Origin of the sequence: Actinomadura sp. SCN-SB (genome assembly GCF_043906805.1) — a bacterium.
Taxonomy (GTDB): domain Bacteria; phylum Actinomycetota; class Actinomycetes; order Streptosporangiales; family Streptosporangiaceae; genus Spirillospora.
In genome coordinates this window covers 57672-112021 of sequence record NZ_JBIMPP010000022.1, presented here as the reverse complement: position 1 = coordinate 112021, position 54350 = coordinate 57672, and the positions used below count along the sequence as shown (strand labels likewise).

Below are 54350 nucleotides of genomic sequence, written 5' to 3'. Positions count from 1 at the left end.
AAGCCGCTGCGGTCCCACGAGCGCCTGTTCACCTACCGCGTCGCCGGGAACTCCGATACCGCCGGAGTGGATGCCGCGCTGGAGGCGACCGGCCGATGATGCCGACCCCGGACATGCTGGCCGAGCCGTTCTCGCTTCTGAACGGCGTGCCCTTCCTGGACGAACGATTCAGGCACTCCACGCTTCTCGCGGCAGTTGCCGCCGGACGGTACCACGTCGCCCTGCAGAGCGGTCATCACCATCCCCGTCCACCCCAAGCGTGGTTGTGGCCGTCAGCGGCCTTGATGCTGCGTAATGGGCCTCCGATGCCGGTCCAACCGTTGACGCCCGTCCGACTTGCGGCGGTGACCGCCTCGCTGGAGAAAATCGGAAACTTGCTCCCGGAGTGGGTTCCGCTGCTGGCGTTGCCTGTTCGGTACGCCCTGCTGTCCCCGTCAAGAGGTGCTATTTCTGCGTCGTCGCGTATGTGGCCTCAGCATGTGCTCCTCGCGGAGGCCGCGTTCGTCAGTGAAAGAGAATTACGCGAGCAACTGGTGCATGAGCTGTGCCACCAGTGGCTGTACCTCGTCCAAGAGTTGTGGACGCTGGCAGACCCGCAGGCCGAGGAGGTCACGCTGCCCTCAGGCACTCCGGGTCGGGCACCGGACGAGGTATTGGGCGCCGCGCACGTGGCGGCAGCGCTGATTCGACTTTATCGCGCCAGCTGTGATGGACCACGCGGCCGGATCGAACACCTCATTGGATACGGCAACGCGTGCTTGGAATCAGCCCATGGGCTGACCGATGCCGGGACTCGCCTGGCGGAACGCCTGGGCGCGGCCCTTAACGGATTGGAGGAGAGGTCATCGTGACGCAGGTCACCGATCGGATCGACCCGTCGACGGCGCGCGGAGGCCGCCGAGTCTTCGGGCTGTGGAAATGCCCGATCTATCAAGCCGACTGCCCGGGTGCCGATGAGCACCTGCCCGTTCTGCGCGAACTGATCCTGGAGAAGGAGAAGACCGACCCGCAGGCCGCGGACTTCGGGGGAATCGACGCGATCAAGTCGTCCCAGACCCTCCTCACTTGGGACCACCCGTCCATTGACTGGGTTCGGGGGGAGATCTTGACCGCCGTCACCGCACTGACCACCGACGTACTCGGCACGGCGGCCGAAGAGATCGGCGAGCACGCCATCGACATGGAAGGCTGGGCGGTGGTGTACCGCTCGGGCGGCTCGCTACGACCTCACACCCATCACGACTCGGCCTGGTCCGGCGTGCTCTACATCGCAGCCGACACCGGCGAAAAGGAGGAAGGCGCCGGTTATCTGCAGATGCTCGACCCGCGTCCGGCCGCTATCGCCCGTGCCGCGTCGCCCGGGACCGTCCGGTTCGCGCCGCGTCCCGGCCGCATGGTCGCCTTCCCCGGCTGGCAACCGCACCAGGTCCGTGCCACCGCCTCCGACAGCGACCTGCGGATCGCGATCGCCTGGAACGTCGGCTACCGCGAGAAGTGGACGGCGATGTCATGACCGCGACGAAGACTCGGTCCGTGAGGGGGCCCGCAGGCACGGTGACCCGGCACTGGCCGACGCCCGCCATCATCACGTCGATCGAGCTCACCGGTATCACGGGTGACGGTTTGGATCGGATCGGTGCGGATGGCCCGCCGCTGGAGATCCTGCCGCCCGGCGACGTCCTCGACGACATCGAAGAGCTTGCCGCAGAGTTCCGCGCATCCTTCACCGCGCTGTCCGAAGTCCCTATGCCCGCCGTCGAAGTAGGGGACGTGGATTTGCAGATTCAGGTCTGGCGGCATGGCTACGACGTTCCTGCGGCGGGGCATCCCGCCGCACTGATCGGCTGGTGCCTGCTGGCCGCCGGGGGTACCCCGGGGCACGCCGAGTCAGGGTCCTTGGCCATCTCAGACCCACGCGCGGGATCAGAGATGACGGCGATGCCCGGCCTGCCGTGGGGACGGCAGATCATGACCCCGCCCACCCCCGGAGCGCACCTGGTCATTCCGGGCTGGCTCACCCATGCCGTCGTCCCGCTGGAGCGCGGCCAGTACGTCGTCGCTGCGTTCGCCTCTTCCAAGCCCGCCCGGTGACCGCACCGGGCATTGCAGTACCCGTTCTAAGAAAGGGGTATCGGCCCATGACCATCCAACCCAACGAGCGCGCCTCCGCCAGTCTGCGGCTCGCGGCGCCCGGTCTCGGATTCGGCCTGGACGACGACGAGATCGGCGCGTTCCTCGATGCCACCAGCAAGGGCCTGCTGATCCCCGAGACGTCCTGTGACAAGGGAATGCAGGACAACTACGCTCTCCGCGCGGAGGCTACGGTCACCGTCTCCGCCGAGACTGGTACCCCGTCCGCGTCCTGAACGATCGCAGCGCCGCGTCCCGCGTTGCCCATGCGTGCGGGACGCGGCGTCCGCTGTTCCTGACAGCCGAGTGGATTCATGTCAATTCGCGACGCGGCGGGTCACGAGTACCCCTCGTCCCGTCAGCCGCCGTAGGCTCGGCTCAGCCGAAGAGACGGCAGCTACACAGGAGAGGCGCTTAGCGTTGACCGACTCGTACGTTCACCTGCATGTTCACACCGAGTACTCGATGCTGGACGGCGCCGCCAAGGTGTCGCCGCTGGTGTCGAAGGCGGCCGAGCTCGAGATGCCCGCAGTGGCGATGAGCGACCACGGCAACATGTTCGGGGCGTACGAGTTCTGGAAGGCCGCGCGTAAGGTCGACATCAAGCCCATCTTGGGCATCGAGGCATACGTCGCTCCCGAGTCGCGCTTCCACAAGAAGCCCGTCCTGTGGGGCGAGCCGCACCAGAAGAAGACCAACGAGCAGACCGGGGAAGGCGGCGACGTCTCCGCTTCGGGTTCCTACCTCCACAAGACGATGTGGGCGAAGGACGCCCCGGGCCTGCGGAACCTGTTCAAGATGGCGTCTCTCGCCTCGCTGGAGGGCCACTACCGCAAGTGGCCCCGGATGGACGACGAGCTGTTCGCCGAGCACGGCAAAGGCGTCATCGCCACGACCGGCTGTCCTTCGGGCGCCGTCCAGACGCGATTGCGGCTCGGTCAGTTCGACGAGGCGCTCAAAACCGCTGGGCGCTACCAGGAGATCTTCGGCAAGGAGAACTATTTCCTGGAGTTGATGGACCACGGCCTGCCGCTGGAGCGCCGCGTTCGTGACGACCTGCTGGAAATCTCCCGTAGGCTGGGCATCCCTCCGCTGGTCACCAACGACTCCCACTACGTCACTGAAGACCAGGCCGAGGCGCATGACGCCCTGCTGTGCGTTGGTACGCAGAGCCTGATCACGGAACCGGACAGGTTTCGGTTCGGCGGCAGTGGCTACTACCTCAAGACCGCCGACGAGATGCGCGCGATCGACGGATCCGACGTGTGGCTGGAAGGGTGCCGGAACACGCTTCTGGTCGCCGAGATGATCGAGCCGTACGACGAGGTGTTCGCCCGCCGGGATCTGGCGGCCAAGTTCCCCATTCCCGAGGGAGAGACCGAGTCTTCCTGGTTGCGCAAGGAAGCGATGGCGGGGGCGGTGAGGCGGTTCGGCGACCCGGTGCCCGCCGAAGTCATCGAACGCATCGAGTACGAGCTCGGCGTCATCGACAGCATGGGGTTCCCCGGATACTTCCTGGTGGTGTCCGACATCTGCCGGTACGCCAAGAACAACGGGATCTGGCTCGGCCCCGGCCGAGGAAGTGCCACCGGGTCAATGGTGGCCTACGTCACAGACATCACCGATCTTGACCCGCTCGAGCATGGGCTGATCTTCGAACGGTTCCTCAATCCCGAGCGCGTGAGCATGCCCGATGTCGACCTCGACTTCGACGACCGCCAGCGCGACCAGATGATCCGCTATGTCACCGAGAAGTACGGTGAGGACAACGTCAGCTTGATCATCACTTACATGACGATCAAGTCCAAGGCGGCGGTGAAGGACTCCTGTCGCATCCACGGGCTGCCCTTCGCGCTCGGCGACCGCATCACCAAGGCGTTTCCCCCGGCGGCGGCAGGTAAGGAAATCCCCCTGTCGGCGGTGTTCGACGAGAGCCACCCCCGCTACGGCGAGGCGACCGAACTACGCCAGCTCTACGCCGACGACGTCGATGTGAAAAGGGTCATGGACACCGCGTTGGGGATCGAGGGCCTCACCCGCGGTACCGGCGTGCACGCCGCAGGTGTCATCCTGTCGTCCGAGCCGCTCATCGAGGTGATGCCCATTCACCAGAGGCCCGACGACGGAGCGAGGATCACTGGCTTCGACGGCCCCTCCTGTGAGGAGCTCGGGGCCCTGAAGATGGACTTCCTCGGGCTCCGAAACCTGACGATCCTGGGCGACGCCATCGACAATGTGAAGAGCAACCGTGGGGTGGAGGTCTCACTGACCGAGATCCCCATGGATGACGAGCCGACCTTCAAGCTGTTGCGGGACGGGCACACCCTGGGTGTATTCCAGCTCGACTCCTCGATGATGCGCGACCTGACCAAACTGATGTCCCCGACCCGGTTCGAGGACGTCTCCGCCATCCTGGCACTGGGACGGCCGGGTCCGATGGGCGCGAACGCGCACGTCAACTACGCGCTTCGCAAAGCCGGCCAGCAGGAGATCACCCCGATCCATCCCGAACTGAAGGACGCCTTGGAGCCGATCCTGGGCAATACCTTCCACCTGGTGGTCTACCAGGAGCAGGTCATGGCCATCGCACAGCAACTCGCCGGATACACCCTGGGCGGCGCCGACCTGCTGCGCCGCGCGATGGGCAAGAAGAAGAAGGAGGAGATGGACAAGCAGTGGGCCATCTTCTCCGAAGGCATGCAGAAGAAGGGCTACTCGCTGGAGGCGGCCACAGCGGTCTGGGACGTCCTGGTGCCCTTCTCGCAGTACGGGTTCAACAAGTCACACACCGCCGGGTACGGGATGGTGGCGTACTGGACCGCCTATATGAAGGCCAACTACCCGGCCGAGTACATGGCGGCGCTGCTGACCTCGGTCGGTGACAATAAGGACAAGATGGCCGTCTACCTGGGTGAATGCCGCCGCATGAAGGTCAAGGTGATGCCCCCGGATGTGAACGAGTCCCAGGCCCGGTTCGTCGCTGTCGGTGAGGACGTCCGGTTCGGGCTGGGAGCCATCCGCAATGTCGGTGAGAACGTCGTCGAGGGCATCATCACTGGACGCACTGAGCATGGCGCCTACACTGATTTCTCGGATTTCCTCGCAAAGGTCCCCATGCAGGTGTGTAACAAGCGTGCCGTGGAATCGCTCATCAAGGCCGGTGCGTTCGACTCGCTCGGGCACCAGCGCCGTGGGTTGCTATTGGTTCATGAACAGGCCATCGACTCGGTCATCTCCGAAAAGAAGAACTCGGCACACGGTCAGGACAGCCTCTTCGGTGGCCTCGACACCGAAGACTCCGCCGCCTCATCTTTGGCGGTGACCGTCCCCGACGATGCCGAATGGGACAAGGCCACCCTGCTGAGTTTCGAGCGGGAGATGCTCGGCCTCTACGTTTCCAGTCACCCGCTGGACGGCGCCGAACGCATCCTCGAACGCAACCGCGACGCCACCACCGCCGAGGTCAGCCAGGGCGGCAGGCAGGGGACGGTCCGGCTCGCCGGGCTGATCTCAGGTCTGACCCGCAAGGTCACCAAGCAGGGCAACTCCTGGGCGATCGTCAACCTCGAAGACCTCGACGGCGGAATCGAGGTCCTGTTCTTCCCTTCGTCCTACCAACTCTACGCGCACCTGCTGGCGCCGGACGCGGTCATCAGCGTCCTTGGGCGGATCAATGAGCGCGACGGCTCGGTCTCCCTGAACGCCCAGGAAATGGAGGTCTTGGACGTATCGGCTGCCACCGGCAAGGAACCACCGGTAGTGATCAGCGTTTCGCATACCAAGATCAATCCCGAATCGGTCCGGGAACTCAAGCGCATCCTGCGGGCTCACCCGGGGGACGCGCCCGTCCACCTGGCGTACATGCAGCACGCGGGTCGCGGCAAGCTGTTCGACCTGGCCGAGTACCAGGTGCAGCCGTCCAGCGCTTTCTTCGGTGACGTCAAGAGTCTGTTCGGCGCCAGCGCGGTCGCCCAATGATCTGATGGGCGCTGCCGGTCCCGATTCTGGGGCCGGAACGGTTCAAAGGGTGGCCGGGGTCAGGTCGGCCTGCCAGTTGACGAAGCGGCCCAGGCCGTCGAAGTGGGCGCGGGCGATCCCGCCGCCCGGAAGGCTGATCTCGGTCAGCCCCTCGCGCTCCCGGTACGGGACGCGGTGCCGGCTCAGGAACCGGGCCAGGGTGAGCCGGGGCTCGCGGGGGAACAGGCTCACCGCGTTCATCAGCAGGCGGGGGACCGGGACGGGGTCCCAGGCGGCGGGCGGGGCCTGCGGGTCGTCCACGTGCAGGTAGGCCGAGCCGCCCTCGTAGCCCGCGCCGATGTAGCCGCCGCCGCCCAGCACGCCGCCCGCGGCCATCGCGATCAGCTCGCCGCCGTGCCCGGCCGGTCCCTCGTACCAGCCGAGGTCCACCTCGGGGGTGGTGAACTCGGGGATGCCGAGCCGCCGGCCGAGGCCGCGGATGGCCAGGATCGGCTCCACCGCCGGATGGTCGTCGCCGAACTGCGGGTTGGCCCAGCCCCACAACCAGGTGCGCTCGCGCGCGGCGTAGCTGCCGAGCAGTGACACCTGCACCGTGACCCCGCCGCTGGTGTAGGTGCGGGCGGTCAGGTCGGCGCTCCAGTCCTCGCGCGGCAGGAACTCGGCCAGCGTCTCCTGCTGTTGGAGCACGACCGCGGCGAGGGCGGCGCCGAGGCGTTGGAACGCGGGGCTGAATCCGGACATGTCGGGCACATTATCTCAGAGAATCGGGCCGCTCTGCGGCGGGAATCGGACACCGTTCGGTTGTCTGCGGACCGCCCCGGCGGGAGGCACGGCCCTCGGGCGGCACGGCCGGAGCCACTAGGCTGTGTCACCGCTCGGGTTGTGTCCGGGGCGGCAGTCGAAGGAGCGTGGGCAGTGCGGGGACCGACCAAGGGCACCTTACGGACCTGGGCGGTCACCACTGCGATCATCGCACTCCTCGGCCTCCCCGCCGGGCTGTTGTGGGCGGAGATCTCCCCCAAGGTGACCTACATCGTTATCCGAGGTCAGGCCGTGCTGGCCGATCCGGAAGGCCAGGCGCCCATCGCGACGGACGGCCGGTTCGCGCTGATCGCCGTGATCGCGGGCCTGGCCTGCGGGATCGCCGCGTACCTCGCCGGCGGCCGGGACAACGACCTGCCGCTGCTGTTCGGGCTGGCGGCCGGCGGGCTGGCCGCGTCCCTGCTGGCCTGGCGGCTCGGCCACCACATCGGGCTGGACGGCTTCCAGCGCGCGGTGCGGCGCGCCCCCGACGGGCGGCTGGTCACCGGGGCGGCGCAGCTGCGCGCGACCGGCATCGTGGTGTTCTGGCCGGTGCTGTCGGTCCTGGCCTACGAGCTGCTGGAGCTGGTGGTCAGGCGGCTACCCCCGGGCGATGGCCGCAAGCGTCGCGGCGGTGAGGCGGACGAGGTCGGCGGGCGCGAGCTCGATCTGCAGGCCGCGCCGGCCGGCGGAGACGTAGACGGTCGGGAACCCTGACACCGACTCGTCCACCACGGTCGGCAGCGTGCGGCGCTGCCCCAGCGGGCTGATCCCGCCCACGACGTACCCGGTGGCGCGCTCCGCGTCCTTGGCGTCGGCCATCCGCGCCTTCTTGCCGCCGGCCGCCGCGGCGAGCGCCTTCAGGTCCAGCGATCCCGACACCGGGACGACCGCCACCGTGAGCGCCCCGTCCACCTCGGCCAGCAGCGTCTTGAAGACCCGCTCGGGCGGCACGCCCAGCGCCCGCGCCGCCGCCGCGCCGTACGACTCGGCGGCCGGGTCCGGCTCGTACGGATGCAGCGTGAACGCGATCTTCGCCTTGGCCGCGGCGAGCGTGGCCGGCGTGCCCTGCCCTCCCTTGGACTTGCGTGAACCCATGCGCGCCATCCTGCCCGCGACGACCGCCGGGGGCCCACCCGATTTCAGTTGGGATGGACCGAGGTGTCGAGGAACTGGCCGGCCGGGACGGTCGCCAGGCCGTTGAGCAGCCGGTTCTCGCGCGCCAGCAGGTCGTGTTCGGCGCGCAGGCGCAGGGCGGCGTCCTCGGCCTCCAGCAGCCGCTGCTTCTCGTGCCCGTCCAGCACCACGGCCGAGGCGATCAGGTACGACAGCCGCACCGGGTCGTCGGGAAGGTCGACGGGCTCGACCACGTCCGCGGCGACGGCGGCCAGCCGGTGCCGGTACAGCTGGAAGAGCAGCCGGGCCCGGTGGGCGAGCGGCCCGGGGTCGGCGCCCGCCTCCTCGGGCAGGAACTCCACCTCGCCGCGCAGGTACGGGAGGCCGCGGTCGAGCCGCTTGACGCGGAACCGGTCGGCGCCGATGGTGACGATGTCGAACCGGCCGTCCGGGCGCCCGTTCACGCCGTGCACCTCGGCCACGCAGCCGACCCCGGCCAGCCGCAGCCCCGCGGTGTCGCCGACCTCGTGCCCGACCTCGATGCCGACCACGCCGAGCCGCCACGGCTTGGGCCGTTCCATCAGGTCGCGGATGAGCAGCCGGTACCGCTCCTCGAACAGATGCAGAGGGAGGACCAGGCCCGGGAAGAGGACCGTGCCCAGGGGGAACAGAGGAAGCAGCTCGGTCACCGCATCCCCACCCTCGCCTCTGGCGTGCGTTCGTCGAGAGCGCTCCTCGGACCAGGATACGCCCGAGAATGATGATCTTGCTATCGCCGGCATCGTCACCATCTGAAGACACGCCCGGCGAGCCGGGCCGGGCCCTGCGCTCCGGCGCCCGGCACGCCTAGCCTCGGGGGCATGCGGATCTTCGTCATCGACGCCTTCACCGATCGCCCGTTCGCCGGCAACCCGGCGGGAGTCTGCCTGCTGGACGCTCCCGCGGACCCCGCGTGGATGCAGCGGGTCGCGGCCGAGATGCGGCACTCCGAGACGGCGTTCGTCCGCCCCCTGGACGGCGACGCCGGTGCCGATTTCGAGCTGCGCTGGTTCACCCCCGAGGTCGAGATCGGGCTGTGCGGGCACGCCACCCTGGCCGCCGCGCACGCCCTGTACGAGGCCGCCACCGTCCCGCCCGCCGGGCCGATCCGGTTCCGCACCCTGCGCAGCGGCGTCCTGACCGTCGCCCCCGGCGCGGGCGGCCTGCTGGAGATGGACTTCCCCGCCGTCCCGCCCGCCCCGGCCCCCGTTCCCGGCGGCCTGGCCGGCGCGCTCGGCGTCCGGCCGGGCTGGACGGGCCGCAACGCCCAGAACGACCTGCTGGTGGAGGTCCCGGGCGAGGACGTGGTGCGCAAGCTCGCCCCGGACATCACCGGCCTGTCCGCCGTCGACGCCCGCGCCGTCATCGTCACCGCCCAGGCCGCGCCGGGCGCCGGGTACGACTTCGTGTCCCGCGTCTTCGCCCCCCGCGTCGGCGTCGACGAGGATCCGGTCACCGGCTCCGCCCACTGCGCCCTGGCCCCGTACTGGACGTCCAAGCTGAACCGCGCCACGCTCACCGGCTACCAGGCGTCCGCACGAGGCGGCCACGTCCGCACCGAGCTGCGCGGCGACCGCGTCCTCCTCTCCGGCAAGGCCGCCACCATCCTGGACGGCGCCCTCAAGGCGACCGCGTAGCCGACCGGCGCAGGGCCGATGCCATTCTGTCGATAAGCTGGAGCGGTGATTTCCCGGATCGATCTGCGCGGGTCGTTGCCCAAGGGCGGCGAGCTGCGTTCCGTGCTGCCCCGTGCCGAGCTCGACGTCGAGGCCGCCCTGGAGAAGGTGCGGCCCATCTGCGAGGACGTGCGGCATAGGGGCTCGGAGGCCGTCCGGGAGTACACCGAGCGGTTCGACGGGGTGAGGCTGGAGAGCGTCCGGGTGCCCGCCCAGGCGGTGCGGGACGCGCTCGCGGCGCTCGATCCGGGCCTGCGGGACGCGCTGGAGGAGGCCATCCGGCGGACCCGGCTCGTCCACCGCGACCAGCGGCGCGAGGACGTGACCACGCAGGTGGTGCCGGGCGGGACGGTCACCGAGCGGTGGGTGCCGGTGCGCCGGGTCGGGCTGTACGTGCCGGGCGGCAACGCCGTCTACCCGTCCAGCGTGATCATGAACGTGGTGCCCGCGCAGGAGGCCGGGGTGGAGTCCCTGGCCGTGACGTCGCCCGCGCAGGGGGACGGGCTTCCGCACCCGGCGATCCTGGCGGCGTGCGCGCTGCTCGGCGTGGACGAGGTGTACGCGGCGGGCGGCGCCCAGGCGATCGCGATGTTCGCCTACGGCACCGAGGACTGCCCGCCCGTGGACCTGGTGACCGGCCCCGGGAACGTGTACGTGGCGGCGGCCAAGCGGTTGCTCAAGGGCGTCATCGGGATCGACTCCGAGGCGGGTCCCACGGAGATCGCGATCCTGGCGGACCGGACCGCCGATCCGGTGCACGTGGCCGCCGACCTGATCAGCCAGGCCGAGCACGACACGCTGGCCGCCGCCGTGCTGATCACCGACTCGGCGGAGCTGGCGGACGCGGTCGAGACCGAGCTCAAGGGGCAGGTCGCCCGCACCAGGCACGCCGAGCGGATCACCGCGGCGCTGGCCGGGCGCCAGTCCGGGATCGTGCTGGTGGACGGGCTGGACGACGGCCTGACGGTCGCCGACGCCTACGCGGCCGAGCACCTGGAGATCCAGACCGCGGACGCCCGCGAGGTCGCGGCCCGGGTGCGCAACGCGGGCGCGATCTTCATCGGGCCGCACGCGCCGGTGTCGCTGGGCGACTACCTGGCCGGGTCCAACCACGTCCTGCCGACCGGCGGCTGCGCCTGCCATTCCTCGGGCCTGTCGGTCCAGTCGTTCCTGCGCGGCATCCACGTCGTGGAGTACGACCGGGCCGCGCTGGCCGAGGCCACCGCGCGCGTGGTCACGCTGGCCGAGGCCGAGGACCTGCCCGCCCACGGCGCCGCCCTGAAGGCCCGGTTCGACTGGGAGGTCCCCGCCCCATGACGTCCCTGAACGACCTGCCCATCCGCGACGACCTGCGGGGGCGCGAGCCGTACGGGGCGCCGCAGCTGGACGTCCCGGTGGCCCTGAACACCAACGAGAACCCCTACCCGCCGTCCGACCGGCTGGTGAAGGCGCTCGCCGAGGCCGTGGCGGACGTGGCGGGCGGCCTCAACCGCTACCCCGACCGCGACGCCATGGCGCTGCGCGAGGACCTGGCGGCGTTCCTCAACGGCGACACCCCGGGCGCCGGGCTGACGGCCCGCCATGTGTGGGCGGCCAACGGGTCCAACGAGATCCTGCTGCAGATCCTCCAGGCGTTCGGCGGCCCGGGGCGCAGCGTCGTCGGCTTCGAGCCGTCGTACTCGATGCACCCGATCATCACCCGGGTGTCCGGCACCCGGTGGATCGACGCGCGCCGCGACGAGGACTTCGGCCTCGACCCGGGGCGCGCCGTCGCCGCGGTCGAGGAGCACCGTCCCGATGTGGTGTTCCTCACCTCGCCCAACAACCCGACCGGCACCGCGCTGCCGCTGGAGACGATCGAGGCGGTGCTGGCCGCGGCGCCCGGCATGGTCGTGGTGGACGAGGCGTACGCCGAGTTCCGCCGTGCCGGCACCCCGTCCGCGCTGACGCTGCTGCCCGGCCGCCCGCGGCTGATCGTGACCCGGACGATGTCGAAGGCGTTCGCCATGGCCGGCACCCGCCTCGGCTACCTGGCGGCCGACCCCGCCGTGGTGGACGCGCTGCAACTGGTGCGGATGCCGTACCATCTGTCCGCGGTCACCCAGGCCGTGGCCCGCACCGCCATCGCGCACGAGGCGGACCTGCTGAGCACCGTCGGCATGTTGCGCCGCGAGCGCGACGACCTGGTGGCGTGGCTGCGCGGTGAGGGCTTCGAGGTGGCCGACTCCGACGCCAACTTCGTCCTGTTCGGGCGCTTCCCCGACCGCGACCGGGTGTGGCGGGCGCTGCTCGGCAAGGGAGTGCTGATCCGGCAGGTGGGCCCGCCCGGGTGGCTGCGGGTGAGCGTCGGCACCCCGGAGGAGATGGCCGCCTTCCGGAACGCGATCAAGGAGAGCCTGTGACGGCTGTGACACACCGCAAGGGCCGTGTGGAACGCGGGACCAAGGAGACCCAGGTCCTGGTGGAGATCGACCTGGACGGCACGGGCGTGGTGGACGTCGCCACCGGCGTCGGCTTCTTCGACCACATGCTGGCGCAGCTCGGCAAGCACGGGTCGTTCGACCTGACCGTCAAGACCTCCGGCGACCTGTACATCGACAGCCACCACACCATCGAGGACACCGCCATCGCGCTCGGGCAGGCGTTCCGGCAGGCGCTGGGCGACAAGGCGGGCATCCGCCGCTTCGCCGACGCCTCGATCCCGCTGGACGAGGCGCTGGCGCAGGTCACCGTGGACGTGTCCGGCCGCCCCTACCTGGTGCACAGCGAGCCCGAGGGCATGGCGCCGATGATCGGCCCCGAGTACGACACGACGCTGACCCGGCACATCCTGGAGTCGTTCGTGGCGAACGCGCAGGTGGCGCTGCACGTCCACGTCCCGTACGGGCGCAACGCGCACCACATCGTCGAGGCCCAGTTCAAGGCCCTGGCGCGGGCGCTGCGCGACGCGGTCGCCTACGACCCCAAGGTGCGGGGCATCCCGTCGACGAAGGGGGCGCTGTAACCGTGTCCACCGGCGGCCTCGACTTCACCGCGGGAGCGCCGCGACCGTGACCAAGAAGATCGTCATCCTGGACTACGGCTCGGGCAACCTGCGCTCCGCCGAGCGCGCGGTGGCGCGGCACGGCGTGGAGGTGACCGTCACGCCCGACCGGGACGCGGCGCTGAACGCCGACGGCCTGATCGTCCCGGGCGTGGGCGCGTTCGCCGCGTGCATGGAGGGCCTGCTGTCGGTGCGCGGCGACCAGATCATCGGGCGCCGTCTCGCCGGGGGACGCCCCGTGCTCGGCATCTGCGTGGGCATGCAGATCCTGTTCGCCAAGGGCATCGAGCACGGCGTCACCACCGAGGGCTGCGCCGAGTGGCCGGGCACCGTCGAGCGGCTGGAGGCGCCCGTCGTCCCGCACATGGGCTGGAACACCGTCGAGGCGCCCGAGGGCACGCGGCTGTTCGGCGGGCTCGATCCCGGCACCCGGTTCTACTTCGTCCACTCCTACGCGGTGCGCCGCTGGGAGCTGCCCGGCGACCCGTCCGGCCTGATCAAGCCGCCGCTGGTCACCTGGTCCGAGCACGGCGACCGGTTCGTCGCCGCGGTCGAGAACGGGCCGCTGTGCGCGACGCAGTTCCACCCGGAGAAGTCCGGCGACGCCGGCGCCACGCTGCTGGAGAACTGGCTGGCCACCCTGCCCTGACGGGCACCGGCCCGTGATCCGCCCGCTCCCGTCTGCTCCACGCCCCACCGGTAAGGTTTGCGCATGACTCTCACTCTCCTTCCCGCCGTCGACGTCGCCGACGGCCAGGCCGTGCGCCTGGTCCAGGGCGAGGTCGGCACCGAGACCTCCTACGGGTCGCCGCTGGAGGCCGCCCTGGCCTGGCAGGAGGCGGGGGCTGAGTGGATCCATCTGGTCGACCTGGACGCGGCGTTCGGGCGCGGCTCCAACCGGGAGCTGCTGGCCGAGGTGACCGGGCGGCTGGAGGTGAAGGTCGAGCTGTCCGGCGGCATCCGGGACGACGCGTCCCTGGAGGCCGCGCTGTCCACCGGGTGCGCGCGGGTCAACATCGGCACGGCCGCGCTGGAGAACCCCGAGTGGTGCCGCCGGATCATCGGCGCGTACGGGGACAGGATCGCGGTCGGCCTGGACGTGCGCGGCACCACCCTGGCCGCCCGCGGCTGGACGCGTGAGGGCGGCGACCTGTGGGAGGTCCTGGAACGCCTGGAGAAGGACGGCTGCCCGCGTTACGTCGTCACCGACGTGACCAAGGACGGTACCCTGCGGGGTCCCAACACCGAGCTGCTGCGCGAGGTCTGCTCCCGTACCGACAAGCCCGTCGTCGCGTCCGGCGGCGTGTCGTCCCTGGACGACCTGCGCGCCCTCGCCGCACTCGTCCCGGAGGGCGTCGAGGGCGCGATCGTCGGCAAGGCCCTGTACGCGCGGGCGTTCACGCTCCAGCAGGCCCTTGAGGCGGTCAGGTGATCGAGCGGCTCTCCTCGGACGGGCCCTGGGAGGACGAGTTCGGCTACTCCCGCGCCGTGCTGGCGGGGGACCTGGCGCTGGTCGCGGGCTGCACCGCCACCGTGGAGGGCAAGGTCGTCCACCCCGGCGACCCGTACGAGCAGACCAGGACCGCCTTCCAGATCGCGCTGTGGTCGCTGGAACGGCTCGGCCTGACCCGCAACGACGTCGTCCGGACCCGCATGTACATCACCAGGGCCGGTGACTCCGCCGAGGTCGGCCGGGCGCACGGCAGCCTGTTCCAGCACGTCCGCCCGGCGGCCACGATGGTGGTGGTGGCGGGCCTGATCGACCCGCGCATGCTGGTCGAGGTCGAGGTCGAGGCGTACAGGAGGACGTCGTGAGCGTTGCGGTACGGGTGATCCCGTGCCTGGACGTGGACGCCGGGCGCGTGGTGAAGGGCGTGAACTTCCAGAACCTGCGGGACGCGGGCGACCCCGTCGAGCTGGCCCGCCGGTACGACGCGGAGGGCGCCGACGAGCTCACGTTCCTGGACATCACGGCGTCCAGCGGCGACCGTTCCACCACCTACGACGTGGTGCGGCGCACCGCCGAGCAGGTCTTCATCCCCCTCACCGTCGGCGGCGGCGTCCGCACCGTCGAGGACGTCGACAGGCTCCTGCGCGCCGGGGCCGACAAGGTGTCCATCAACACCGCCGCCATCGCCCGACCCGAGTTCCTCCGCGAGGCCGCGCACCGCTTCGGCTCCCAGTGCGTCGTCCTGTCCGTGGACGCCCGCCGCGCCGAGGGGACGCCCTCCGGCTTCGAGGTCACCACCCACGGGGGCCGCAGAGGCACGGGCATCGACGCGATCGAGTGGGCGCGCCGCGCCGAGGACCTGGGTGTGGGGGAGATCCTGCTCAACTCGATGGACGCCGACGGCACCAAGAACGGCTTCGACCTGGAGATGCTGCGCCGCGTCCGCGAGGCCGTCACCGTCCCGGTGATCGCCAGCGGCGGCGCGGGCGCGGTGGAGCACTTCGCCCCCGCCATCGCCGCGGGCGCCGACGCCGTCCTGGCGGCCAGCGTGTTCCACTTCGGCGAGCTCACGATCCCCGAGGTGAAGCACGCCCTCGAAGACGCGGGCCATCCCGTCCGCTAGGTCACCGGCCCCGCATGCCCCGGCCGTGGTCGGGGCCCGGCCCGTTCTCCTCGTGCGGGGCGGGGGAGACGGTCTCGGCGGAGCGCCGGACGACCGGGAGCAGGATCGCCGAGGGGTGGTCGGGGTCGTGGAAGACCTCCTGCCGGGCCGGGACGGACATGCGGGCGGTGGCGATCGGCTCCCCGGTGCCCGGGTTGGCCGCCACCTTCGGGTACGCGCCGCTGGTCACGTGCACCCGGACGCGGTGCCCCCGCCGGAACCTGTGCCCGGCCGGCCACAGGTCGATCGCCACCCGCCGGACGCCCTCGGTGCCCACGTCCTTGTAGCCGACGGCCTCGGTGGCGACGGAACGGCCCGGGTCCAGGCGCAGGCCGCCCTCGCACACGTTGCGGGACGTCCCGTCGGGCGCCACGTCGCAGAGCCGGACGATGAAGTCGGTGTGCTCCCGGCTGGACCGGACGAACAGGTCGGCCGCGACCGGGCCGATCACCTCCAGGTCGTCCTTCAGGACGGGGGAGGAGAACACCAGCACGTCCTCGCGCCGTTCCAGGGGCCGGTTGTCGACGGGACGGGAGCTTCCCAGGATCCTGGGCCCGCCGAGGGCGGGCGTGGGCCTGGCGGGCTCGAACCGGTAGCGGCTGGGCGGCGCGGGCCGCGGCCCGTCCTCGCCGAGCCCGCCGCCCGCGTGCAGGTGCCAGCGCCGCTGCTCCATTCCGGGCGGGGGCCAGTCGTCGTACTCGCGCCACTCCCGCGCCCCGGTGACGTAGATCCGGACGGGGTTGTCGCGCAGCCCGGAGAAGTCGCCGAGCAGGTGCGCGCGGAACCAGGCCAGCGACTCGCGGAAGGACACCAGTCCGTGCCGGGCGTCGGTGTGCCACCACGGGCCGATCGTGAGGTAGGGACGGTGGCCCGCGCCGCGCAACGCGAGATAGTCCTTGATCTGCCAGGGCAGGAAGACGTCGTACCAGCCGCCGAGCAGGGTGACGGGCGCGCCGACCCGGCCGACCGTCCCGCTGAAGTCGCGGTCGAGCCAGTAGGCGGAGCCCGGGTCGTGGTGGGCGGCGAGGATGTCCTGGTAGAACCGCATGGTGGCGCCGCCGGTGACCACGTCCAGCTCGCCCAGGGGACGTCCGGTGAGGGCGGCGCGGGCGACCCGGCGCCGCGACAGCAGCGGCCCGGTGACCATCCCGAGCGGCCGCCGCTGCCGGTGGGTGAGGTCGGTCCAGGTCAGGGTGGACTCCAGCGCGAAGCTCCCGCCGATGTACGCCGCGTCCCTGAACGTGGAGGCGGTGATCTGCAGGGACATCGCCTTCAGCTCCGGGCCCGCCTCCGCGGCCAGCGCCCAGGCGGAGTACCCCAGGTAGCTGGCGCCGTAGGCGGCGAACGACCCGTTGAACCACGGCTGGTTCCGCAGCCATTCCACGGTGGCGAGGCCGTCCTCGCGCTCGCTGCCGAGCGGGTCGAACTCGCCCTCCGAGCCGAACGTGCCGCGGGCGCTCTGGACGAGCAGCTGGAACCCGAACGGGACGAACGGCAGCCCGGCGGCGACGGCGGCCGGGCCGCGCCTCCCATAGGGCGTGCGGACCAGGATGGTGGGCGAGGGACGGTCCATCCCGGCGGGCACGTACCGGTCGGCCAGCAGCGTCACCCCGTCGTTCATGCTGATGGGGAGGTCGCGTTCGACGTGGTAGCGCCGCAGCGGACGGGGGCGGGGGATCCGGATCGGCGCGGCGGGCCAGCGGTCCCTGAGTGCCATGCTGTCTCCCGTACGCGGTACTACTGCCTAGTAACCGTTACTCCCTAGTAACGGTAGCCGTTCGGGGCGTGACCGGAACCTTCCGGCCGGTGGGGCGCATGGCAGGGACCGGATTTCTCTGCCATATTTGCGTAAAACAACAGAGATTCGGGGGTCGCCCATGTGGCCAGGGTCCGATCTACCTGTGGGGCCTCCTCCGCCCTCGGAGCCGCCGCGGATCCGGCCCGGCGCCGGCTGGTTCGTGCTGCCCGCCGCGCTGCTGGCCATCGCGGTGATCTTCGTGGTCGCGGTGATCGCCGTCAACTGGGACGAATCGCAGGCCGCGAACGGTCCCCCGGCGTTCGGCGACGCCCGCGAGGGGATCCCGGTCGAGGTGACCGGCGGCTACAACTACTTCATCTTCGTGCGCGACGGCGACCCCCCGCCCACGAGCTGCACGGTGGCCTACCCGAACGAGGATCCCGGGCCCGTCGAGCTGACCAGGGAGAACTCCTGGGCCGCCACGCCGCCCCCCGGATACCGCTGGGCGGCGTCCTTCACCGCCACGCTGTCCGGCAGGCCCGAGCTGACCTGCGAGGGCACCGCCGGGATCGTGCGGATCGTGCCGGACGACACCTCCTACGGCTACATGGGGCTGGCCTTCATCGCGGGGATGTTCCTCGGGTGCGCGGCCCTCATCGCCTTCCTGGTGATCCTGCTGATGCGGAGGAACTCGGCCAAGGACCGCGGCGCCGCGACGGCGGGCATGCCGGGACCGCACGGATCCTGGCCGTACTGAGGGCTCAGCCGGCGTCGCGGGCGAGGTGACGGCCGATCACCATCCGCTGGATCTGGTTGGTGCCCTCGAAGATCTGCATCACCTTGGCCTCGCGCATGTACCGCTCGACGGGGAAGTCGCGGGTGTAGCCGTACCCGCCGAGCACCTGCACGGCGTCCGTGGTCACCTTCATCGCCGCGTCCGTGGCGACCAGCTTGGCGATGGACGCCTGCCGCCCGAACGGCAGCCCGCGATCCTTGCGCCTGGCCGCCTCCAGGTACGTCGCGCGGGCGGACTCCACGGCCGCGGCCATGTCGGCCAGCAGGAACGAGAGCCCCTGGTTCGCGATGATCGGCCTGCCGAACTGCTCGCGCCTGGCGGCGTACGACACCGCGTGGTCGAGGGCGCCCTGCGCCAGGCCCACCGCGCACGCCGCGATGCCCAGCCGTCCCGAGTCCAGCGCCGACAGCGCGATGGGGAGGCCCTGGCCCTCCGCGCCGATCCGGCTCTCCGCGGGCAGCCGCGCGTCCTCGAAGATCAGCTGCGCGGTGGTGGAGCCGGTCAGGCCCATCTTCCGCTCGGGCGTCCCGAACGACAGGCCCGGCATCCGCCCGCCTTCCAGGCCGTCCACCAGGAAGCAGGAGATGCCGCGGCCCCCCTCGTCCGACGTGCGCGCGAACAGGATGTAGAAGTCGGCCTCGCCGCCATGGGTGATCCACATCTTGGTGCCGGTCACCCGGTAGCCGTCGCCGTCCGGGACGGCGCGGGTGGCCAGCGCGGCCGCGTCCGAGCCCGCCTGCGCCTCCGACAGCGCGTACCCGCCGAGCAGGTCGCCGGCCAGCAGGTCGGGGAGCCGCTTGCGGTGCTCGTCGCCGCCGAACGCGCTGAGCGGGTAGCAGGCCAGCGTGTGCACGCTGACGCCGACCGCGACCGACGCCCACACCGCCGCGATCTCCTCCAGCACCTGGAGGTAGACCTCGTACGGCTGCCCGCCGCCGCCCACGTCCTCGGGATAGGGCAGCCCGAGCAGCCCGGACCGGCCCAGCAGCCGGAACATCTCGCGCGGGAACTCCCCGGCCTCCTCGGCGGGCGCCGCCCGCGGCTCCAGTTCCTTGCGCGCGATCTCCCGGGTGAGCGCGACGAGGTCCTCGGCTTCGGGGCTGGGCAGCATGCGTTCTGCGGGCATGGCCCTATTCTGTACGGTCCCGCCGCGGGACGGCTCCGCAGGTTCGCGGCGGCGGGCCGGGGCGGCGGGTCACGAGGAGAGTTCGCGTTCCAGCGGCGTGCGGAAGCGGGGGGTGACGCGTACCTCGCCGCAAAAGCCGGCGATGCGATCGGCCTCGGCCTCGATCGCGGTCTTCGCCTCGGCGCCCACGTCCTCCAGCAGGCGCAGCGCGATCTCGCCGTCGCCTCGCTGGGCCCAGCCGCCGACGACGCGGCCGTTCCACCACACGGTCGGGCCGATGTTGCCGGACCGGTCGAACAGGTGCGGCCTGTGGTCGCCGACGAGCCAGTCGCGTTCCCGCCAGCCCATGGGCGTCGGGTCGAGGGCGGGCAGCAGCGCCGCCCACGGCTCCGGTTCGGGTACGGGCGTGCCGAGGTCGTCGGCGAGCATCACGCCGGTCGCGGTGCCGGTGCGCTCGTCGGGCAGCTCGACCTCGGCCACGTCCAAGAGGGCCAGGGCCTTGCGCACCTCGCCCATCGTCCAGCCGGTCCACCACTTGAGGTCGGAGACGGGGGCGGGGCCGAACGCGCGCAGCCACTCCCGTACCAGGTCGGCGCGGGCCTGCTCGGGCGGCACCGGGGTGATCCCGCCGGGCAGCCACGCCTCGATGGGCGACCAGCGGTACTGGCTGCTGATCCAGGACCCGTTGGGACGCCCGCGCACGATCCGTCCCTGGCAGCCCAGCATCACCAGGACCCAGGTCGTGATGCTGACGGGACGCGAGTACGCCTTGTCCGGCGCCGGGTCGACCTTGGTGCGCAGCCGCGGCTCGTCCGCGCTGAGCTGCGCGCCGGTGGCCTCGCCGCGGGCCAGCAGCGCCCGGTGCGTGGCCTCCTCGACCTCGGCGAGCCAGCCGTCGAGCCCGCCGGGGTGATCGGCCCCGATCCCGGCCTGCTCCATCAACCGGCCGTAGGTGCGGCGCTGCCGTACCGCCAGGGCGTCGGCGCACGACGCCTGTAAGACGGGGAGCAGTTCGACCGGCACCACGAACATCGTGCGCCGCATCGCCAGCAGCCGTACGAGCGTGCGGTCGTCGTACAGGGCCGCCTCGATCGCGGCGGGCGTGACATCGCGCCCGCGCGCCGCGATCGACAGGAACACCGTGGCCGGGTCGGTGGCGTGCAGGGCCACCAGGGACCTGGCGACGGAGGCCGCGCCGTCCGCCTTCGCCGCGGGCGCCAGCCGGTGCCGGTGCGCCAGCCGCGCCCGCCGCGCGTCCACACTGATCGAACGCATGAGCGAAGCTTACGCTCCCGGGGAGAGTGCCGCGCCCCCCGATCCGCCGGCGAGGGGTCAGCCGCCCCCGCCGTTGGAGATCTTGACGACCACGTTGTCCTGGGTGACCGACTGGACGGAGATGTCGAACCCCTCCGCCTGCTCGTCCTCTCCCACCGGGACGGTGATCTGCTGTCCGGCGATCCTCATCGTGACGCTCTGGCCCTGCACGCTCACCAGCTCCGCCTCCACGCCCAGGATGGACGCGCGGGCGTCGACGCCACGGTTGAAGGTCACGGTGCACGCGTTGATGGTGCAGTCGGTCTCGGCGTTCTCGCTGCTGCACGCCGCCGCCCCGAGGGGCAGCAGCAACAGGGGCAGCAGCGCCAGCTTCCGTCGTACAGGCGAGATCATGGCCTGGAGTCTAGGGGGCCGGGGCCTCCGTCCACCCCTTCCGAGGAGGGAACCTCGCGCCGGGGGAAGTCATACCCGGCGGTGACGCCGGGTCCCCCCGCGTCAGCCACCCGAGTGGCCGCGGCTGTGGCCGCCGCTCTTGTCGCCCACGCCGTGCTGGTCGCCGTGGACGATGCTGCCGCCCAGGTCCTTGCGCAGCGTCTCCAGGATCTGCGGGGTGGCCACCGCCACCCAGCCCGGCCCGACCAGGTACGTGCCGCCCCACGGCTTGGCCTCGGTCAGCCAGGCGTCCCGGCCCTTGTCGTCGGTGAAGCTGACCAGCACGTACCGTCCCGCGGACGTCTTGCACTGCCCCTGCTTCAGCTCCTTGGAGTCGCGTTTGCCGATCAGTGTGCACCCGGTCTTCTGCGCGAGCTGCTCGATCGTGGCGCGTTGCGCCTGAGGCGTCTCCTGACCCGACTTGGAGCAGCCGGCGGCCAGGGACAGCGCTAGTGCGGCGCCGCACACCAGTGCGGCCTTGACCGGGGTGAGGTGGTACAGGGAGCCCATTGGCCCTTCCTCCCGCGTGAGATGCGCGAATCGACGGGAGGTACGCAAGAGGGGCCTGCGAGGTTCAGCGCTCTTCTGGGCGCTTCTGGGCTACATCGGCGGGCTACATCAGGCGGCTCGCGGCCGCCGCGCGCACGCCGGGTTCCTCGGCCTCGTCATGATGGAGCCGTTGGAGGCGGATGCGGGTCTCGCGGGTGAGGGGCGCGGTCTGGGACGCGACCTGGCGTACGCCCTCCTCGCAGTCCCACAGGCCCTCGATGGTGTAGGACTCGGCCGTGTGGGGCGCGGTACGGGTCAAAGCGGTCAGCACACGTGGTCGTAGAAAAGCGTAGGTCGACTCGGTCCAAGCGGATTTCAGCAACGGTACGGCTTCGCCTGCGCGTAGCCTGCCCAAGCCCTCGATGGGACCTGCCGCGTCACCCCAATCACGGCGTTCAAGCGCGTCATGCAACTCGGTCATCAGCAACGGGATGTCCTGGCGTGTGCCATAGCGAGCGAGGATCACCAAACCCATGTCGGCGCAACCGCCTCTGGTACTGGCCCACGCCCGTGCGCGCGGTAGCGCCTCGGGCCCGTACTCGCGCAACGCACGGCACACGGCCCCACCCCATCTGCTCGGTCGCTGGGGCAGCAATTCCTCCGCCAAATCCAAGAGGCCGGGCGCGCGCCTGCGCCCCAGCTCGAAGATGGCCCCCACCGCGGCGTCGTCGCGCCGCCTGGCCAGTTCGAGCAACTCGTCCTCCGAGCGTCGCGACCGGTCGGTGGCCCCGGAACCGGTGCCCGTCCGGCGCAGCCGCCCCTTCTCGCGGACGCGGCTGAGCGCGTCGGCGATCCGCGGCCGCCTGGCCGCCCAGCTCTCGATCACCGGATTGCTCGGCCCCATGATCAGCAGATTGAGCGTGGCGTCGTCGCAGCGCGCGTCCACCAGGGCCTCCATCCCGGCGGCCGGCCCGGGATCGCCCAGCTCGATGAGGGCCTCCACGGCGTCGAGCCAGTGCGTGCCCTCCTCGGCGTACCGGCGCAGCACCCCCGCCGCCTCCCGGCGGCTCAGCCGTGCCAGGTCGGTCAGCACCCGCAGGGCCAGCAGCACCCGCCGTTCGTCGCCCTCGCCCTGGTCGGCGGGGTCGAACAGATGCTCGGCGACGGGACGCACGGGTAGTTCGAGATCGACCATCAACCGGGCGTAATACAGGCTGCGCGCCTCACATTGCGGGTCCCACCGCGGATCGCGGCGTATGCAGTCGTACACGTACTCTCCCGCGCCCGGCCGGTCGGCCGCCCGCCGCGCCGCCCTGCCGAGCCCCCGCTGCAGCTGACCGTGCAGAGTACCCGCTGATTGCATCTTGACCTCGTTGTTCACCACGCCAGAATGCGCACCCGACCAGATATCGGGCAAGTGCTTTAGCCGTCGAACGGCCGGTCTCCTTCCCCGGCGGCTCGCCGGCCATGCGTCCCGCGGGCCGCGCCGGGGCCCGTCCTACACGGCCCGCTGGGCGATCCAGGACGCGTGCAGCTCGGCGTACACGCCGGGCTCGCCCACCAGGACCGAGTGCGGGCCGCGCTGCACGATCCGGCCGCCGTCGAAGACGATCACCTCGTCGGCGGCCTCCGCCGTGGACATCCGGTGGGCGATGGCGATCGCCGTGCGGCCGCGCGTCGCCCCGTCCAGCGCCCGCTGGATCCGCACCTCGGTGGCCGGGTCGACGGCCGAGGTCGCCTCGTCCAGCACCAGCAGGTCGGGGTCGGCGACGTAGGCGCGGGCCAGCGCGACCAGCTGCCGCTCACCGGCCGACAGGGACTCGCCGCGCTGGCCGACGGGCGTGTCCAGGCCCCGCGGCAGGCCCTCCAGCCAGTCCGCCAGGCCGAGTTCGGTCAGGGCCAGCACCAGGTCGGCGTCGGTCGCCTCGGGCCTGCCGTAGCGGATGTTGTCGGCCAGGGACGCGTCGAACAGGAACCCGTCCTGCGGCACCATCACGACGCGCTCCCGCAGGGACGAGAACCGGACGCGGTCCAGCGGCACCCCGTCCACCAGGATCCGCCCGGACACCGGGTCCATGAGGCGGGTCAGCAGCTTGGCGAAGGTGGTCTTGCCCGACCCGGTCTCGCCCACGATCGCGACCCGGCTGCGCGGCGCGATCGTCGCGTTCACCTCGTGCAGCACGGGCGGGCCGCCCGGGTAGGCGAACCCCACGTCCTCGAACCGCACCTCGATGGGGCCGCGCGGCAGGACCTCGCCGTCCTCGCCCGGGTCGGCCACGTCCGGCTCGGTGTCCAGGACGCCCAGCACGCGCCGCCAGCCGGCGATGGCGTTCTGCGCCTCGTTCAGCACCTCGGTCGCGGTCTGCATGGGGCTGACGAACAGGGTGACCAGGAACAGGAAGGCGATCAGCCGTCCGGCCGACAGCTGCCCGCCCACGCCCAGCAGCGTCCCGGCCACCACGACACCGGCCGTGGCCAGGGCGGCGACCAGCTCGCTGGACGGGAAGGTCAGCGCCACCAGCCCCTGCGCCCTGGTCTGGGCCTTCCTGTGCTGGTCCACGGTCTCGTCCACGCGCCTCGCGGTGCGCTCCTCGGACCCGTAGGCACGGATCACCGCGGCGCCCACCACCGACTCGCTCACGGCCGCCAGCAGGTCGCCCATCCGCTCCCGCACCCGCATGTACGCCGCGGAGATCAGCCGCTGGAACCGGCGCAGCGCGAACGCCAGCGGCAGGAACGCCGCCCACACCAGCAGCGTCAGCGGCCAGGAGTAGATCGCCATCAGGACGGTCGCGACCACCAGCTGACCCAGCGAGACGATGATCATCAGCCCGCCCCACTGCATGAACTGGCTGATCTGGTCCACGTCGCCGGTCACCCGCGACACCAGCGCGCCGCGCCGCTCCCCGCTCTGCGTCAGCATCGACAGGTCGTGGACGTGCCGGAACGCCTTGACCCGCAGCGTCGCCAGGCCGGCCTCGGTGGTCTTGTAGAGCCGGACGTTCATCGCGTACGCGCTCAGCGCGGTCAGCACCACGGCCACCGCGCACAGCAGCACGGCACCGCGGATGAACCCCACGTCGGGGCCGCCCGGCGCGGCCAGGCCACGGTCGATCGTCTGCTGGACGGCGATCGGCACCACGACCCGCCCGGCGGTCGCCACCAGGGCCAGCAGCAGCGTCCCCACCAGCCCGGCCGTGAACTGGGGGCTCAGCCGGAGGCCGCGGCGCAGCGTGCTGACGGCGCCCTCACCGGCCGACGTCTCGCTGAGCGTGGTCATCGCAGCGCCTCCTCTTCCAAGCCGAAGCCGCCCGGTTCGTCACCCGCTTCTGAGTCCTCCTCTGGGTCCGTCGCAAGGGCCTCCTGTTCCGCCTCGGCGCGCTCGTAGGCGTTGACCAGGTTGCGGTAGCCCTCCGAGCGCTCCAGCAGCTCGGCGTGCGTCCCGCGGTCCACGACCCGGCCGTGCTCCATGTAGACGACCTCGTCTGCAAGGCCGATGGTGGCCTTGCGGTACGCGACCACGACGACCGTCGTCCCGCCCTGCCCGGCGTCCTGCGCCTCCCGGATGCCCTGGAGGATCCGCGCCTCCACTTGGGGGTCGACGCTGGAGGTGGCGTCGTCCAGGACGAGCAGCCGCGGCCGGCGCACCAGCGCCCGCGCCAAGGCGAGCCTCTGCCGCTGGCCGCCGGATAAGGTCGCGCCCCGCTCCCCGACCCTGGTGTCCAAGCCGTCGGGCAGCGCGGCCACGAAACCGTCCGCCTGGGCCAGGCGAAGGGCCTCCCACACGCGCTCGTCCGGGACGTCCAGGCCGAGCGTCACGTTGCCGCGCACGTCGTCGTCGAAGAGGAAGGTCTGCTGGGGGACGAGCGCCGCCGTCTCCGCCACCCCGCCGCACCGGACGTCCCGCAAATCCACGCCGTCCAGCAGCACCGACCCGTCGGCCGGATCGACCAGCCGCACCAGGAGCGAGGTCAGGGTGGACTTGCCGGACCCGGTCGGGCCGACGATCGCGAGCGTCCGTCCGGGTGTGGCCGCGAAGCCGACGTCGTGCAGCACCGGCGCACCGCCCTCCCCGGCGCCCTCATAGGCGAAGCGGATCGCGCGCGCTTCGAGGGAGGCCGCCTTGTCCCCGTCCAGGACGGCGTCCCCGTACGGGAGGGAACCCCCGGCCTGGAGGACGTTCTGGACGCGCCGCCAGCCCACGACGCTGCGCGGCACCTCGGCCAGCACCCAGCCCAGCGCCCGGATGGGCCAGGCCAGCAGGGTGAACAGGTACGCCACGTTCACCAGGTCGCCCTCGGAGATCCCGCCCGACTCCAGCCGGATCGAGCCGACCAGCAGCACCGCCAGCACGCCCAGGTTCGGCAGCGCCTCCAGAACGGGGTCGAACAGGCCGCGCACCCGTCCCACCGCGACGTTGGCGTCCCGGAGCGCGTTCGCCGCGTTCGCGAACCGCTCCGTCTCCGACGCCTCCCGGCCCAGCGTCTTGACCACCAGGCCGCCCTCGAAGCTCTCGTGCGCCACCTCGCTCACCTCCGCGCGCAACTGCTGCGCGCGGGTCGCGACGGGCGCCAGGCGCCGCTGGTACAGGACGTTGAGCAGGGCGATGGCGGGGAACACCAGGAAGCCCACCACGGCCAGCGTCACATCGGTGATCAGGATCGACACCGCGGCGATGAACAGCATGAACACCACGCCCACGGCCATCGGCAGCGGCGCGATCGGCGCCCACACCGCCTCCACGTCGGCGTTGGCGTTCGACAGCAGCTGCCCGGTGGGATGGCGGTGGTGCCAGGCCAGCGGCAGCCTCAGGTACTGGCGGGTGACCGAGCGCCGGTAGCTCGCCTGCATGCGGTACTGCATGAGGCCCGCGTAGAAGCGGCGGCCCGCCACGCCCAGCGCCTTGAGCAGCGCCACCCCAATGATCGCCACGGCCGCGGCGGTGAGCGCCCCGGCGGTGGCGTCACCGGACCGGAAGGCGGGCAGCACCACCTCTCCGATGATCCATCCGAGCACCTGGGCCGTGCCGACGGTCATCACCGCGTACAGGGCGCTGGCCAGGACGGAGACCGTGAACACCCTCGGCTCGGCCCGTACGGCGATCCACAGGACGCGCATCCCCTCCCGGAGGACGCGGGAGTTGACTCGCGTCGACCCAGCAACTGGCACGGGCAGTCTCTCCTCATCTGTCTGTCAAGGGGCCGCATCCACCCTGCGGGGAACGTCACGGGGAGCAAAAGGGGCATGCAGGCGTGCACATGCCTACCATCGGGGCAGGCCGTTTATTCCCGGCGACCCCGGCGGTGCGGCCCGCCCATCGCCGGAGGAACGGGGCCCGCCGCCCCCTCGCCCCAGGGGAACGCCGTCCCGGTGTGGCCGGAACCGGATACGGATCGGTCCTCCGGAGTGGCCGCCGTACTCGGTTCCGGGCGTGGACGAAATCGCCGACTCGGTCGAGTTCTTTGTCCGCCATGAGGGCGTTCGCCACGCCGACCGGGACCGCGGCTCAGGCCGCCGAGCCCGGGACCGGAGGAACTCCTGTGGCGGCGGATAAAAATTGCCGGGTTTGCCCGGAGAAAAGTCATGGTTGAGATGACCTTGGCCCGGCCGGAGGGGTGTGGCGTGCCGGTTCCCCGGCCCTCGCCGCGCCGCCCGGCCGATCGCGCAGGTCACGCACCGGGGCCCCGGCGGATCGGCCGTCCGGCCCGCCGGTAAAGGCCGCGTGAGGCCCGGCGCGGGCGGCGTCCCGGTCCACGGCGCGGCCGGCGGGCCGGGCCTCCGGGCGCCGGGACGCGCGGATGCCGAGGGGCGCCGGTCCGGCCGGCGCGCCCGATCCGCCGGCGTCCGGCAGGATCCGGCTTGGCGCCTTTAACAGGACGGTAACGGGAAGGTTCACCGGCCGGCGAATCACCTTGCTTGCGGCTCCTCCGTTTTACGCGGAACCGGTGATACGGTGGCAGCGTCGGTTGCAGTCGTGGTTCTCGATCGTTTGTCAGACGCCCGCGGACTGATGACAGCGGGCGTTTTGGCTTTTCCGGGACCGTACCGGGAGGCGAGGGCGTTCCGCAGCGACCGCGCTGGGCTCGCGAGGTGTGGGCCCACGTTTTGCCGCAAGGAGAAAGACATGCCCCAGCAGGGCACCGTGAAGTGGTTCAACGCCGAGAAGGGCTTCGGTTTCATCGCCGTCGACGGCGGCGGACCGGACGTGTTCGTGCACTACTCGGCGATCCAGACCTCCGGGTACCGCACTCTGGACGAGAACCAGCGCGTCCAGTTCGAGGTGACGCAGGGTAACCGGGGTCCGCAGGCCGACCAGGTCGTCCCCCTGTAACTCCCGTTACACCCTAGCCGTACAGCAGGGCCCGCATCCGTGCGGGCCCTGCCGCCTTTGCGCGGGCCCGCATTCGTGCGGTCCCTGGTGGCGACAGGCAATAGGATCGGTCCCATGTCCGCTCGCCCTTCCAATCTCGATCCCAAGATCGCCGACCGCCTCAAGCGGAACGCCGACGGTCTCGTCCCGGCCATCGCCCAGCAGTACGACACCGGTGAGGTGCTCATGCTCGCGTGGATGGACGACGAGGCCCTGCACCGCACACTGACCACCGGCCGCGCCACGTACTGGTCGCGCAGCCGCCAGGAATACTGGGTGAAGGGCGAGAGCTCCGGGCATCAGCAGTGGGTGAAGTCGGTGGCGCTGGACTGCGACGGCGACACCGTGCTGGTGAAGGTCGACCAGATCGGGGCCGCCTGCCACACCGGCGACCGCACCTGCTGGGACGCCGACGTGCTCGACGCCGTCGTCGGCGAGCGTCCGCCAGGCCCGTGACGCCCGGGCGTGAGCGCGGGCTGGCCGCGCTGCTGTGCGCCGCCGGCGCCGGGCTCGCCCTGCTGGCGGCCGGTCGCCCGTGGGCGACGGTGCGCGCCCAGGACGCCATCACCCCGTTCGCGCAGGACCTCACCGGGCGCGACCTCGGCACCGCCGCGGGCGCCCTCGGGTGGGCCGCGCTGGCGGGGCTCGCGGCGCTGTTCGCCACCCAGGGACGCCTGCGGGTGGCCGTGGGGGTGCTGCTGGCCCTGTTAGGGGTCGGCATCGGGTATTCGTCCGTGCTCGCCGTCCAGCGTTCGCCGGTCGTGTCCGCTGCGGAGGAGAAGAGCGCCCTGCTGCGCCTGGGCGGATCGCTCCTGGTCGACGTCTCGGCCTGGTGGGTCGTCTCCCTGCTGGGCGGCGTGCTGCTGGTCGCCGCCGGGGTCGTCACGGCCGCGCGTGGGGCCCGGTGGCCCGGCATGTCCGCTCGCTACGAACGCTCGCGCGCACCGTCGCGGACGGCGGTGGGCGCGCCCGTCGAGCAGGACGCCTCCAGCCTCTGGAAGTCCCTCGACCGGGGTGAGGACCCCACGACGCGGCCCGGCGAGCGCGGGTCGTGAACGCCGACGGCGCCGGCGGGCTGGTGCTCGTCGTCGAGCACGACCGGGCCGTGGCCGAGCTCCAGCGCCGCTACCTGGCGCGCGAGGGGTACACGGTCGAGATCGAGACCGATCCGGCGCGGGCGCCCTCCGCGGCCGGGCGGCTCCGGCCGGATGTGGTCGTCCTGGACCTGTCCGTCGCGTCCCTGCCCGCCGACCTCTACCGGCGGGTCACGGAGGCGGCGGGCGGCGCTCCGGTCATCGCGGTGACCGCGCCGCCGGATCAGCCCGCCGGGCGGGCCCTGGGCGAGTACCAGGTGACCCGGCCGTTCAGCCCCCGCGTCCTGGTGGGCGCGGTGGGGGAGGCCCTCCGCAGCGGCGGCCCCGGCGCCGGTGGCGAGGTGCTCCAGGCGGGCGGGGTGATGCTGGACCCGAGGGCCCGCACGGTGATGGTGGAGGAACGGTCCGTGGCCCTCACCGTCACCGAGTTCGACCTGCTGGAGTTCCTGATGGGGAACCCCGGCCGCGTCTTCACCCGTGAGCAGCTCCTCGACGCGGCCTGGGGGCCGGGCGCGGGGGCGGGCAGCCGTACCGTCGACGTTCACATCGCGCAGTTGCGGTCCAAGCTGGGTGAGAGCAGCCCTATCCGGACCGTGCGCGGGGTCGGCTACGTCTTGGACGCCTAGTCTGGAAGCCGTGACCGTCCCCCCGATTCAGCGGCTCCTCGGGCCGGTGGCCGTGTTCGTGGCGGGTGCCGTGGGGGCTGTGCTGGTCGCCTTCGTGGACCCGCATGAGCCCGGCCACTACCCCACGTGCCCCTCGTTGACCCTGACGGGCTGGTACTGCCCGGGGTGCGGTGGGTTGCGCATGGCCCACTCGCTGCTTCACGGAGACGTGCCGCATGCGTTCGACATGAACCCTCTGGTGCTGCTGTTGCTGCCGGTGTTCGGCTACCTGTGGGTGCGATGGACGGTCAGCGCCGTACGCGGGGTTCCCTTGCGTACCGCGCTGATCCGGCCGGGGGTTCTCTACGGATTTCTCGTGCTTTTGGGTTTGTACTGGATTACAAGAAATCTTCCATTTGCCCAGGTGTTGGCGCCGTAACGCCGTGACCGTCGCCTGGGGGCTCAGGGCGGGTGCCGGGAGCGTCCGGAGCTCCGGCTACGATCGGTGCACGAACGACCGGACCGCAAAGCCGGACCAGTAGGGGGCCCCGTGAGCGAGCTTGCGAGCGAACCAGTAGGCGCGGCAGCCCCGCTCACGGGGCCGACGGAGGAGGCCCCGTGAGCGAGCCGGAGGCGCGCGTGAGCGTGCTGGACGAGATCATCGAAGGCGTCCGGGCCGATCTCGCCGAACGGCAGCGAGAGGTGCCGCTGGACACGCTCAAACGGAAGGCGGAGTCCGTCCCGCCGGCGCGCGACGCCCTGGCCGCCCTGCGCGGGCCGGGCGTCACGGTGGTGGCCGAGGTGAAGCGCAGCAGCCCGTCCAAGGGGGCGCTGGCGGCCATCGCCGACCCCGCGGCGCTGGCCCGCGACTACGAGGCCGGCGGCGCCAAGGTGATCAGCGTGCTGACCGAGCGGCGCCGGTTCGGCGGCAGCCTGGACGACCTGGCCGCGGTGCGCGCGGACGTGGACGTCGCCGTCCTGCGCAAGGACTTCATCGTCACCTCCTACCAGCTGTGGGAGGCGCGCGCCTACGGCGCCGACATGGTCCTGCTGATCGTGGCGGCGCTGGAGCAGGACGCGCTGGTCTCGCTGGTCGAGCGGGCCGTCTCGATCGGCCTGGTCCCGCTGGTGGAGGCGCACACCGAGGAGGAGGTCGCGCGGGCCGTCGACGCGGGCGCCCGGGTCATCGGGATCAACGCCCGCGATCTGAAGACGCTGCGGGTCGACCGGAGCGTGTTCGCGCGGCTCGCCCCGCTGGTCCCCAAGGACATCGTCAAGATCGCCGAATCCGGGGTGCGCGGCCCGCACGACCTGCTGGCCTACGCCTCGGCCGGGGCGGACGCCGTGCTGGTGGGGGAGAGCCTGGTCATCGGCGGCGACCCGCGCTCCGCCGTCGCCGACCTGGTCGCCGCGGGCGCCCACCCCGCCCTGCGCCAGAGCGGATGACGGCGAGCCAGTAAAGTACGGGCATGGCTGAGGCGTCGTTGGAGGTCAGGGTGTCACTGCGCGAACGATGGCGGGCGTGGCCGACGCCTCGCTGACCGATCGTTCCGCGCACCCGAGGAAACCCTGATGACCACCGACACCCTTCCCGACTCCACCGGCCACTTCGGCCTCTACGGCGGGCGTTTCGCGCCCGAGGCGCTGATGGCGGCGCTGGACGAGCTGACCCGCGAGTTCGAGGCCGCCCGCGCCGACCCGGCCTTCACCGCCGAGCTGGACGGCCTGCTCAGGACCTACGCCGGCCGGCCCAGCCTGCTCACCGAGGCGAAGCGGTTCGCCGAGCACGCCGGCGGCGCGCGGATCCTGCTCAAGCGCGAGGACCTGAACCACACCGGCTCGCACAAGATCAACAATGTGCTGGGCCAGGCGCTGCTCACCCGCCGCATGGGCAAGACCCGGATGATCGCCGAGACCGGCGCCGGCCAGCACGGCGTCGCCACCGCCACCGCCGCCGCCCTGCTCGGCCTGGACTGCACGGTCTTCATGGGCGAGGTCGACACCCGGCGGCAGGCGCTCAACGTCGCCAGGATGCGGATGCTGGGCGCCGAGGTCGTGCCCGTCCGCACCGGGAGCCGCACCCTCAAGGACGCCTGCAACGAGGCGTTCCGCGACTGGGTCGCCACGGTCGACCACACCCACTACTGCGTCGGGTCCACGATGGGCCCGCACCCGTTCCCCATGATCGTCCGGGAGCTGCACCGGGTCATCGGCCAGGAGGCCCGCGCCCAGGTGCTGGAGCTGGCCGGGCGGCTGCCGGACGCCGTCGCCGCCTGCGTGGGCGGCGGCTCCAACTCCATCGGCGCCTTCCACGCGTTCATCGGCGACCCGTCCGTGCGGCTGTGCGGGTTCGAGGCCGCGGGGGACGGGGTGGACACCGGGCGGCACGCGGCCACCATCTCCGCCGGCCGGGTCGGCGTCATCCACGGGATGCGCACCTACCTGCTGCAGGACGAGGACGGCCAGACCCTGGAGTCGCACTCGATCTCCGCCGGGCTCGACTATCCGGGCGTGGGCCCCGAGCACTCCTGGCTGCACGACAGCGGGCGCGCCGAGTACCGCCCGATCACCGACGCCGAGGCGATGGAGGCGTTCTCGCTGCTGTGCCGCACCGAGGGCATCATCCCGGCGATCGAGTCCGCGCACGCCCTGGCCGGGGCGATCAAGCTCGGTGGCGAGCTGGGCCCGGACGGGCTGATCCTGGTGTGCCTGTCGGGGCGCGGCGACAAGGACGTCCACACCGCCGCCGAGTACTTCGGCCTCATCCAGGAAGGAGAGGCCCAGTGAGCGAGCCGGAGGGGCGCGGCGTCGCCTGGACTGACGAGCGAGGGACGAGTGAGGAGGGAAGGCGGCGCCTAGAGGCGTCCCGTAGGCGAGCGGGGGGCGCGGTGAGCGAGCCGGAGGGGCGCGGCGTCGCCTGGACTGACGAGCGAGGGACGAGTGAGGAGGGAAGGCGGCGCCTAGAGGCGTCCCGTAGGCGAGCGGGGGGCGCAGTGAGCGAGCCGGAGGGGCGCGGCGTCGCCTGGACTGACGAGCGAGGGACGAGTGAGGAGGGAAGGCGGCGCCAGGAGGCGCCCCGTAGGCGAGCGGAAGGCACAGTGAGCGAGGTTCAGGCGGTGTACGACCGGGCCAGGGCCGAGGGGCGTGCCGCGCTGGTCGGCTACATCCCGGCCGGGTTCCCCACCTACGAGGGGGCCATCGAGGCGGCGAAGGCCATGGTGGACGCCGGCTGCGACGTGATCGAGCTCGGCCTGCCCTACAGCGACCCGATGATGGACGGCCCCACCATCCAGGACGCCGTCCACCAGGCCCTGGTCGGCGGCATCCGGGTGGCCGACGTGCTCCGCACCGTCGAGGCCGTGGCCGCCACGGGCGCCCCCACGCTGGTCATGACGTACTGGAACCCGGTGGACCGCTACGGCGTGGACGCCTTCGCCCGCGACCTGAGGTCCGCGGGCGGCGCCGGGCTGATCACGCCCGACCTCACCCCGGAGGAGGCGGGGCCGTGGCTGGAGGCCGCCGAGGCGCACGACCTCGACCGCGTCTTCCTGGTCGCGCTCAGCTCCACCGACGAGCGGATCGAGCTGATCACCAGGGCGTGCCGCGGGTTCGTCTACGCCGCGTCCCTGATGGGCGTGACCGGGGCCCGCAGCGCGGTCGACACCGGGGCGCCGCGCCTGGTCCGGCGCACCCGGGAGATCCTGGCCCGCGACGGTTCCCGCCTGCCCGTCGGGCTGGGGCTCGGGGTGAGCAACGGCGCCCAGGCCGCCGAGGTCGCCACGTTCGCCGACGGTGTGATCGTGGGGTCGGCGTTCGTCCGCCGGATCCTCGACGCGCCCGACCTTCCCACCGGCCTGAAGGATCTGCGGCTGCTCACCACGGAACTCGCCACGGGCGTCCGTTCGTCTGCATCCTGACGGCGGCGCCCACCTGCCGCAGGTGGTTGGGCGGGCGCGCCGTGTTCCCAACGCGGAATTCATGGGGTGTGCTCTAAGGTGATTTCCGCCGGGCGGCGGCGTGACCCCCTCCCGGCGGTCCCTTGGACGCGCGTTCCGGTGACGGTCGCTCGCGGAAGGACTCATCAGTGATGGTGCGGCAAGCCGAAGTGCGGGACGGTGAGAACGGGTACGCGCCCGCGCCGGCGCGACCGCGGTGGTTCCTGCCCGCCGGGTGGGTGCTCACGCTCATCGGCCTGGCGCTCTCGGTCTACCTGACGGTGGCGCACTACCAGGAGGGCGCGCTGGTGTGCACCACCACCTCCACGGTGGACTGCCACTCGGTCACCACCAGCAAGTACAGTGAACTGGCGGGGATCCCGCTGCCGCTGCTCGGGCTGGCGTTCTTCGCCGGCTTCGCCGTGCTGATCACGCCGGCCGCGCTGCGCTCGGCGCACCCCGTCCTCCGGTGGGGGCGGCTGGCGAGCGTGTGCGTCGGGCTGCTGTTCGTGGTGTACCTGGTGACCGCCGAGCTGGCCATCCTGCACAAGCTCTGCCTGTGGTGCACCGGGGTGCACGCCGTCACCGTCCTGCTGTTCGTCCTTGTCCTGTCCGATGAGTTCCGGCGGATCGGCTCGGTCGACTAGCCGCCGCCGGCCGGCCGGCGGGGCCGGCCCCGCCTCGCCGCGTGAGCCCACGCCCGCGGCGTTTCCCTAGGAGAGATCCACTATGAGCAAGGCCGCACGAGAGCGGACCGCGCGGGAGCGGCTCGCCGAGGAGCGCAGGCGCCAGGCCGCGCGCGCGAAGCAGCGGCGGTTGCTGACCGTCGTGCTCGGCGCGGTCGCGGTGGTGGCGCTGATCGTGGTGGTCACCGTGATCGTCCTGGACCAGCGCGGCCAGCGCGACCAGACCGCCACCCCGTACCGCGGCCCGCAGGCACCGCTGACCCGGCAGTCCGACGGCTCGATCGTGATGGCCAAGCCGGGCGTCAACGCTCCGGTGCTCGAGGTGTTCGAGGACTTCCAGTGCCCGGCCTGCAAGGCCTTCGAGGAGAACACCGGCAAGACCGTCAAGCAGCTGGCGGCCGAGGGCAGGGCCAAGGTGGTCTACCGGCCGTTCCACCTGTTCGGCGAGCAGCGCGACCCGATCAGGAGCAACTCGCTGCGGTCGGCGGCCGCCGCCCTGTGCGTCCCGGCGCCGCAGTGGCTCTCGTACCATGACGCGCTGTTCCAGTTCCAGCCGCGGGAGGGCTCGGAGGGCTTCGCCACCGAGGACCTGGTCGCCTGGGGCAAGGACGTCGGCGTGACCGACCCGAACTTCGAGAAGTGCGTCACCGACCAGCAGAAGAAGCCGCAGGTCGACGCGATGACCACGTACGCGCTCCAGACCCGCGGGGTCAGCGGCACGCCGACGGTGTTCCTGGACGGCCGCAAGCTGGAGAACGAGCTCCAGGACCCGGCCGCGCTGCAGAAGGCCGTCGCCGACGCCAAGGGCTCCCAGTGATGAGGGCCTGGTAAAGACGGGTAAAGCCAGGTGCAGAGGGTGCCGCCCCTGGCGGTGTGACGCCATCGGTGAACGGTCGGTTCGAGTCTGACCGTTCACGGCCGGTGCGCGCATGCTCGGCGGAGGGGTTCGCTAGCCTCGTTCTTGCGAGCACGCGCATCGATCGGGGGAACGATGAGCACGTCGCGCAGTGGGGGTCTGCGCATGCCGCGGCGCCCCGCGGGGGAGGGCAGGCGCCGGGCGTCCGCCCTGCTCGGCGGGGTGGCGGTGGTGGCCGTGGCCCTGGCCGGCATGGTGACGCTCCGATGGGACGAGCGCGGCGCGGGCGGTCTCCAGGGGGCCTACGACGGGGCGCCGCCACCGGTGACGCGGGCCGCCGACGGCTCCTTCGTGATGGCGTGGGGGGACGAGAAGGCGCCCCTGCTGGAGATCTTCACCGACTACCAGTGCCCCGACTGCAAGGACGCCCACGACGAGGTGGGGCCGCTGCTCAGGCGCCTGGCGTCCCAGGGGCGGGTGCGCGTCGTCTACCGGCCGATCCAGGTCTACCGGGGCACGGACGGCGGGCCGTCGGCGTCCAACAGCCGCCGCGCGGGCAACGCCGCCTTGTGCGCGCCCGCGGCCGGCTGGCTCGCCTATCACGAGGCGCTCTTCGAGCACCAGCCCGACGAGGACACCGCCGGGTTCGAGCCGGACGAGCTGATCGCGATCGGCGAGCGGGCCGGGATCTCCGGTCCGTCCTTCCCGGCCTGCGTGACCGGCGGCGGTCAGAACGCCCGGCTGGACGAGCTGACCCGGTACGCGTTCTCCGTCCGCGGGGTGCGCGAGCCGCCCGCGGCGTACCTGGACGGCCGCAGGCTGGACGACTCCGTCCAGCGGGACGCGGCGCGGCTGGAGCGGGCCATCCATACCGCGCGTCGCCCGTGACGCCGCTATGACCGAAATGTGATCGCCCGCTCTGGCCGTCCGGGGGCCACGCGCCCCTCCAAAGGAGGTAACGTCAACGCCCATGCAGCCGGTGGCTTCCATACCTAGTCCCGCTCAGGGCGTCTGGCATCTGGGCTTCGTCCCCATCCGCGCCTACGCCCTGATGATCATCATTGGCATCGTCGTCGCGGTCTGGCTGGGCGAGCGGCGGTGGGCGGCCAAGGGCGGCCGGCCGGGCGTGGTCATCGACCTCGCCGTGTGGGCCGTCCCGTTCGGGCTGGTCGGCGGACGGGTCTACCACGTGGTGACCGACGCCCAGCGCTACTTCGGCGAGGGCCGCGACCCGGTGGACGCGCTGAAGATCTGGGAGGGCGGCCTGGGCATCTGGGGCGCCGTCCTGTTCGGCGCGCTCGGCGCGTACATCGGCTGCCGCCGGCACGGGATCTCCGTGGCCGCGCTGGGCGACGCGGTCGCCCCCGGCATCGCCCTCGGCCAGGCCATCGGCCGGTGGGGCAACTACTGGAACCAGGAGCTGTACGGCCGCCCGCTGGACGCCTTCTGGGCCCTGGAGATCGACCCGGCGCACCGGCCGCGCCTGGAGGACGGCAGCCTCGACCCCCGGTACGCCGACATCGCCACCTACCACCCCACGTTCCTGTACGAGTTCCTGTGGTGCATCGGCGTCGCCGCCCTGGTCATCTGGGCCGACCGCCGCTACAAGCTGACGCACGGCCGAGCGTTCGCGCTCTACCTGGCGGGCTACACCGCCGGCCGGTTCTGGATCGAGTGGCTGCGCATCGACGACGCCCACCACGTGCTGGGCATGCGGCTCAACAACTGGACGGCGCTGCTCGTCTTCATCGGCGCCGTGGCCTACCTCTACTGGGCACGCGGCAAGACCGGGCCGGAGCGGGTCGGCGCCGCGCCCGAGACCGGTCCGGAGGCCGAGGCGGGCGGCGCGGTCGCCGCCCCGGAGGGCGAAGCGAGCGAGCCGGACGCGGCACCGGAGGAGAAGGACACCGCCGAGGCCGCCGAGGCCCACGAGAAGGACGAGAAGGACTCGGAGCCCGCGTCCGAGAAGGAGCCCGATCCGGAGCCGGAGCCCGAGCCGGTGTCCTCCGAGGCGGAGGCCGAGAAGGACGAGGCGCCGGAGGAGCCGGAGAAACCGGATCAGCCCAAGGGGTCCATGGGATCCGAGGAACCGGAGGAACCCGAGAAGCCCGGAGAACCCGAGGCGTCGTCGGAGGACGAGCCCGCCGATGACGGCGAGGACGCCAAGGCGGAACCCGTGAAAGACCGCAAGTAGCGTTGTCGGCCGAGCACCACCATCAGCACCGGGACGTCACCGGTGGCTGGCTGCGGCCCGCGGTGTTCGGCGCGATGGACGGGCTGGTGTCCAACTTCGCGCTGATCGCCGGGGTGGCGGGCGGCCAGGCGTCCCCGGAGGTGGTGCTGCTGGCCGGGCTGGCGGGCCTGGCGGCGGGGGCGTTCTCGATGGCGGTGGGGGAGTACGTTTCGGTGGCCTCGCAGTCCGAGCTGGCCGAGGCCGAGATCGAGGTGGAGCGGCTGGAGCTGGCCCGCCATCCGGACACCGAGCAGCGGGAGCTGGCCCAGGTCTTCATCGACCGGGGCGTGGACGCCGAGCTGGCCGCCGAGGTCGCGCGGCAGCTGTCGCGCGACCCGGAAGAGGCGCTGGAGGTGCACGCCCGCGAGGAGCTGGGGGTGACGCCCGGCGAGCTGCCCTCGCCGCTCCTGGCGGCGGTGTCGTCGTTCCTGTCGTTCGCCCTGGGCGCCGCGCTGCCGGTGCTGCCGTACCTGTTCGGGACGGGGGCGTTGTGGCCCGCCATGGTCGTCGCCGGGGTGGGGCTGTTCGGCGTGGGCGCGCTGGCGTCCCGGGTGACCGCGCGGCCGTGGTGGTTCGGCGGGCTGCGCCAGCTCGCCTTCGGTGCCGCGGCCGCCGGGATCACGTACGCGGTGGGAGCGCTGATCGGCGTCAGCGGAGTGTGACGCCCGGGCACGGAGCGCGATCCGCGAATCGGGGCGAAACATCCTTTTGGACGCGCGAGCGGGCGGTGGACCGCTAAGCTCCCGGACTGTGATCGAGGCTCGTGGTACTCATGCGACCGGTTCCCAGGCGTCGCAGGCATCGCGCACCGGCCGGGCGCCGCGCCAGGAGGGCGGCGGCGACTTCTGGCCGGAGGACAGACCCCGCAGCCGTGCCAAGGACGGGCCGCCCCGGTCCAGGCTCCCGCTGATCGTCGTGGCCGTGGTCGCGGTGCTGGCCGTCGCCGGCGCCGCCGCGTTCTTCGTGCTCCGAGGCGGCGGCGACAAGGAGGCGGCGACCGGTCCGGGCAACGGCGCCAAGCTGTCCCCGACCGCGTACACGCCGCAGATAGCCGACAAGGACATGGCCAAGCTGGCGCAGCGCAGCGCCGATCAGCGGCCGGTCACGCAGGGCGAGGCGTTCCCCGCCGACGTCAAGACGGTCACCTACAAGAAGTACTCCTTCACCCTGGCCGCCTCCCAGATCAGCAACGACTGCAAGTCCGTCACCTGGGGCGCGCGGTTGCAGGCCGACCTGGCCAAGTACCAGTGCTCGCAGATCGCCCGCGGCGCGTACGTCAGCCAGGATCGCGGCCACGTCGGGCAGTTCATCGCGATCAACCTGCTGAACCAGGAGGGCGCGCAGCAGATCGTGCGCGTTCTCGACCCGCAGACCGCCGCCGGTTTCGTCTACCCGCTGGCCGCCGAGGGCGCCCCCGCCTTCGCCTCCGGGTTCAGCGCCGCGTACGCCCAGGCGTACGGGCACTACGTGGTCGTCACCTGGGTGCAGCGCGCCGGGGGAGCCCAGCCCGCCTCGCTCAACGAGATGATCGACGTCAGCCTCGCCATCGAGAAGCCCGCCGACTTCGTGTGGGGGCGGCTCCAGCTCACCGACGGGACCCGGTAGGGCCCCGCCACCGTGGACCGGAACCAGCCCCGCCGCGGCCCGCAGGAGCAGCGCGGGCAGGCCGCCCGCCGCCCGCGTCCCCAGCCGGGCCGTGCCGCCCCGCCGGCCCGCCGCCGGGGCGGTCCTCCCGAACCGGGGGGCTGGGACCAGGTCATGCCGCGTGGTCGCGTCCCGCGCCCGCGCCCGCCGGAGGGCCGCGGCGGTCAGGCGGGGCGCGGGGCACCGCCACCGCCGCCGCGGGGTCCGGTCCCGCGGCCGCGGCTCCCGCAGGAGCCCCGGGAACGTTCCGCCGCCCAGGCAAAGGGGCAGGCGAAGAGGCAGGGGAAGCGGTGGAAACGCGGGGCGTCCCCTGAACCGCCCCCGGAGCGGGCCGCCGCCGGCCGACCGCGTCCCAAGGGCGCCGGAAAGGCGCGTGGCCGCCGCCCGGACGAGGGGCGGCCCCCGCTCCACGAGAACGCGACCGGCCCCCGCCCGCGCCCGGCCGTCACCCGTGAGGATCCGCCCCGCAAGGGCCGGGGCGGGACGTCCAGGCGCTACTTCGCCGCCGCCGGCGGGCTTGCCGTGATCATGGTGGCCGCCCTGGTCGCGGTGCTGGTCCTGGGCGGTGACGAGGGCACGGGGCGGAGCGCCGCGCCGGGTCCGGTCGTGGGACGGCCCGCCGAGAGCGGCGTGTCCCCGTCGTCCTACTCCAGCAGCCCGTCCACCGGGGCGTACGCGGCGATCGAGCAGCGGTCCGAGGACGCGGCGCCGCTGACGATCGAGGAGGCGTTCCCCAAGCGCGCCCAGAAGATCGAGCTGCCGGACGCGGGGGTGGAACTCGCGTTGAAGGCCAAGCGGCTCGACGGTGACTGCGCGGCGGCCGTGTGGGGTTCGGGCGTCGGCGACGTGCTCCGCCAGGGGGCGTGCACCCAGGCCGTACGGGGCGTGTACGCGGACGCCGGGAAGAAGGCGGGCCAGGGTTACGCGCTGACCGTCGCGGTGTTCAACCTGGCCGGCAAGCAGGACGCGGACCGCCTGGTGGCCCTGCTGGGCGGCGGTGGGGGCTTCGTCCGTCCCTTGGAGGCGGAGGCTCCGCTGGACAGGTTCGGGCAGGGGTTCACCATGGCGCGGGGCCTGGCGATGGGTCACTACGCGGTCGTGGCCTGGGCGCAGCGGCTCGACGGGCAGGACGACGGGCAGATCGACGGGCAGGGAACAGCCCAGGACGAGACGCTGTTGTCCCTGCTGATCGAGGGTGGGAAGGCCCCGTCGGCGCTGGGCAGGGCCGCCCGCGCCACGCCGCCCGCGTCCTGAGCGGCGGACCGCGCGAGATTCTCCGGGGTTGCACGCATGTTTCGCCCGTTACGGGGTAAACATGGTCTGGCCGTGAGGATGATCACCGAGGTCAGGGCGATTTGACCGAAAAGTCGGCCGGTATCCTGGTCTAAACCACTCTCGGGTCCCCGGCGACCGGCGCGAGGAGTTTCGCGATCTCGGTCACCCGGGGATGATCCGGGCGTGAGGTAATGTCTTCACACCGCAGCAGGGCCAACGTCGTCCCGCGCCTGCACAAGGCATCGAAGGTGAGATTCGAGTCGCCGGCACGAGCGGCGACACGCGACGACGGGAGGGTTGATGGCCGCTGCTGCCCTCGTTCCGGGAACACCCCCTGACCAGGGGTTGTACAGCCGGGCGAACGAGCACGACGCCTGCGGGGTCGCCATGGTCGCGGACCTGCGGGGACGCCCCAGCCATGAGATCATCCGCAAGGCCCTGACCGTCCTGAGGAACCTCGACCACCGGGGCGCCGTGGGCGCCGAGCCCGACGACGGCGACGGCGTGGGCATCCTCGTCCAGATCCCGGACGCGTTCTTCCGCGAGGTGTGCGACTTCGGGCTGCCCGAGCCCGGCGGGTACGCGGCGGGCATCGCGTTCCTCCCGGTGGACGCCGCCGAGCGGGCCGCCGCGGTCGCGCACGTGGAGAGGCTGTGCGCCGAGGAGGGCCTGGCCGTGCTGGGCTGGCGCGAGCTGCCGCACGACCCCGACTTCGCCGGGCCCGCCTCCCGCAAGGCGATGCCGCACTTCGCGCAGCTGTTCGTCGCCCCCGCCGGAGACGGCCCGCACGCGGGCAAGAAGGGCCTGGAGCTGGACCGGGTCGTGTTCTGCATGCGCGAGCGCGCCGAGCAGGACGTGAAGGTGTACTTCCCGAGCCTGTCCAGCCGCACCGTGGTCTACAAGGGGATGCTGACCACGCCGCAGCTGGAGCCGTTCTTCCCGGACCTGTCCGACACCCGCTTCGCCAGCGCGATCGCGCTGGTGCACTCGCGGTTCTCCACCAACACCTTCCCGGCCTGGGAGCTGGCGCACCCGTACCGGTTCATCGCGCACAACGGCGAGATCAACACGGTGAAGGGCAACCGGAACTGGATGCGCGCCCGCGAGGCGCTCCTCAAGTCCGACCTGCTGCCCGGCGACCTGTCCCGGATCTACCCGGTGATCGACATCGAGGCCAGCGACACCGCGTCGTTCGACGAGTGCCTGGAGCTGCTGCACCTGGGCGGCCGGTCGCTGCCGCACGCGGTGCTGATGATGATCCCCGAGGCGTGGGAGAACCACACCGAGATGGACCCGGCGCGCCGGGCGTTCTACGAGTTCCACTCCACGCTGATGGAGGCGTGGGACGGCCCCGCCAGCGTGACCTTCACCGACGGCACGGTCGCCGGCGCCGTCCTGGACCGCAACGGGCTGCGTCCCGGCCGGTACTGGGTGACCGACGACGGGCTCGTGGTGCTGGCCAGCGAGACCGGGGTGCTGGACATCCCCGCGTCCAAGGTGGTCCGCAAGGGCCGGCTGCAGCCCGGCAAGATCTTCCTGGTGGACACCGCGGCCGGCCGGATCATCGAGGACGACGAGGTCAAGGCCGAGCTGGCGGCGGCCCACCCCTACGGGGAGTGGCTGCACCAGGGCCTGGTGCGGTTCGAGGAGCTGCCGCGGCGCGAGCGGGAGATCCCCACCCATCAGACGCTGGTCAAGCGGCAGCAGACGTTCGGCTACACCCTGGAGGAGCAGCGGGTCATCCTGACCCCGATGGCCAGGACGGGCGCCGAGCCGATCGGGTCGATGGGCACCGACACCCCGCTCGCGGTGCTGTCGGAGCGCCCCCGCCTGCTGTTCGACTACTTCAAGCAGCTGTTCGCGCAGGTCACCAACCCTCCGCTGGACGCGATCCGCGAGGAGCTCGTCACCTCGCTGCAGTCCACGCTCGGCCCGGAGGGCAACCTGCTGGAGCCCGGCCCGCACTCGTGCCGGCGGCTGGTGCTCCCCACCCCGATCCTGGACAACGACGAGCTCTCCAAGATCATCCATATCGACGACGAGGGCGACCTGCCGCATCTGCGCGCCCATGTCGTGCACGGCCTGTACGAGGTCGCCGGCGGCGGCCGGGCCCTGGAGCGGCGCCTCGAGGAGATCTGCGCCGAGGTGTCGCGGGCCATCGCCGACGGCGCCGGGACCATCGTGCTGTCGGACCGCGGCTCGGACGCCGAGCGCGCCCCGATCCCCTCGCTGCTGCTCACCGGCGCCGTGCACCACCACCTGATCAGGGAGAAGACCCGTACCCGGGTCGGCCTGGTGGTGGAGACCGCCGAGGCCCGCGAGTGCCACCACATGGCGCTGCTCATCGGCTACGGCGCGTCGGCGATCAACCCGTACCTGGCGATCGAGACCGTCGAGGACCTGATCGCCACCGGCGCGATCGAGGGCCTGGACCCGGCCAAGGCCGTGCGCAACCTGATCAAGGCGTACGGCAAGGGCGTGCTGAAGATCATGTCCAAGATGGGGGTCTCCACCGTCGCCTCCTACACCGGCGCGCAGATCTTCGAGGCGATCGGGCTCGGCGCGGAGGTCATCGAGCGCTGCTTCACCGGCACCACCTCCCGGCTCGGCGGCGTCGGCTTCGACGTGCTGGCCCGCGAGGTCGCCGAGCGGCACCGCCGCGCCCACCCGCCGGGCGGCAACGAGCCCGCGCACCGCACCCTGGAGGTCGGCGGCGAGTACCAGTGGCGGCGCGAGGGCGAGCGGCACCTGTTCAACCCCGAGACGGTGTTCAAGCTCCAGCACGCCACCCGGACCCGCCGCTACGAGATCTTCAAGGAGTACACCTCCTCGGTGGACTCGCAGGCCGCGGCGCTGATGACGCTGCGCGGCCTGTTCGACCTGCGCGAGGGCGAGCGCCCGCCGGTGCCGATCGAGGAGGTCGAGCCGGTGTCGGAGATCGTCAAGCGGTTCTCCACCGGCGCGATGTCGTACGGGTCGATCTCGGCGGAGGCGCACGAGACGCTGGCGATCGCGATGAACCGGCTGGGCGGCAAGTCCAACACCGGCGAGGGCGGCGAGGACCCGGAGCGGTTCACCCCCGATGAGAACGGCGACCTGCGGCGCAGCGCGATCAAGCAGGTGGCCTCCGGCCGGTTCGGCGTGACCTCGGAGTACCTGACCAACGCCGACGACCTGCAGATCAAGATGGCGCAGGGCGCCAAGCCTGGCGAGGGCGGGCAGCTGCCCGGCCACAAGGTCTACCCGTGGATCGCCAAGACCCGGCACTCCACGCCCGGCGTCGGGCTGATCTCGCCGCCGCCGCACCACGACATCTACTCGATCGAGGACCTGGCCCAGCTCATCCACGACCTGAAGAACTCCAACCCGTCCGCGCGGGTGCACGTGAAGCTGGTCGCCGAGGTGGGCGTGGGCACGGTCGCGGCCGGGGTGTCCAAGGCGCACGCCGACGTGGTGCTGATCTCCGGGCATGACGGCGGCACCGGCGCGTCCCCGCTGACCTCGCTCAAGCACGCCGGCGCGCCCTGGGAGCTCGGCCTGGCCGAGACGCAGCAGACGCTGCTGCTCAACGGGCTGCGCGACCGGATCGTGGTGCAGGCGGACGGGCAGATGAAGACCGGCCGGGACGTGATCATCGCGGCGCTGCTGGGCGCCGAGGAGTACGGCTTCGCCACCGCGCCGCTGGTGGTGTCCGGCTGCGTGATGATGCGGGTGTGTCATCTGGACACCTGTCCGGTCGGCGTCGCCACCCAGAACCCGGTGCTGCGCCGGCGGTTCAGCGGCAAGGCCGAGTTCGTGGTCAACTTCTTCGAGTTCGTCGCCCAGGAGGTCCGCGAGTACCTGGCCGCGCTCGGGTTCCGGTCGCTGGACGAGGCCATCGGGCATGTCGAGATGATCGACGCGCGGCGGGCGGTGGAGCACTGGAAGGCCGCCGGGCTCGACCTGTCGCCGATCCTGTACCGTCCCGAGCTGCCCGAGGGCGCGGCGCTGCGCCGCACCACCTCCCAGGACCACGGCCTGGAGAAGGCGCTGGACAACACGCTGATCCAGCTCGCCGAAGGCGCGATCGCGTACGGCGACAAGGTGACCCTGGAGCTGCCGATCCGCAACGTCAACCGCACCGTCGGCACGATGCTGGGCCACGAGGTGACCAAGAAGTGGGGCGGCGAGGGCCTGCCCGACGACACCATCGACGTCACCTTCACCGGCTCGGCGGGGCAGTCGTTCGGCGCGTTCGTCCCGCGCGGCGTCACGCTGCGGCTGGTCGGCGACGCCAACGACTACGTCGGCAAGGGCCTGTCGGGCGGGCGGCTCACACTGAGGCCGCCCGCGGACGCGCCGTTCGCCGCCGAGCAGCAGATCATCGGCGGCAACGTGATGCTGTACGGCGCCACCTCGGGCGAGCTGTTCGCGCGGGGCGTGGTGGGCGAGCGGTTCTGCGTCCGCAACTCCGGCGCCACCGCCGTCGTCGAGGGCGCGGGCGACCACGCCTGCGAGTACATGACCGGCGGGCGCGCGGTGATCCTCGGCCCGACCGGGCGCAACGTGGCGGCGGGCATGTCCGGCGGCATCGCCTACGTGCTCGATCTGGTCGCCGAACGGGTCAACAAGGAGATGGTGGACCTGGAACCGCTCACCGAGGAGGACGCGGAGTTCGTCCGCGTCCTGGTGGAGCGGCACCTGGCCGAGACCGGCTCCACGGTGGCCGAGAAGCTGCTGGCCGAGTGGGAGACCGCGGCCGGGCGGTTCACGAAGATCATGCCGCGGGACTACCGGCGCGTCCTGGAGGCCAAGGCGAAGGCCGAGGCCGAGGGCCGGGACGTCGACGAGGCCATCATGGCCGCGGCCCAGGGCTGAGAGAGGGGGCGAGCACACCATGGCCGACCCGAAGGGTTTCCTGACCGTCCAGCGCGAGCTCCCGAAGCGGCGCCCGGTGGACGTGCGCATCAAGAGCTGGTCGGAGGTCTACGAGGACTTCGGCGGGGACCGGCTCGAGAAGCAGGCGAGCCGCTGCATGGACTGCGGCATCCCGTTCTGCCACCAGGGGTGCCCGCTGGGCAACCTCATCCCCGAGTGGAACGACCTCGTCTACCGCAAGGACTGGCGGGAGGCGATCGAGCGGCTGCACGCCACCAACAACTTCCCCGAGTTCACCGGGCGGCTGTGCCCCGCGCCGTGCGAGAGCGCGTGCGTGCTGGGCATCAACCAGGACCCGGTGACGATCAAGCGGGTCGAGGTGGAGATCATCGACCGGGCCTTCGCCGAGGGCTGGGTGGAGCCGCGGCCGCCCGCGGTCCGCACCGGCAAGAAGGTGGCGGTCGTCGGCTCGGGGCCGGCGGGGCTCGCCGCCGCGCAGCAGCTCACCCGCGCCGGGCACGACGTCACGGTGTACGAGCGCGCCGACCGGATCGGCGGCCTGCTGCGCTATGGCATCCCCGAGTTCAAGATGGAGAAGCGGCACCTCGACCGGCGCATCGGGCAGATGCGCGCCGAGGGCACCGAGTTCCGGACCTCGGTGAACGTCGGCGCCGACCTCACCGCCGACGAGCTGCGCGCCGGCCATGACGCGGTCGTGCTGGCCGGCGGCGCCACGGCCTGGCGCGACCTGAACGTCCCCGGGCGCGAGCTCAAGGGCGTCCACCAGGCTATGGAGTACCTGCCCCCGGCCAACCGGGTGCGGGAGGGCGACTTCCCCGAGTCCCCGATCTCCGCCGCGGGCAAGCACGTGGTGGTCATCGGCGGCGGCGACACCGGCGCCGACTGCATCGGCACCGCGATCCGGCAGGGCGCGAAGTCCATCACCCAGCTGGAGATCATGCCGCGGCCGCCGCGGACCCGGCCCGACCACCAGCCGTGGCCGACGTACCCGATGCTGTTCAAGATGGAGAGCGCCCACGAGGAGCTCGCCGACATGGGCGGCGAGCGGATGTACGCGGTGTCCACCACCGAGTTCCTCGGCGACGAGGACGGCAACGTCCGCGCCCTGAGGCTGGTGGAGGTCGGCGGGCCCGAGACCGGCTTCAAGCCCGTCGAGGGCTCCGAGCGGGAGATCCCCGCCGAGCTGGTCACCCTGGCCATGGGATTCCTCGGGCCGCAGCGCGAGGGCCTGCTGGAGCAGCTCGGCGTCGAGCTCGACCAGCGCGGCAACGTCGTCCGCGACGCCGACTACCGGACCTCGGTGGACGGGGTCTTCGTGGCCGGCGACATGGGCCGCGGCCAGTCCCTGATCGTCTGGGCGATCGCCGAGGGACGGGCCGCCGCGCACGGCGTCGACAAGTTCCTGCGCGGGGAGACCGCGCTGCCGTACCCGATCCCGCCCACGGCGCGCCCGATCTCCTGACCGCGACCGCCGTCCCGTCCGGGGCGTGTGGGACGATCGCGCCCATGCGAGGCGCGCCGGCCCCCCACGCCCCGGACACAGGTGTGCTCCGGCGGCTGAGGGTCGCCAAGGACGTCATGGACCGTGAATGGTCCCGTCCACTGGACGTGGCGGAGGTGGCGGCACGCGCGGGCTACTCGCGCTATCACTTCGTCCGGCTCTTCCGGGACGTGTACGGGGAGACGCCCGGCCGGTATCTCGCCCGCAGGCGCATCGAGCGAGCCCAGGAGCTGCTGCGCTCGGCCAACCTCACGGTCACCGAGGTCTGCCTGATGGTGGGCTTCACCAGCCTCGGCACGTTCTGCACGCGGTTCAAGCGGCAGGTGGGGATGACGCCCGGCGAGTTCCGCGAAAGCACCCGCAGGTCCGGTGCGGCGCCGATACCGGGATGCTTCGTACTGTTCTGGGCGGGTGGCTTCCGCCATGACGCGGGCGGGCCCTCCGGGCGGCAATTTTGAAGAAGCCGGTCCGCTCCGCCCTCTCCTAGCGTGGTGCCCGCGAAAGGAGAACATCATGATCAAGGCATTCGGCATCGCCACCATCTGGTGCCTGGACCAGGACTCGGCCAAGGAGTTCTTCGTCGGCAGGCTCGGCCTCGAAGAGCGCGCCGACCTGCCCATGGGGGAGGGCGGCATGCGGTGGGTGACCGTCGGCGCGAAGGGCCAGCCCGACGTGCAGCTCACGCTGATGGTGCCCGGCCCGCCGTCGCTGGACCCCGAGTCCGCCGAGCGGCTGCGCGCCCTGATCGCCAAGGGCGTCCTCGGCGCCGGGGTGTTCATCACCGACGACTGCCAGGCCGAGTACGAGCGGCTGTCGGCCAAGGGCGTCACCTTCGTCCAGGAGCCGCAGAAGCGGCCGTACGGCGTCGAGGCGATCTTCCGCGACGATTCCGGCAACTGGTACAGCCTCAACGAACCCTTCGACCGGGTGGACCAAGGCCGGCCCTGAGGCCGGGCGCGGCCGGCGGGCCGTTAGCCGCCCGGCGTCCCCGGCTGGAGCAGGGCCCGGATCGGGGTGCCGGCCAGGGCGCGTACCTCGTTGGCCATGTGCGCCTGGTCGGCGTAGCCGGTGGCGTACGCGACGTCCGCGAGGGGACGCCCCGCACGGGCCATCTCCAGCGCGCGCTGGAACCTCAGCACGCGCTGCAAGGTCTTCGGCCCGTAGCCGAAGGCCGCGAGCGACCGCCTGCGGAGCTGGCGGTCGCCCAAGCCGATGTCGTCGGCCACCTCGCGTACGGTCCGGGACCGGAGGCCGTCCACGATCGCGGGAACCAGCGGGTCGGGGTCCGAGGTGGCCCTGGCCAGGACGGCGCGCACCAGGGTGCCGTGCGGGTCGCCGGACGCGGCGACGGCCTCGGCGAGGCGGTCGGCGTCCGCGCCCCACAGCTCGCGCAGGGGCGGGCGGCCGTCGCGTACCGCGTCGGAGGGCACGCCCAGCACCGGCGGCGCCGTTCCCGGGCGGAACCGCACCCCGACCAGCCGGTCGCCCGGCAGCAGCGTGGCGGGGTTGGGCCCGGTGTCGGGGCCCGCCACCATGATCGCGCCGTCCCGGCTCCACCAGATCAGGTCGACGCAGCCGTCAGGGACCACCGGGTGCGGGTACGGCCGCTCGGCGCCGCCGGGCGTTTCCTGCGTCCACAGGCAGGCCAGGCCGCTCCCCGGCGGGGCGGGGAACTCGCGATACCGGGCGGCGTCCACGATCCCCTGCTTACCACCCGCCTCCGACACGGACCAGGGGCCGCGGCCGAATAGCGCCCGCCTGGCTGGGCAGGGGGCGACGAGTGGGGCCCGCACACCGGTGGGACCCGAACGCGGAGGGGAGAGAGGACATGGCCAACGAGCTGCAGGGCAAGACCATCGCCTTCCTGGCGGCGCCCGAGGGCGTCGAGCAGGTCGAGCTGACCGAACCCTGGCGCGCCGTCGAGCGGGCCGGCGGGGAGCCGCGGCTGGTCTCCACCCGGCCGGGACGGATGCAGGCGTTCAACCACTTCGACAAGGGCGACACCTTCGAGGTGGACGCCACCGTCGACGGCGCGAGCCCGGACGACTTCGACGGGCTCGTCCTTCCGGGCGGCGTCGCCAACCCCGACTTCCTGCGGACGCGGCCCGAGGCGGTCGCGTTCGTCAGGCGGTTCTTCGAGGCGGGCAAGCCGGTCGCCGCCATCTGCCACGCGCTGTGGACGCTCGCCGAGGCGGGGGTCGCGCGGGGCCGCCGGCTGACCTCCTGGCCGAGCCTGCGCACCGATCTGCGCAACGCGGGCGCCGACTGGGTGGACGAGGAGGTCGTCGTGGACGAGTCCGGCCCCAACGTCCTGGTCACCAGCCGCAAGCCCGACGACCTCAAGGCGTTCTCGCAGGCCGCCGTCGAGGCGTTCCAGCGCTGACCGGGGGCCGCTCAGGGCCGTCCCCGGCGGCGGGGACGGGCCCCGCCCGGTGGTCTAGACCTTGAGCTAGACCACTCGGTGAATCTTTCGCGACCGTATCCTGCGCGAATGTACGTACCGGCAGGTAACTAAGTAGCGTTGTGGTGTGACCCGTCGAGCGAAGATCGTCAGTACCATCGGCCCCGCCTGCTCCAGTGCCGAGCAGATCCACGCCCTCGTCGAGGCCGGTGTCGACGTCGCCAGGCTCAACCTGAGCCATGGCGACCACTCCGTCCACGAAGAGGTGTACCACCGGGTGCGGGCCGCGGCCACGGCGACCGGGCGCGGCGTCGGCGTCCTGGCCGACCTCCAGGGGCCCAAGATCCGCATCGGGCGGTTCCCGGACGGTCCGGTACGGCTCACCCTCGGCGACGACTTCACCATCACCACCGAGGACGTTCCGGGCACCCGCAAGGAGGTCTCCACCACCTACAAGGGCCTGCCGGGCGACGTCGCGCCCGGCGACACGGTGCTGATCGACGACGGCCGGGTGGCGCTGCGGGTGGTCGAGGTCGACGGCCCCAGGGTCCGCACCTCCGTCGAGGTCGGCGGGATGATCTCCGACTCCAAGGGGCTCAACCTGCCCGGCGTTCCCGTCAGCGTGCCCGCCCTCACCGAGAAGGACGAGGCCGACCTGCGCTGGGCGCTGCGCCTGGGCGTCGACATGGTCGCGCTGAGCTTCGTCCGCACCCCCGCCGACGCCGACATCTGCTACCAGATCATGGAGGAGGAGGGCGTCCGCGTCCCGCTGATCGGCAAGATCGAGAAGCCGCAGGCCGTCGATCTGCTGCCGGAGATCGTCGCCGCCTTCGACGGCATCATGGTCGCCCGCGGCGACCTGGGCGTGGAGCTGCCCCTGGAGGCCGTCCCGATCGTGCAGAAGCGCGCCATCGAGCTGTGCCGCGAGAAGGCCCGCCCGGTCATCGTCGCCACCCAGATGCTGGATTCGATGATCTCGGCTCCGCGTCCCACCCGCGCCGAGACCTCCGACGTGGCCAACGCCGTCTTCGAGGGCGCCGACGCGGTGATGCTCTCCGGCGAGACCAGCGTGGGCCAGTACCCGATCGAGGCCGTGCGGACCATGAGCCGCATCGTCACCGCCGCCGAGGGCGCCGCGCTCGAGGCGACCCACACCCTCGACCGCAAGCCGGAGACCGTCGGCGGCGCCATCGCCCGCGCGGCGGCCGAGGTCGGCGCGATCGTCGGCGCGGAGGCGCTGGTCGCCTTCACCATGTCCGGCGAGACCGCCCGCCGCCTGTCGCGCTACCGCTCGCCCATCCCGCTGCTGGCCTTCACCTCGGTGCCCGCCGTCCGCGGCAAGCTCGCGCACGTGTGGGGCGTCGAGACGCACATCGTCCCGTTCGCCAACCACACCGACGAGATGGTCCGCCAGGTCGAGCAGGGCCTGCTGGAGTCGGGGCGCGTCCAGAAGGGCGACAAGGTCGTCATCGTCGCCGGCTCCCCGCCCGGCACCCCCGGTTCCACCAACGCCCTGAGAGTCCATCGCATCGGCGACGCGATCGCCCAGGCGACCGGCGGGGGCAACTGACGCACCCTCGCGCGCGGCCACCCGTCCGCGTGGCCGCGCGGGTGCCTCAGGGGAGATGGGCCGGGCGTGGGGCGCATCCGGCATCATCCGCCGCACGATGGGCGGCCGCCGGTGATCGGACGGTCGTCGTTGGCTGGTGCCCCGAGTGGGATTCGAACCCACACTGGATGTGGTTTGAGCACATTGCCTCTGCCGGTTGGGCTATCGGGGCATCTCTTCGTATATGTATTACCGAAATATCAGAATAAATCGGACGTCTGGAGTAGTCATGCGGAAGCCGCGAGGAACCTCCCTGGAAGGGCGTTCCCCGGCAGACCTGGCCAAGACCAGGGTAGCGGGTCCCGGTAGTCTCGTGCGCGTGACGGAGAGCGCTCGGCGAGTTGTGATCGCAGAAGACGAGGCCCTGATCCGGCTCGATCTCAAGGAGATGCTTCAGGAGGACGGCTATCAGGTCGTCGGCGAGGCCGGCGACGGGGAGACCGCCGTGCGGCTGGCGGCCGAGCACCGGCCGGACCTGGTGATCCTGGACGTCAAGATGCCCGTGCTCGACGGGATCTCCGCGGCCGAGCGGATCTCCGCGGAGCGGATCGCGCCGGTGGTGATCCTGACCGCGTTCTCGCAGCGCGAGCTCGTCCAGCGGGCCACCGAGGCCGGGGCGATGGCGTACCTGGTCAAGCCGTTCAGCAAGACGGACCTCGCGCCGGCGATCGAGATGGCGGTGAGCCGGTACACCGAGCTGCGGGCGCTGGAGGCCGAGGTCGCCAACCTCCAGGAGCGGCTGGAGACCCGGAAGGTGATCGACCGGGCCAAGGGGCTGCTGCAGCAGGCGAACGGATGGAGCGAGCCCCAGGCGTTCCGGTGGATCCAGAAGACGTCGATGGACCGGCGGCTGACGATGCGGGCGGTCGCGGACGCCGTGGTGGCGGGAGCGCTGGGCGGGCGGCAGGAGGGGGACGCCGAAACGAAGGCGTGACCTCCGGGTTCCGTGTGCCGCGGGCCATGCCCGGTCCCGAGGCCGGCCGGCCGCCGCGGGCGCCTCACCGCTCGCGCAACGGGTCGTTACCGTCCGTAATCGTGCGTGGCCACGGGTGCTATCCGATGGGCACGGGGGCGTAACGAAGGGGTAACCCTTCATCTCAGAGGTGCTGATCTGTGGTCCCGGGTCGGTGTACTACGGACTGGTCCCCGAGTGACCGCTTTGCCCTTCTCTTGACGGGAGTGCGGTCCCCCGGGCTCCACTCGTACCCGATCCGTGGTGGATCCGGATGGAAAGGTTAGGCACCTTGCGGCGCAACTTGATGAGGGTCACCGGCGCTGTGGCGCTGAGTGCGGCGCTCGCGCTCAGCGCGGCCGCGTGCGGCGACGACGAAGGCGGGGGCAGCGGTGGCGGCGACACCGTCACGATCGGCTTCATGGGTGACCTGACCGGGGAGAACTCCGGCCTCGTCATCCCGCCCAAGCAGGGCGCTCAGATGGCCATCGAGGAGTACAACGCCACCAACCCCAAGGTCAAGATCAACTTCAAGACCTACGACAGCCAGGGCAAGGGCGAGCAGGCGCTGCCGCTGGCCAAGACCGCGATCACCAAGGACAAGATCGTCGGCCTGATCGGTCCCGCGTTCTCCGGCGAGAGCCAGCAGGTGGGACCGGCCCTGGAAGAGGGCAAGATCCCGTCGGTGTCGCCCTCGGCGACCAACTCGGCGCTGACCAAGAACGGGTGGAAGTACTACCACCGGATCGTCGGCAACGACGACGCCCAGGGCGCGGCGGTGGGCCAGTTCATCACGAACTCCCTCAAGGCCAAGAAGGTCTTCGTCATCCACGACAACTCCGAGTACGGTAAGCCGCTGGCCACGACGGTCGAGAACACCGCCAAGAGCGCCGGCGCGACGACCGAGGTCAGCGCGATCGACCCGGAGGCGTCGGACTACTCGGCGTCGGTGAACGCGGCGAAGAGCTTCGCCCCCGACGCCATCTTCTTCGGCGGCTACTACGCGGCCGGCGGCAAGCTGATCAAGCAGCTGCGCGAGGGCGGCGTCGACGCCCGCTTCCTGTCGGGCGACGGTTCCCTGGACAAGGGCCTGGCCAGCGGTGCCGGCGGCACCAACGCCGACGGCTCGATCATCGCCTGCCCGTGCCTGATCGACCCGACCGGCAAGGCCAGCGCGGCGTCCAAGAAGTTCTCCGACGCCTACAAGGCCAAGTACGGCTCGGAGACGGCGATCTACTCGGCCGAGGGCTACGACGCGGCGACCGCGTTCATCGAGGCGATCAAGGCGGGGAACACCACCCCCGAGAAGATCAACGAGTTCCTGTCGACGGTGGACGTGCCGGGCGTCTCCAAGCCGATCAAGTTCACCCCGCAGGGTGACCCGGCGGTCGCGGACGTCTACGTCTACCAGGTCACGGGCCAGACGCTGCCGCTGCTCGGCAACGCGAAGGACGCGAAGGTCGAGGATTAGTCATCGTCCGTTCGCCTGACCGGCGGGGTTCGTTCGCCTACCGGCGGGCGGCTTGAACGACGCAGGAGCGGGAGTGCCAGAAGTGCTCCCGCTCCTCCGATGAAGGCGGCCTGACAAGTGCTCAACGATTTCATTGATCAGTTCTGGCCGTCCACGGTGGACGGCATCTCGCTCGGCGCCATCTACGCCCTCGTGGCGCTGGGTTACACCCTGGTCTACGGCGTCCTGCGATTGATCAACTTCGCGCACTCCGAGATCTTCATGATCGGCACCTTCACCGCGATCGGCGCGGTGGAGATCATGGGCATCACCACTCCGGTCGGGACGGTGACGCTGATCGGCGTCGTCCTGGTGCTGGCGCTGTGCGCGGGACTGGTCTCGGGCGGTGCGGCGATCCTGCTGGAACTGGTGGCGTACCGGCCTCTGCGGAAGAAGGGCGCGTCGCGGCTCGCGGCATTGATCTCCGCGATCGGCGCCTCGCTGTTCCTCCAGCAGTTGTTCGCCCTGGTGGTGATCCCGAGGTTGTTCGACCGCCCGAAGGAGGGCGGCCGGCTGCCGGTGCAGTCGAACGACTTCGTCAACCCGGTGAACCTGTTCACGGTCCGCTTCGAGGTGGACGTGGTGCGGCTGGTGGCCCTGCTGGGCCTGGCCGCGTTCGTCGCCGGCCTGGTGTGGCTCTACCTGGACTTCCGCGGGGCGCGGCGGTCCTCGGCGCGCGCCGAGGACGAGGAGTACCTCGCCGGCATCATGGCGGGTTCCGCGTCCCGCGACGACACCCCTCCAGGCGGCGGCACGGCGACCCTGACCAAGGAGCCCGAGACGGGCCGGGCGCCGGCGCCCACCGCCAAGCCCACCTTCCGGACGGCGCTGACCCGGCGGACCTCGGGACGGCTGCTGCTGGGCGGCGCCGCCGTCGGGGTCGTGGCCTACGTGCTGTCGCTCTTCGTGTCGATCGGGAACCTGTTCACCTTCGGCACGATCGACGTGCGCAGCGACAAGCTGATCATGGTGATCGGCGCGATCCTGATGATGGTCCTGCTGGACGTCTTCGTGAACCGGACCAGGCTGGGCCGGGGCATCCGGTCGACGGCGCAGGACCCCGAGACCGCGGTCCTGATGGGCGTCAACATCGACCGTGTCGTCATGGCGACGTTCGCGCTGGGCGGCGCGATGGCCGGTGTGGCCGCCGCCCTGTACATCATGCGCTTCGAAGAGGCGCACTACATGGTCGGGTTCCTGCTGGGGATCAAGGCGTTCACCGCGGCCGTGCTCGGCGGCATCGGCAACCTGCGGGGCGCCCTGGTCGGCGGCATGACGCTGGGGCTGCTGGAGATGTACGGATCCTCGGTCTTCGGGTCGGACTGGCGTGACGTGGTCGCGTTCGTCGTCCTGGTCCTGGTGCTGATGTTCCGCCCGACCGGCATCCTCGGCGAGTCGTTGCAGAAGGCCCGAGCATGACCGGGCCGAAGGGCGAGAAGGAGGGCAAGGTGCCCGGGTCCGAGGTGAAGACGGCCGCGGCTCCGCCGAACGGGGCCGTGGGCAGGCTGCGGAGCCCGCGCTCGGCGTGGTCGCAGATGACCGACACCGCG

The 54350-nt window shown here is 71.8% G+C and carries 52 protein-coding genes and 1 tRNA gene (1 of these 53 only partly in view); 40 read left to right on the top strand and 13 right to left on the bottom strand.

Going from position 1 to position 54350, the window contains the following annotated elements; genetic code table 11:
* Positions 1-95: 95 nt before the first annotated feature.
* The 5 genes from ACGWYJ_RS16925 to dnaE all read left to right on the top strand — a co-directional run bounded on the left by ACGWYJ_RS16925 (position 96) and on the right by dnaE (position 6108).
* The gene (locus ACGWYJ_RS16925) at positions 96-851 is read left to right on the top strand and encodes an aKG-HExxH-type peptide beta-hydroxylase (RefSeq protein ID WP_395106935.1); all 756 of its coding nucleotides are present in this window, start codon (positions 96-98) and stop codon (positions 849-851) included.
* Positions 848-1513, top strand: a complete 666-nt coding sequence (locus ACGWYJ_RS16920; protein ID WP_395106934.1) for a putative 2OG-Fe(II) oxygenase — start codon at positions 848-850, stop codon at positions 1511-1513. The genes ACGWYJ_RS16925 and ACGWYJ_RS16920 overlap by 4 nt, the downstream gene beginning before the upstream one ends.
* Positions 1510-2091: a hypothetical protein gene (locus ACGWYJ_RS16915; RefSeq protein ID WP_395106933.1), complete on the top strand. Its 582-nt coding sequence runs from the start codon at positions 1510-1512 to the stop codon at positions 2089-2091. Before ACGWYJ_RS16920 ends, ACGWYJ_RS16915 begins: the two co-directional genes overlap by 4 nt.
* Before the next feature lie 47 nt (positions 2092-2138).
* The gene (locus ACGWYJ_RS16910) at positions 2139-2366 is read left to right on the top strand and encodes a hypothetical protein (RefSeq protein ID WP_395106932.1); all 228 of its coding nucleotides are present in this window, start codon (positions 2139-2141) and stop codon (positions 2364-2366) included.
* 184 nt (positions 2367-2550) lie between these two features.
* Entirely contained in the window at positions 2551-6108 is a 3558-nt protein-coding gene (gene dnaE, locus ACGWYJ_RS16905; RefSeq protein WP_395106931.1) for a DNA polymerase III subunit alpha, read from the top strand.
* A gap of 42 nt (positions 6109-6150) precedes the next feature.
* Here dnaE and ACGWYJ_RS16900 read toward each other — a convergent pair whose 3' ends face one another.
* Complete coding sequence (locus ACGWYJ_RS16900) at positions 6151-6849, bottom strand: DUF6882 domain-containing protein (RefSeq protein ID WP_285694135.1); 699 nt, start codon at positions 6847-6849, stop codon at positions 6151-6153.
* Between the two features lie 174 nt (positions 6850-7023).
* Here ACGWYJ_RS16900 and ACGWYJ_RS16895 point away from each other — a divergent pair, with 174 nt between their 5' ends.
* On the top strand, positions 7024-7626 hold the full coding sequence (locus ACGWYJ_RS16895) for a hypothetical protein (protein ID WP_395106930.1): 603 nt from the start codon (positions 7024-7026) through the stop codon (positions 7624-7626).
* On the opposite strand, the gene ybaK is transcribed toward ACGWYJ_RS16895, so the two are convergent.
* Complete coding sequence (gene ybaK, locus ACGWYJ_RS16890) at positions 7510-8007, bottom strand: Cys-tRNA(Pro) deacylase (RefSeq protein WP_395106929.1); 498 nt, start codon at positions 8005-8007, stop codon at positions 7510-7512. The genes ACGWYJ_RS16895 and ybaK overlap by 117 nt on opposite strands.
* Before the next feature lie 44 nt (positions 8008-8051).
* A complete protein-coding gene (locus ACGWYJ_RS16885; RefSeq protein WP_395106928.1) occupies positions 8052-8714 on the bottom strand; it encodes an LON peptidase substrate-binding domain-containing protein in 663 nt (220 codons plus the stop codon).
* A gap of 171 nt (positions 8715-8885) precedes the next feature.
* Between ACGWYJ_RS16885 and ACGWYJ_RS16880 the strand changes: the two genes are divergently transcribed.
* From ACGWYJ_RS16880 to hisF, 8 genes are all read left to right on the top strand, one after another.
* Entirely contained in the window at positions 8886-9701 is an 816-nt protein-coding gene (locus tag ACGWYJ_RS16880) for a PhzF family phenazine biosynthesis protein (protein ID WP_395106927.1), read from the top strand.
* 45 nt (positions 9702-9746) lie between these two features.
* Positions 9747-11057, top strand: coding sequence for a histidinol dehydrogenase (hisD, locus tag ACGWYJ_RS16875; protein WP_395106926.1), 1311 nt, complete (start codon positions 9747-9749; stop codon positions 11055-11057).
* Positions 11054-12142 (top strand): histidinol-phosphate transaminase, encoded by a 1089-nt coding sequence (locus ACGWYJ_RS16870; RefSeq protein WP_395106925.1) that lies wholly within the window; start codon positions 11054-11056, stop codon positions 12140-12142. Before hisD ends, ACGWYJ_RS16870 begins: the two co-directional genes overlap by 4 nt.
* Before the next feature lie 5 nt (positions 12143-12147).
* The gene (hisB, locus tag ACGWYJ_RS16865) at positions 12148-12744 is read left to right on the top strand and encodes an imidazoleglycerol-phosphate dehydratase HisB (protein WP_395106942.1); all 597 of its coding nucleotides are present in this window, start codon (positions 12148-12150) and stop codon (positions 12742-12744) included.
* 46 nt (positions 12745-12790) lie between these two features.
* Entirely contained in the window at positions 12791-13432 is a 642-nt protein-coding gene (hisH, locus tag ACGWYJ_RS16860; RefSeq protein ID WP_395106924.1) for an imidazole glycerol phosphate synthase subunit HisH, read from the top strand.
* A gap of 63 nt (positions 13433-13495) precedes the next feature.
* The gene (priA, locus tag ACGWYJ_RS16855; protein WP_395106923.1) at positions 13496-14215 is read left to right on the top strand and encodes a bifunctional 1-(5-phosphoribosyl)-5-((5-phosphoribosylamino)methylideneamino)imidazole-4-carboxamide isomerase/phosphoribosylanthranilate isomerase PriA; all 720 of its coding nucleotides are present in this window, start codon (positions 13496-13498) and stop codon (positions 14213-14215) included.
* A complete protein-coding gene (locus ACGWYJ_RS16850) occupies positions 14212-14598 on the top strand; it encodes a RidA family protein (RefSeq protein WP_395106922.1) in 387 nt (128 codons plus the stop codon). Before priA ends, ACGWYJ_RS16850 begins: the two co-directional genes overlap by 4 nt.
* A complete protein-coding gene (gene hisF, locus ACGWYJ_RS16845; protein ID WP_395106921.1) occupies positions 14595-15356 on the top strand; it encodes an imidazole glycerol phosphate synthase subunit HisF in 762 nt (253 codons plus the stop codon). Before ACGWYJ_RS16850 ends, hisF begins: the two co-directional genes overlap by 4 nt.
* A 1-nt stretch (position 15357) precedes the next feature.
* On the opposite strand, the gene ACGWYJ_RS16840 is transcribed toward hisF, so the two are convergent.
* The gene (locus ACGWYJ_RS16840) at positions 15358-17112 is read right to left on the bottom strand and encodes a CocE/NonD family hydrolase (protein WP_395106920.1); all 1755 of its coding nucleotides are present in this window, start codon (positions 17110-17112) and stop codon (positions 15358-15360) included.
* 184 nt (positions 17113-17296) lie between these two features.
* Between ACGWYJ_RS16840 and ACGWYJ_RS16835 the strand changes: the two genes are divergently transcribed.
* Complete coding sequence (locus ACGWYJ_RS16835; protein WP_395106919.1) at positions 17297-17890, top strand: hypothetical protein; 594 nt, start codon at positions 17297-17299, stop codon at positions 17888-17890.
* 4 nt (positions 17891-17894) lie between these two features.
* Here the strand turns inward: ACGWYJ_RS16835 and ACGWYJ_RS16830 are convergent, their stop codons facing one another.
* The 7 genes from ACGWYJ_RS16830 to ACGWYJ_RS16800 form a co-directional block, all read right to left on the bottom strand.
* On the bottom strand, positions 17895-19055 hold the full coding sequence (locus tag ACGWYJ_RS16830) for an acyl-CoA dehydrogenase family protein (RefSeq protein ID WP_395106918.1): 1161 nt from the start codon (positions 19053-19055) through the stop codon (positions 17895-17897).
* Positions 19056-19124: 69 nt separating this feature from the next.
* Positions 19125-20330, bottom strand: a complete 1206-nt coding sequence (locus tag ACGWYJ_RS16825) for a winged helix DNA-binding domain-containing protein (protein ID WP_395106917.1) — start codon at positions 20328-20330, stop codon at positions 19125-19127.
* Between the two features lie 57 nt (positions 20331-20387).
* Positions 20388-20723 (bottom strand): hypothetical protein, encoded by a 336-nt coding sequence (locus tag ACGWYJ_RS16820; RefSeq protein ID WP_395106916.1) that lies wholly within the window; start codon positions 20721-20723, stop codon positions 20388-20390.
* A gap of 102 nt (positions 20724-20825) precedes the next feature.
* Positions 20826-21272: a hypothetical protein gene (locus tag ACGWYJ_RS16815; protein ID WP_395106915.1), complete on the bottom strand. Its 447-nt coding sequence runs from the start codon at positions 21270-21272 to the stop codon at positions 20826-20828.
* Between the two features lie 103 nt (positions 21273-21375).
* On the bottom strand, positions 21376-22614 hold the full coding sequence (locus ACGWYJ_RS16810; RefSeq protein WP_395106914.1) for a hypothetical protein: 1239 nt from the start codon (positions 22612-22614) through the stop codon (positions 21376-21378).
* Between the two features lie 135 nt (positions 22615-22749).
* Positions 22750-24531 carry an ABC transporter ATP-binding protein gene (locus tag ACGWYJ_RS16805; protein WP_395106913.1) on the bottom strand — a complete coding sequence of 594 codons (1782 nt, stop codon included), beginning with the start codon at positions 24529-24531 and terminating at the stop codon, positions 22750-22752.
* Positions 24528-26369, bottom strand: a complete 1842-nt coding sequence (locus ACGWYJ_RS16800) for an ABC transporter ATP-binding protein (RefSeq protein WP_395106941.1) — start codon at positions 26367-26369, stop codon at positions 24528-24530. Before ACGWYJ_RS16800 ends, ACGWYJ_RS16805 begins: the two co-directional genes overlap by 4 nt.
* Before the next feature lie 1006 nt (positions 26370-27375).
* Between ACGWYJ_RS16800 and ACGWYJ_RS16795 the strand changes: the two genes are divergently transcribed.
* The 19 genes from ACGWYJ_RS16795 to ACGWYJ_RS16705 all read left to right on the top strand — a co-directional run bounded on the left by ACGWYJ_RS16795 (position 27376) and on the right by ACGWYJ_RS16705 (position 47276).
* The gene (locus ACGWYJ_RS16795) at positions 27376-27582 is read left to right on the top strand and encodes a cold-shock protein (protein WP_026405868.1); all 207 of its coding nucleotides are present in this window, start codon (positions 27376-27378) and stop codon (positions 27580-27582) included.
* 114 nt (positions 27583-27696) lie between these two features.
* A complete protein-coding gene (hisI, locus tag ACGWYJ_RS16790) occupies positions 27697-28077 on the top strand; it encodes a phosphoribosyl-AMP cyclohydrolase (protein ID WP_285694157.1) in 381 nt (126 codons plus the stop codon).
* Positions 28074-28676 (top strand): Trp biosynthesis-associated membrane protein, encoded by a 603-nt coding sequence (locus ACGWYJ_RS16785; protein WP_395106912.1) that lies wholly within the window; start codon positions 28074-28076, stop codon positions 28674-28676. Before hisI ends, ACGWYJ_RS16785 begins: the two co-directional genes overlap by 4 nt.
* Positions 28673-29341 (top strand): response regulator transcription factor, encoded by a 669-nt coding sequence (locus tag ACGWYJ_RS16780; RefSeq protein WP_395106911.1) that lies wholly within the window; start codon positions 28673-28675, stop codon positions 29339-29341. Before ACGWYJ_RS16785 ends, ACGWYJ_RS16780 begins: the two co-directional genes overlap by 4 nt.
* A 10-nt stretch (positions 29342-29351) precedes the next feature.
* Complete coding sequence (locus ACGWYJ_RS16775) at positions 29352-29759, top strand: DUF2752 domain-containing protein (protein WP_395106910.1); 408 nt, start codon at positions 29352-29354, stop codon at positions 29757-29759.
* A 200-nt stretch (positions 29760-29959) separates the two neighbouring features.
* Entirely contained in the window at positions 29960-30766 is an 807-nt protein-coding gene (gene trpC, locus ACGWYJ_RS16770) for an indole-3-glycerol phosphate synthase TrpC (RefSeq protein WP_395106940.1), read from the top strand.
* Between the two features lie 126 nt (positions 30767-30892).
* A complete protein-coding gene (trpB, locus tag ACGWYJ_RS16765) occupies positions 30893-32107 on the top strand; it encodes a tryptophan synthase subunit beta (RefSeq protein ID WP_395106909.1) in 1215 nt (404 codons plus the stop codon).
* Positions 32108-32418: 311 nt separating this feature from the next.
* Positions 32419-33237 (top strand): tryptophan synthase subunit alpha, encoded by an 819-nt coding sequence (trpA, locus tag ACGWYJ_RS16760; RefSeq protein WP_395106908.1) that lies wholly within the window; start codon positions 32419-32421, stop codon positions 33235-33237.
* Positions 33238-33407: 170 nt separating this feature from the next.
* Complete coding sequence (locus tag ACGWYJ_RS16755; RefSeq protein ID WP_395106939.1) at positions 33408-33902, top strand: vitamin K epoxide reductase family protein; 495 nt, start codon at positions 33408-33410, stop codon at positions 33900-33902.
* 82 nt (positions 33903-33984) lie between these two features.
* Positions 33985-34758 (top strand): DsbA family protein, encoded by a 774-nt coding sequence (locus ACGWYJ_RS16750; RefSeq protein WP_395106907.1) that lies wholly within the window; start codon positions 33985-33987, stop codon positions 34756-34758.
* A 174-nt stretch (positions 34759-34932) separates the two neighbouring features.
* On the top strand, positions 34933-35685 hold the full coding sequence (locus ACGWYJ_RS16745) for a DsbA family protein (RefSeq protein WP_395106906.1): 753 nt from the start codon (positions 34933-34935) through the stop codon (positions 35683-35685).
* Positions 35686-35767: 82 nt separating this feature from the next.
* Positions 35768-36991 (top strand): prolipoprotein diacylglyceryl transferase, encoded by a 1224-nt coding sequence (lgt, locus tag ACGWYJ_RS16740; protein WP_395106905.1) that lies wholly within the window; start codon positions 35768-35770, stop codon positions 36989-36991.
* 2 nt (positions 36992-36993) lie between these two features.
* Positions 36994-37692, top strand: a complete 699-nt coding sequence (locus ACGWYJ_RS16735) for a VIT1/CCC1 transporter family protein (protein WP_395106904.1) — start codon at positions 36994-36996, stop codon at positions 37690-37692.
* An 88-nt stretch (positions 37693-37780) separates the two neighbouring features.
* The gene (locus tag ACGWYJ_RS16730; RefSeq protein WP_395106903.1) at positions 37781-38635 is read left to right on the top strand and encodes a hypothetical protein; all 855 of its coding nucleotides are present in this window, start codon (positions 37781-37783) and stop codon (positions 38633-38635) included.
* 12 nt (positions 38636-38647) lie between these two features.
* Positions 38648-39928: a hypothetical protein gene (locus tag ACGWYJ_RS16725; protein WP_395106902.1), complete on the top strand. Its 1281-nt coding sequence runs from the start codon at positions 38648-38650 to the stop codon at positions 39926-39928.
* 321 nt (positions 39929-40249) lie between these two features.
* Positions 40250-44806, top strand: coding sequence for a glutamate synthase large subunit (gltB, locus tag ACGWYJ_RS16720; protein ID WP_395106901.1), 4557 nt, complete (start codon positions 40250-40252; stop codon positions 44804-44806).
* Between the two features lie 19 nt (positions 44807-44825).
* Positions 44826-46289 carry a glutamate synthase subunit beta gene (locus tag ACGWYJ_RS16715; RefSeq protein WP_395106900.1) on the top strand — a complete coding sequence of 488 codons (1464 nt, stop codon included), beginning with the start codon at positions 44826-44828 and terminating at the stop codon, positions 46287-46289.
* Between the two features lie 44 nt (positions 46290-46333).
* Positions 46334-46786 (top strand): helix-turn-helix transcriptional regulator, encoded by a 453-nt coding sequence (locus ACGWYJ_RS16710; RefSeq protein ID WP_395106899.1) that lies wholly within the window; start codon positions 46334-46336, stop codon positions 46784-46786.
* Positions 46787-46841: 55 nt separating this feature from the next.
* On the top strand, positions 46842-47276 hold the full coding sequence (locus ACGWYJ_RS16705; protein ID WP_395106898.1) for a VOC family protein: 435 nt from the start codon (positions 46842-46844) through the stop codon (positions 47274-47276).
* A gap of 23 nt (positions 47277-47299) precedes the next feature.
* Here ACGWYJ_RS16705 and ACGWYJ_RS16700 read toward each other — a convergent pair whose 3' ends face one another.
* On the bottom strand, positions 47300-48025 hold the full coding sequence (locus ACGWYJ_RS16700) for a helix-turn-helix domain-containing protein (RefSeq protein WP_395106897.1): 726 nt from the start codon (positions 48023-48025) through the stop codon (positions 47300-47302).
* Between the two features lie 131 nt (positions 48026-48156).
* Between ACGWYJ_RS16700 and ACGWYJ_RS16695 the strand changes: the two genes are divergently transcribed.
* Together ACGWYJ_RS16695 and pyk are read left to right on the top strand one after the other, a co-directional pair.
* Complete coding sequence (locus ACGWYJ_RS16695; protein ID WP_395106896.1) at positions 48157-48711, top strand: type 1 glutamine amidotransferase domain-containing protein; 555 nt, start codon at positions 48157-48159, stop codon at positions 48709-48711.
* Between the two features lie 145 nt (positions 48712-48856).
* Positions 48857-50299, top strand: a complete 1443-nt coding sequence (pyk, locus tag ACGWYJ_RS16690; protein ID WP_285694173.1) for a pyruvate kinase — start codon at positions 48857-48859, stop codon at positions 50297-50299.
* 134 nt (positions 50300-50433) lie between these two features.
* Here pyk and ACGWYJ_RS16685 read toward each other — a convergent pair.
* Positions 50434-50510: transfer RNA gene (locus tag ACGWYJ_RS16685), tRNA-Leu, on the bottom strand.
* Between the two features lie 141 nt (positions 50511-50651).
* On the opposite strand from ACGWYJ_RS16685, the gene ACGWYJ_RS16680 reads away from it, so the two are divergent.
* The 4 genes from ACGWYJ_RS16680 to ACGWYJ_RS16665 all read left to right on the top strand — a co-directional run.
* Positions 50652-51272 carry an ANTAR domain-containing response regulator gene (locus ACGWYJ_RS16680; protein WP_395106895.1) on the top strand — a complete coding sequence of 207 codons (621 nt, stop codon included), beginning with the start codon at positions 50652-50654 and terminating at the stop codon, positions 51270-51272.
* A 310-nt stretch (positions 51273-51582) separates the two neighbouring features.
* Positions 51583-52761 (top strand): branched-chain amino acid ABC transporter substrate-binding protein, encoded by a 1179-nt coding sequence (locus ACGWYJ_RS16675; RefSeq protein ID WP_395106894.1) that lies wholly within the window; start codon positions 51583-51585, stop codon positions 52759-52761.
* Between the two features lie 117 nt (positions 52762-52878).
* Positions 52879-54219 carry a branched-chain amino acid ABC transporter permease gene (locus ACGWYJ_RS16670; protein ID WP_395106893.1) on the top strand — a complete coding sequence of 447 codons (1341 nt, stop codon included), beginning with the start codon at positions 52879-52881 and terminating at the stop codon, positions 54217-54219.
* A 116-nt stretch (positions 54220-54335) separates the two neighbouring features.
* Positions 54336-54350, top strand: the 5' portion of a protein-coding gene (locus tag ACGWYJ_RS16665) for a branched-chain amino acid ABC transporter permease (protein WP_395106938.1). 1122 nt of this gene lie beyond the right edge of the window; 15 of the gene's 1137 nt are visible here — the first part of the coding sequence; it begins with the start codon at positions 54336-54338; the stop codon falls past the right edge of the window.

Excerpts from the sequence above, each read along its gene's own strand:
- ACGWYJ_RS16800 (WP_395106941.1), bottom strand. The coding sequence starts at position 26,369 with ATGCGCGTCCTGTGGATCGCCGTACGGGCCGAGCCGAGGGTGTTCACG.
- ACGWYJ_RS16820 (WP_395106916.1), bottom strand. The coding sequence starts at position 20,723 with ATGATCTCGCCTGTACGACGGAAGCTGGCGCTGCTGCCCCTGTTGCTG.
- ACGWYJ_RS16815 (WP_395106915.1), bottom strand. The coding sequence starts at position 21,272 with ATGGGCTCCCTGTACCACCTCACCCCGGTCAAGGCCGCACTGGTGTGC.
- ACGWYJ_RS16750 (WP_395106907.1), top strand. The coding sequence starts at position 33,985 with ATGAGCAAGGCCGCACGAGAGCGGACCGCGCGGGAGCGGCTCGCCGAG.
- ACGWYJ_RS16710 (WP_395106899.1), top strand. The coding sequence starts at position 46,334 with ATGCGAGGCGCGCCGGCCCCCCACGCCCCGGACACAGGTGTGCTCCGG.
- ACGWYJ_RS16910 (WP_395106932.1), top strand. The coding sequence starts at position 2,139 with ATGACCATCCAACCCAACGAGCGCGCCTCCGCCAGTCTGCGGCTCGCG.
- ACGWYJ_RS16745 (WP_395106906.1), top strand. The coding sequence starts at position 34,933 with ATGAGCACGTCGCGCAGTGGGGGTCTGCGCATGCCGCGGCGCCCCGCG.
- ACGWYJ_RS16840 (WP_395106920.1), bottom strand. The coding sequence starts at position 17,112 with ATGGCACTCAGGGACCGCTGGCCCGCCGCGCCGATCCGGATCCCCCGC.
- priA (WP_395106923.1), top strand. The coding sequence starts at position 13,496 with ATGACTCTCACTCTCCTTCCCGCCGTCGACGTCGCCGACGGCCAGGCC.
- ACGWYJ_RS16810 (WP_395106914.1), bottom strand. The coding sequence starts at position 22,614 with ATGCAATCAGCGGGTACTCTGCACGGTCAGCTGCAGCGGGGGCTCGGC.
- ACGWYJ_RS16880 (WP_395106927.1), top strand. The coding sequence starts at position 8,886 with ATGCGGATCTTCGTCATCGACGCCTTCACCGATCGCCCGTTCGCCGGC.
- trpB (WP_395106909.1), top strand. The coding sequence starts at position 30,893 with ATGACCACCGACACCCTTCCCGACTCCACCGGCCACTTCGGCCTCTAC.
- ACGWYJ_RS16695 (WP_395106896.1), top strand. The coding sequence starts at position 48,157 with ATGGCCAACGAGCTGCAGGGCAAGACCATCGCCTTCCTGGCGGCGCCC.
- hisI (WP_285694157.1), top strand. The coding sequence starts at position 27,697 with ATGTCCGCTCGCCCTTCCAATCTCGATCCCAAGATCGCCGACCGCCTC.
- gltB (WP_395106901.1), top strand. The coding sequence starts at position 40,250 with ATGGCCGCTGCTGCCCTCGTTCCGGGAACACCCCCTGACCAGGGGTTG.
- ACGWYJ_RS16900 (WP_285694135.1), bottom strand. The coding sequence starts at position 6,849 with ATGTCCGGATTCAGCCCCGCGTTCCAACGCCTCGGCGCCGCCCTCGCC.
- ACGWYJ_RS16795 (WP_026405868.1), top strand. The coding sequence starts at position 27,376 with ATGCCCCAGCAGGGCACCGTGAAGTGGTTCAACGCCGAGAAGGGCTTC.
- ACGWYJ_RS16925 (WP_395106935.1), top strand. The coding sequence starts at position 96 with ATGATGCCGACCCCGGACATGCTGGCCGAGCCGTTCTCGCTTCTGAAC.
- ACGWYJ_RS16825 (WP_395106917.1), bottom strand. The coding sequence starts at position 20,330 with ATGCGTTCGATCAGTGTGGACGCGCGGCGGGCGCGGCTGGCGCACCGG.
- ACGWYJ_RS16870 (WP_395106925.1), top strand. The coding sequence starts at position 11,054 with ATGACGTCCCTGAACGACCTGCCCATCCGCGACGACCTGCGGGGGCGC.
- ACGWYJ_RS16715 (WP_395106900.1), top strand. The coding sequence starts at position 44,826 with ATGGCCGACCCGAAGGGTTTCCTGACCGTCCAGCGCGAGCTCCCGAAG.
- ybaK (WP_395106929.1), bottom strand. The coding sequence starts at position 8,007 with ATGGGTTCACGCAAGTCCAAGGGAGGGCAGGGCACGCCGGCCACGCTC.
- ACGWYJ_RS16805 (WP_395106913.1), bottom strand. The coding sequence starts at position 24,531 with ATGACCACGCTCAGCGAGACGTCGGCCGGTGAGGGCGCCGTCAGCACG.
- ACGWYJ_RS16830 (WP_395106918.1), bottom strand. The coding sequence starts at position 19,055 with ATGCCCGCAGAACGCATGCTGCCCAGCCCCGAAGCCGAGGACCTCGTC.
- lgt (WP_395106905.1), top strand. The coding sequence starts at position 35,768 with ATGCAGCCGGTGGCTTCCATACCTAGTCCCGCTCAGGGCGTCTGGCAT.
- ACGWYJ_RS16915 (WP_395106933.1), top strand. The coding sequence starts at position 1,510 with ATGACCGCGACGAAGACTCGGTCCGTGAGGGGGCCCGCAGGCACGGTG.
- ACGWYJ_RS16705 (WP_395106898.1), top strand. The coding sequence starts at position 46,842 with ATGATCAAGGCATTCGGCATCGCCACCATCTGGTGCCTGGACCAGGAC.
- ACGWYJ_RS16755 (WP_395106939.1), top strand. The coding sequence starts at position 33,408 with ATGGTGCGGCAAGCCGAAGTGCGGGACGGTGAGAACGGGTACGCGCCC.